51 protein-coding genes (1 of these 51 running past the window's edge) are annotated in these 57,671 nt (G+C 55.3%); 24 read left to right on the top strand and 27 right to left on the bottom strand.

Features of this window, described 5'->3' with window-relative positions; translation table 11 throughout:
• Window positions 1-562, top strand: the 3' portion of a protein-coding gene (locus QFX31_RS06225) for a PspA/IM30 family protein (RefSeq protein ID WP_348531252.1). Its footprint begins 131 nt before the window's first position; only the last 562 of its 693 coding nucleotides appear in the window; the start codon falls outside the window, past its left edge; it ends in the stop codon at window positions 560-562.
• Window positions 559-837, top strand: coding sequence for a hypothetical protein (locus QFX31_RS06220; protein WP_348531251.1), 279 nt, complete (start codon window positions 559-561; stop codon window positions 835-837). The genes QFX31_RS06225 and QFX31_RS06220 overlap by 4 nt, the downstream gene beginning before the upstream one ends.
• Here the strand turns inward: QFX31_RS06220 and QFX31_RS06215 are convergent.
• The 4 genes from QFX31_RS06215 to QFX31_RS06200 form a co-directional block, all read right to left on the bottom strand.
• Window positions 834-1,397: a hypothetical protein gene (locus QFX31_RS06215; RefSeq protein WP_348531250.1), complete on the bottom strand. Its 564-nt coding sequence runs from the start codon at window positions 1,395-1,397 to the stop codon at window positions 834-836. The two genes, QFX31_RS06220 and QFX31_RS06215, sit on opposite strands and share 4 nt — an antisense overlap.
• A complete protein-coding gene (gene htpX, locus QFX31_RS06210) occupies window positions 1,397-2,260 on the bottom strand; it encodes a zinc metalloprotease HtpX (RefSeq protein ID WP_348531249.1) in 864 nt (287 codons plus the stop codon). The genes QFX31_RS06215 and htpX overlap by 1 nt, the downstream gene beginning before the upstream one ends.
• A 1,900-nt stretch (window positions 2,261-4,160) precedes the next feature.
• A complete protein-coding gene (locus tag QFX31_RS06205) occupies window positions 4,161-4,499 on the bottom strand; it encodes a P-II family nitrogen regulator (protein WP_348531248.1) in 339 nt (112 codons plus the stop codon).
• Between the two features lie 9 nt (window positions 4,500-4,508).
• Window positions 4,509-5,717 (bottom strand): ammonium transporter, encoded by a 1,209-nt coding sequence (locus QFX31_RS06200; RefSeq protein WP_348531266.1) that lies wholly within the window; start codon window positions 5,715-5,717, stop codon window positions 4,509-4,511.
• A gap of 225 nt (window positions 5,718-5,942) precedes the next feature.
• Here QFX31_RS06200 and psmB point away from each other — a divergent pair, with 225 nt between their 5' ends.
• Together psmB and QFX31_RS06190 are read left to right on the top strand one after the other, a co-directional pair.
• Window positions 5,943-6,566 (top strand): archaeal proteasome endopeptidase complex subunit beta, encoded by a 624-nt coding sequence (psmB, locus tag QFX31_RS06195; RefSeq protein WP_348531247.1) that lies wholly within the window; start codon window positions 5,943-5,945, stop codon window positions 6,564-6,566.
• Between the two features lie 21 nt (window positions 6,567-6,587).
• Window positions 6,588-8,495 carry a beta-CASP ribonuclease aCPSF1 gene (locus QFX31_RS06190; RefSeq protein WP_348531246.1) on the top strand — a complete coding sequence of 636 codons (1,908 nt, stop codon included), beginning with the start codon at window positions 6,588-6,590 and terminating at the stop codon, window positions 8,493-8,495.
• Between the two features lie 388 nt (window positions 8,496-8,883).
• Here QFX31_RS06190 and budA read toward each other — a convergent pair whose 3' ends face one another.
• Entirely contained in the window at window positions 8,884-9,678 is a 795-nt protein-coding gene (budA, locus tag QFX31_RS06185; protein WP_348531245.1) for an acetolactate decarboxylase, read from the bottom strand.
• A gap of 403 nt (window positions 9,679-10,081) precedes the next feature.
• Here budA and QFX31_RS06180 point away from each other — a divergent pair, with 403 nt between their 5' ends.
• From QFX31_RS06180 to QFX31_RS06155, 6 genes are all read left to right on the top strand, one after another.
• Window positions 10,082-10,363, top strand: a complete 282-nt coding sequence (locus QFX31_RS06180) for a glutaredoxin family protein (RefSeq protein ID WP_348531244.1) — start codon at window positions 10,082-10,084, stop codon at window positions 10,361-10,363.
• Window positions 10,364-10,852, top strand: coding sequence for a ferredoxin-thioredoxin reductase catalytic domain-containing protein (locus QFX31_RS06175; protein WP_348531243.1), 489 nt, complete (start codon window positions 10,364-10,366; stop codon window positions 10,850-10,852).
• 105 nt (window positions 10,853-10,957) lie between these two features.
• Window positions 10,958-11,296 (top strand): SHOCT domain-containing protein, encoded by a 339-nt coding sequence (locus tag QFX31_RS06170; RefSeq protein ID WP_348531242.1) that lies wholly within the window; start codon window positions 10,958-10,960, stop codon window positions 11,294-11,296.
• On the top strand, window positions 11,293-13,704 hold the full coding sequence (locus tag QFX31_RS06165; RefSeq protein ID WP_348531241.1) for a heavy metal translocating P-type ATPase: 2,412 nt from the start codon (window positions 11,293-11,295) through the stop codon (window positions 13,702-13,704). Before QFX31_RS06170 ends, QFX31_RS06165 begins: the two co-directional genes overlap by 4 nt.
• A gap of 15 nt (window positions 13,705-13,719) precedes the next feature.
• Window positions 13,720-13,863, top strand: a complete 144-nt coding sequence (locus QFX31_RS06160) for a YHS domain-containing protein (protein ID WP_348531240.1) — start codon at window positions 13,720-13,722, stop codon at window positions 13,861-13,863.
• Window positions 13,864-14,073: 210 nt separating this feature from the next.
• Window positions 14,074-15,459, top strand: a complete 1,386-nt coding sequence (locus QFX31_RS06155; protein ID WP_348531239.1) for a dihydrolipoyl dehydrogenase — start codon at window positions 14,074-14,076, stop codon at window positions 15,457-15,459.
• 218 nt (window positions 15,460-15,677) lie between these two features.
• Here the strand turns inward: QFX31_RS06155 and QFX31_RS06150 are convergent, their stop codons facing one another.
• The 7 genes from QFX31_RS06150 to trpD all read right to left on the bottom strand — a co-directional run bounded on the left by QFX31_RS06150 (window position 15,678) and on the right by trpD (window position 22,085).
• Window positions 15,678-15,929 carry a winged helix-turn-helix domain-containing protein gene (locus QFX31_RS06150; RefSeq protein WP_348531265.1) on the bottom strand — a complete coding sequence of 84 codons (252 nt, stop codon included), beginning with the start codon at window positions 15,927-15,929 and terminating at the stop codon, window positions 15,678-15,680.
• Between the two features lie 355 nt (window positions 15,930-16,284).
• Window positions 16,285-17,361 carry an FAD-dependent oxidoreductase gene (locus tag QFX31_RS06145; protein WP_348531238.1) on the bottom strand — a complete coding sequence of 359 codons (1,077 nt, stop codon included), beginning with the start codon at window positions 17,359-17,361 and terminating at the stop codon, window positions 16,285-16,287.
• Window positions 17,362-17,645: 284 nt separating this feature from the next.
• Window positions 17,646-18,392 (bottom strand): indole-3-glycerol-phosphate synthase, encoded by a 747-nt coding sequence (locus tag QFX31_RS06140; protein WP_348531237.1) that lies wholly within the window; start codon window positions 18,390-18,392, stop codon window positions 17,646-17,648.
• On the bottom strand, window positions 18,322-18,969 hold the full coding sequence (locus QFX31_RS06135; RefSeq protein WP_348531236.1) for an aminodeoxychorismate/anthranilate synthase component II: 648 nt from the start codon (window positions 18,967-18,969) through the stop codon (window positions 18,322-18,324). Before QFX31_RS06135 ends, QFX31_RS06140 begins: the two co-directional genes overlap by 71 nt.
• Window positions 18,966-20,399 carry an anthranilate synthase component I gene (trpE, locus tag QFX31_RS06130; RefSeq protein WP_348531264.1) on the bottom strand — a complete coding sequence of 478 codons (1,434 nt, stop codon included), beginning with the start codon at window positions 20,397-20,399 and terminating at the stop codon, window positions 18,966-18,968. The genes QFX31_RS06135 and trpE overlap by 4 nt, the downstream gene beginning before the upstream one ends.
• Window positions 20,399-21,025: a phosphoribosylanthranilate isomerase gene (locus tag QFX31_RS06125; protein WP_348531235.1), complete on the bottom strand. Its 627-nt coding sequence runs from the start codon at window positions 21,023-21,025 to the stop codon at window positions 20,399-20,401. Before QFX31_RS06125 ends, trpE begins: the two co-directional genes overlap by 1 nt.
• Before the next feature lie 25 nt (window positions 21,026-21,050).
• Window positions 21,051-22,085 (bottom strand): anthranilate phosphoribosyltransferase, encoded by a 1,035-nt coding sequence (gene trpD / locus QFX31_RS06120; protein ID WP_348531234.1) that lies wholly within the window; start codon window positions 22,083-22,085, stop codon window positions 21,051-21,053.
• Window positions 22,086-22,594: 509 nt separating this feature from the next.
• Here trpD and QFX31_RS06115 point away from each other — a divergent pair.
• Window positions 22,595-24,391, top strand: a complete 1,797-nt coding sequence (locus QFX31_RS06115) for a YgiQ family radical SAM protein (RefSeq protein WP_348531233.1) — start codon at window positions 22,595-22,597, stop codon at window positions 24,389-24,391.
• Here QFX31_RS06115 and QFX31_RS06110 read toward each other — a convergent pair.
• Window positions 24,381-25,241, bottom strand: a complete 861-nt coding sequence (locus QFX31_RS06110; RefSeq protein WP_348531232.1) for a hypothetical protein — start codon at window positions 25,239-25,241, stop codon at window positions 24,381-24,383. The genes QFX31_RS06115 and QFX31_RS06110 overlap by 11 nt on opposite strands.
• A gap of 509 nt (window positions 25,242-25,750) precedes the next feature.
• Here QFX31_RS06110 and speA point away from each other — a divergent pair.
• Entirely contained in the window at window positions 25,751-27,685 is a 1,935-nt protein-coding gene (speA, locus tag QFX31_RS06105; RefSeq protein ID WP_348531231.1) for a biosynthetic arginine decarboxylase, read from the top strand.
• Window positions 27,686-28,048: 363 nt separating this feature from the next.
• Here speA and QFX31_RS06100 read toward each other — a convergent pair whose 3' ends face one another.
• The 3 genes from QFX31_RS06100 to QFX31_RS06090 all read right to left on the bottom strand — a co-directional run bounded on the left by QFX31_RS06100 (window position 28,049) and on the right by QFX31_RS06090 (window position 32,241).
• Window positions 28,049-28,633, bottom strand: a complete 585-nt coding sequence (locus QFX31_RS06100) for a hypothetical protein (RefSeq protein WP_348531230.1) — start codon at window positions 28,631-28,633, stop codon at window positions 28,049-28,051.
• Window positions 28,634-28,909: 276 nt separating this feature from the next.
• Complete coding sequence (gene rqcH, locus QFX31_RS06095; protein ID WP_348531229.1) at window positions 28,910-30,835, bottom strand: ribosome rescue protein RqcH; 1,926 nt, start codon at window positions 30,833-30,835, stop codon at window positions 28,910-28,912.
• Window positions 30,836-31,059: 224 nt separating this feature from the next.
• Complete coding sequence (locus QFX31_RS06090; protein WP_348531228.1) at window positions 31,060-32,241, bottom strand: homocitrate synthase family protein; 1,182 nt, start codon at window positions 32,239-32,241, stop codon at window positions 31,060-31,062.
• A gap of 181 nt (window positions 32,242-32,422) precedes the next feature.
• Here QFX31_RS06090 and QFX31_RS06085 point away from each other — a divergent pair, with 181 nt between their 5' ends.
• A complete protein-coding gene (locus tag QFX31_RS06085) occupies window positions 32,423-32,587 on the top strand; it encodes a hypothetical protein (RefSeq protein WP_348531227.1) in 165 nt (54 codons plus the stop codon).
• A gap of 138 nt (window positions 32,588-32,725) precedes the next feature.
• On the opposite strand, the gene QFX31_RS06080 is transcribed toward QFX31_RS06085, so the two are convergent.
• Window positions 32,726-34,525 carry a HAMP domain-containing sensor histidine kinase gene (locus tag QFX31_RS06080; protein WP_348531226.1) on the bottom strand — a complete coding sequence of 600 codons (1,800 nt, stop codon included), beginning with the start codon at window positions 34,523-34,525 and terminating at the stop codon, window positions 32,726-32,728.
• A gap of 251 nt (window positions 34,526-34,776) precedes the next feature.
• Here QFX31_RS06080 and QFX31_RS06075 point away from each other — a divergent pair, with 251 nt between their 5' ends.
• The gene (locus QFX31_RS06075) at window positions 34,777-35,568 is read left to right on the top strand and encodes a methyltransferase domain-containing protein (RefSeq protein WP_348531225.1); all 792 of its coding nucleotides are present in this window, start codon (window positions 34,777-34,779) and stop codon (window positions 35,566-35,568) included.
• A gap of 44 nt (window positions 35,569-35,612) precedes the next feature.
• On the opposite strand, the gene QFX31_RS06070 is transcribed toward QFX31_RS06075, so the two are convergent.
• The 4 genes from QFX31_RS06070 to QFX31_RS06055 form a co-directional block, all read right to left on the bottom strand.
• The gene (locus QFX31_RS06070; RefSeq protein ID WP_348531224.1) at window positions 35,613-36,089 is read right to left on the bottom strand and encodes a small multi-drug export protein; all 477 of its coding nucleotides are present in this window, start codon (window positions 36,087-36,089) and stop codon (window positions 35,613-35,615) included.
• A gap of 178 nt (window positions 36,090-36,267) precedes the next feature.
• A complete protein-coding gene (locus tag QFX31_RS06065) occupies window positions 36,268-36,636 on the bottom strand; it encodes a hypothetical protein (RefSeq protein WP_348531223.1) in 369 nt (122 codons plus the stop codon).
• 276 nt (window positions 36,637-36,912) lie between these two features.
• Window positions 36,913-37,320, bottom strand: coding sequence for a toprim domain-containing protein (locus tag QFX31_RS06060; RefSeq protein ID WP_348531222.1), 408 nt, complete (start codon window positions 37,318-37,320; stop codon window positions 36,913-36,915).
• A 5-nt stretch (window positions 37,321-37,325) separates the two neighbouring features.
• The gene (locus QFX31_RS06055) at window positions 37,326-37,643 is read right to left on the bottom strand and encodes a DUF167 family protein (RefSeq protein ID WP_348531221.1); all 318 of its coding nucleotides are present in this window, start codon (window positions 37,641-37,643) and stop codon (window positions 37,326-37,328) included.
• A gap of 205 nt (window positions 37,644-37,848) precedes the next feature.
• Between QFX31_RS06055 and QFX31_RS06050 the strand changes: the two genes are divergently transcribed.
• Entirely contained in the window at window positions 37,849-39,204 is a 1,356-nt protein-coding gene (locus tag QFX31_RS06050; RefSeq protein ID WP_348531220.1) for a phosphoribosylaminoimidazolecarboxamide formyltransferase, read from the top strand.
• Complete coding sequence (locus tag QFX31_RS06045) at window positions 39,152-40,666, top strand: NosD domain-containing protein (RefSeq protein WP_348531219.1); 1,515 nt, start codon at window positions 39,152-39,154, stop codon at window positions 40,664-40,666. Before QFX31_RS06050 ends, QFX31_RS06045 begins: the two co-directional genes overlap by 53 nt.
• A 158-nt stretch (window positions 40,667-40,824) precedes the next feature.
• Here the strand turns inward: QFX31_RS06045 and QFX31_RS06040 are convergent, their stop codons facing one another.
• On the bottom strand, window positions 40,825-41,742 hold the full coding sequence (locus QFX31_RS06040; RefSeq protein ID WP_348531218.1) for a phosphoribosylaminoimidazolesuccinocarboxamide synthase: 918 nt from the start codon (window positions 41,740-41,742) through the stop codon (window positions 40,825-40,827).
• 191 nt (window positions 41,743-41,933) lie between these two features.
• Window positions 41,934-43,532: a glutamate synthase-related protein gene (locus QFX31_RS06035; protein ID WP_348531217.1), complete on the bottom strand. Its 1,599-nt coding sequence runs from the start codon at window positions 43,530-43,532 to the stop codon at window positions 41,934-41,936.
• Between the two features lie 164 nt (window positions 43,533-43,696).
• Here QFX31_RS06035 and hisH point away from each other — a divergent pair, with 164 nt between their 5' ends.
• The 3 genes from hisH to QFX31_RS06020 all read left to right on the top strand — a co-directional run bounded on the left by hisH (window position 43,697) and on the right by QFX31_RS06020 (window position 45,580).
• Entirely contained in the window at window positions 43,697-44,296 is a 600-nt protein-coding gene (hisH, locus tag QFX31_RS06030) for an imidazole glycerol phosphate synthase subunit HisH (RefSeq protein ID WP_348531216.1), read from the top strand.
• Window positions 44,290-45,108 (top strand): imidazole glycerol phosphate synthase subunit HisF, encoded by an 819-nt coding sequence (gene hisF, locus QFX31_RS06025; RefSeq protein ID WP_348531215.1) that lies wholly within the window; start codon window positions 44,290-44,292, stop codon window positions 45,106-45,108. The genes hisH and hisF overlap by 7 nt, the downstream gene beginning before the upstream one ends.
• Window positions 45,109-45,340: 232 nt before the next feature.
• Window positions 45,341-45,580 (top strand): FeoA family protein, encoded by a 240-nt coding sequence (locus tag QFX31_RS06020; protein WP_348531214.1) that lies wholly within the window; start codon window positions 45,341-45,343, stop codon window positions 45,578-45,580.
• 136 nt (window positions 45,581-45,716) lie between these two features.
• Here the strand turns inward: QFX31_RS06020 and QFX31_RS06015 are convergent, their stop codons facing one another.
• The 4 genes from QFX31_RS06015 to QFX31_RS06000 all read right to left on the bottom strand — a co-directional run bounded on the left by QFX31_RS06015 (window position 45,717) and on the right by QFX31_RS06000 (window position 49,774).
• Window positions 45,717-46,364, bottom strand: coding sequence for an adenylate kinase (locus tag QFX31_RS06015; protein ID WP_297759797.1), 648 nt, complete (start codon window positions 46,362-46,364; stop codon window positions 45,717-45,719).
• 430 nt (window positions 46,365-46,794) lie between these two features.
• Entirely contained in the window at window positions 46,795-47,670 is an 876-nt protein-coding gene (locus QFX31_RS06010) for a prephenate dehydrogenase/arogenate dehydrogenase family protein (protein WP_348531213.1), read from the bottom strand.
• 113 nt (window positions 47,671-47,783) lie between these two features.
• Window positions 47,784-48,584 (bottom strand): shikimate dehydrogenase, encoded by an 801-nt coding sequence (aroE, locus tag QFX31_RS06005; RefSeq protein WP_348531212.1) that lies wholly within the window; start codon window positions 48,582-48,584, stop codon window positions 47,784-47,786.
• The gene (locus QFX31_RS06000; RefSeq protein ID WP_348531211.1) at window positions 48,581-49,774 is read right to left on the bottom strand and encodes a TIGR00297 family protein; all 1,194 of its coding nucleotides are present in this window, start codon (window positions 49,772-49,774) and stop codon (window positions 48,581-48,583) included. The genes aroE and QFX31_RS06000 overlap by 4 nt, the downstream gene beginning before the upstream one ends.
• 110 nt (window positions 49,775-49,884) lie before the next feature.
• Here QFX31_RS06000 and QFX31_RS05995 point away from each other — a divergent pair, with 110 nt between their 5' ends.
• From QFX31_RS05995 to pheT, 5 genes are all read left to right on the top strand, one after another.
• Window positions 49,885-50,487 carry an undecaprenyl diphosphate synthase family protein gene (locus QFX31_RS05995; RefSeq protein WP_348531210.1) on the top strand — a complete coding sequence of 201 codons (603 nt, stop codon included), beginning with the start codon at window positions 49,885-49,887 and terminating at the stop codon, window positions 50,485-50,487.
• A 346-nt stretch (window positions 50,488-50,833) separates the two neighbouring features.
• A complete protein-coding gene (locus tag QFX31_RS05990; RefSeq protein WP_348531209.1) occupies window positions 50,834-53,497 on the top strand; it encodes an oligosaccharyl transferase, archaeosortase A system-associated in 2,664 nt (887 codons plus the stop codon).
• Window positions 53,494-54,195, top strand: coding sequence for a creatininase family protein (locus QFX31_RS05985; RefSeq protein ID WP_348531208.1), 702 nt, complete (start codon window positions 53,494-53,496; stop codon window positions 54,193-54,195). Before QFX31_RS05990 ends, QFX31_RS05985 begins: the two co-directional genes overlap by 4 nt.
• A 124-nt stretch (window positions 54,196-54,319) precedes the next feature.
• A complete protein-coding gene (locus QFX31_RS05980) occupies window positions 54,320-55,801 on the top strand; it encodes a phenylalanine--tRNA ligase subunit alpha (RefSeq protein WP_348531207.1) in 1,482 nt (493 codons plus the stop codon).
• A 1-nt stretch (window position 55,802) separates the two neighbouring features.
• Entirely contained in the window at window positions 55,803-57,425 is a 1,623-nt protein-coding gene (gene pheT / locus QFX31_RS05975; RefSeq protein ID WP_348531206.1) for a phenylalanine--tRNA ligase subunit beta, read from the top strand.
• The last annotated feature ends 246 nt before the right edge of the window (window positions 57,426-57,671 follow it).

Below are 57,671 nucleotides of genomic sequence, written 5' to 3'. Positions count from 1 at the left end.
GAGGGGCATCGCAGAGGTCGCCACATCAAAGAAGCGCCTGGAGCTCCAGCGCGCCAGGCTTGCGCAGAGCGCGGAGCAGCTCGAAGGGAAGGCGCGCGACGCCCTGAGCTCCGGAAGGGAGGATCTCGCAAGGCAGGCGCTTGAGAGAAAGGTATCCCTGCAGAACCAGATCGAGATCCTGGATTCGCAGATCGCTGAGCTGGACCGCGAGGAGCAGAAGCTCATCGCTGTAGAGACGCGCCTCTCGACGAAGATAGAGACGCTTCGCGCAAGGAAGGAGGCGATAAAGGCGCAGTACTCAGCTGCGGAGGCACAGGTGAAGGTGACCGAGTCTGTGACTGGCATAAGCGAGGAGCTCGCGGACGTCGGCCTTGCAATACAGCGCGCTGAGGAGAAGACCGAGGGGATGAAGGCCCGCGCTGCAGCTCTCGACGATCTCCTGGAAAAGGGGGTCCTCGAGGACTACACAGGCGGGGATGCACTGGATCGCGAGCTCTCTAAGGTGAAGACATCAAGCGCTGTGGAGGCGGAGCTGGCCAGGCTCAGGGGTGAGACGAAATGATCATCAGGATCATGGGCGAGGGCCAGTACAGGGCGCCTGACACCATCATCGAGGATCTTAACGCCATAGACAACCGCATCGTGGAGCTTGTGGAGAAGGGCGACAGAGAGGGGTTCCGGAACGAGCTGCTCCGGATGGTCTCGCTGGTCAGGGAGCGGTGCGAGCCGCTGGACGCAACGGAGATCGTAAAATCCGATCTGATACTCCCGCCTCCGGATCTGACGTTCGAGGAGGCGAGGGGCATATTCAGAGGTCAGGGTCTTATCGAGGATTAGAGCGGCATCTCCCATATGGGATACCACCGCTCCACATCCTTTTCTATGGGAAGCTCTTCGGCCATAACAGACCTCAGCCTTAGCTCCAGCGCGCCATCCCGGCCGGATGCACCGGATGGGACGAACGGATAGTATGCGCCCAGCTTGAAGCTGAATATCCAGTAGACCTTGTATCCATCAGAAAACGGGTACACAGCGCACAGAAGCTGCTGTCCGAGGCCGCTGTCTGTGAGGCTCCTGGCGACCATGTGGATTCCAGAGACGAGATCCTCGAAATCCGGATCCTTGAGCACAACCCACAGGTAGCCGTAGCTGTCATTCTCAAGGCGGTATGCAGTGCCAGCCTCTCTCGATCCCAGCTTGAGCAGGTCCTCGATCTCGGCGCGTGTGCGCTCGTAAGCCGATGACTCCAGGGGCTTTACGCAGATCGCTGCGCTTCCGGTTGGCTTCAGCCCCAGCTTCGCCTCGAGCGTGATTCTTGCTGTGGCTATGGCGAAGAGCCTCTCAGACCTAGGCTGTGGCAGCCTTGTGGAGCCCAGAAGAAAGTCCAGGAATCCCATCAGAGGATCTCCCTCTCAAGGCGCTCGAGAGCCGCTATTCTAGCCTCGATTGGTGGATGTGTTGACAGCAGGTTCGCTATTGCGCCCGTGGGAATTATGAAGAACGCGTTCATACCCTCGACCCTCCTGAGATCCTCTCTCGGAATCCTGGCCATGGTTCCGCTGATCTTCATGAGGGCAGATACAAGAGCCGATGGTCTTCCTGTGATTATCGCTGCGCCCCTGTCAGCAGAGAACTCCCTGTACCTGGATAGCGCTCTTATGAGTATGAAGCTCACGATCCACACTATCAGAGAGACAAGCCACACCGCGACGAGGCTGCCCGACTCCCGGTCACGCCTGTCGCCTAGGAAGAATATGTTCTGGACTATCACAGATGCCACTGTCGAGAGGAAGCTCGCGATCGTCATCACCGCCACATCTCTGTTTTTGATGTGTGATAGCTCGTGTGCGAGAACAGCCTCCAGCTCGCTTTTATCAAGCCTTCTGAGAAGACCGGTGGTGACTGCGACCACTGAGCTTGACTGGCTCCGGCCGGTGGCGAATGCATTGGGTATATCTGTGCGGACGACCGCTATCCTGGGCTTTGGGAGACCTGCTATGGCGCAGAGCCTGCCCACAAGCTCGTGAAGCTCCGGAGCCTCGCTCTCAGAGACGATCCGCGCGCCGACACTGGCCAGGGCTATCTTGTCAGAGTAGAAGTACTGGATGAAGAGGAATATGCCCATTATCAGGACGACACCCTGTATACCAACACCCATGGCCATTATGACGTTGATGAATATCAGGTACACAGCTGCGAGCAGGAACATCGTCAGAAGCATCCTCGCCTGCAGGCCCCGATCAGCGCTCCATCGTACCATGACTCACACCTCAATGGCAGATATTGCTCATGAGATATAAGCGATTTGTTGCCAGCAGTCAGTATCTGGGATGCAGTTAGCAGATCGCCTTAGTCGCGGCTAAGAAAGCATCTCACCATAAATTTATAAAATACGATTTATCTTAACAAACTGCTGTGCTGGATAACCCTTCGAGATAACGTCTCCAGATGTCGATTCTGATCTATTCTCTACGCGTTCCTGGAATCGTCTTCTGGTTGCGGATTTTTCATAATTTATCCAACACAGCATTAACAAACTCTCACTTTTGAGGGTTCAGCCCAACAATTTTAAAATTCTAAAATTAGAATTGTATTGTTAATTTAAAATTTTATAAATAATCAAATAATATAGATATCTTAAATTTAATTTGTTTTAAAAATTTTATTTATAATTTTTTAAAATTTATATGTAATACTTACATTGTATCTTTAAAAAAGATTATCATAAGAAATATATGAATATAAATAATAGTTTTTAATATTTCTATATAAGATACATTATGTGCACCATACACAATAATATATGTCTTATTTCAAGTTATCTGTATTGATGAACATAATATTATAAATTTATATTTACCCGTTGAGTGTTTAGTTAGGTCGTGAAGATTTATTTTATAATTTATACATTAAATTATGTCCCAGCAATGCTTTATTCACACATGATATGAGCATTGCGATATATGATTTTATGAAATCCTCCTTGGAGCAGTTTTATGTGCAGTGAAGGAGGGGTATACGCACCATGAGGGGCAAATTCACATATCATGTGGAATAAACAAGCTCGCAAAAATGGTGCTTCTAAGATGAGCATCAGGATCGATACCATATGATATGTGAATATATGCTGGTAGACCCAAATGTTTCTCCGATACGCGCACACAATTCGGCTTGCGCATGTGAGTTTCTGGAGTGGGAGCTCGGGCCGCACCATCTCAGTAAAGCAGAAGCTTCAGCATACCATTCGCAGGTGGGTGTCTGCTCATATCATTGAGATCATCAGCATTTGTGAGATATTATGCCGATAGACATCGATTTCATGACTGGCCATCCGATGAATCGACCATATGATAATGATGGCTTTAGTGTGGTATATTGTAACTGCTCCGCACTCCCCAGATGATCGATGACTCAAGTGAACTCAACCCATAATTCGTCGCCCACATATGATAAAATTTATAATAATCTAGTACAAAAATAATTTGTTTTTAAAAATTAAACTTTTTTAAGTACAAAAAATTTATTAAAAATTATTTAAAATTTTAAAACAATTTAATTAATTTTTAAATTTTTAATAAATAATATTAGATCGATTTTGTTTTTATTAAAAATAAAATTTTCATATAATTTTTGTGGCTTGGACATTTATCAGATGCATCCGTCATAAAGTGAGTGTTTTTAGGGTATGGCCAGAGTTGAGAGCCTGAGTTTCCCGTGAGGCTTACATATGCCTGCAGAGCCACTGGTTCCGCGATGCTTCGCCAGCGAATGAAGGAGTATTTCCAGCAGCCGGCTTGTAGAATCCTCTAAATTGCGGACTCATAAGAACGCCCGAAAATCCAGGGGAGGCTCATGTAATCGAATCATCGGTGCTGTGTTGGATAAGTCATGAAAATCCGCAAGCAGAAGACGATTTCAGGAATACATGGAGAATAGACTGGAATCGATATCTGGAGACGTCATCACGGGAGGTTATCCAACACAGCAAATCATCGGAGGCAGCAAACTCTGGTAACTCCAGTCGGTGGTACAATAGATTCTGCCTCTTTTTCTGTACCAATCGGCCAAATCACAGGATGAGCCAAACGAGAACATGAGAAGACAGACAGAGAGGCTTCCTGAAAAAGATGAAGAAGCGTACCTGCACAGGCACGCTTCTTTCATTGCAGCTTCCCTTCCACCTCCCCGGTCCTCACCTTTCCAGACATCAAGACGGGCATGACAAAGATTCTGCCATCTCCGAACCTGCCGGTCCTTGCAGAGTCGCATATCGTTCTCATGACCGTCTCCACATCCTCATCTCTGACAAACATCTCTATCTTCAGCTTCGGGAGCATATCGACCTCGATGCTTCCGCCGCGGTACTGGAGCCTGATGCCCTTCTGCTCGCCCCTTCCCAGCACCTTCGTCACGGTCATGGCCACGAAGCCCTTCTCCTCGAGGGCCACCTTCACATGACCCAGCCTCTCCTCTCTGATTATCGCCTCAATCTTCATCATCCTGAACCCTCACGCGTAGGCCTTCTCGCCATGGACTGCGATATCCAGACCGACATACTCCTCATCCTCCGTCACCCTGAGACCGAGGGTGGCATCCACCAGCCTTGCCAGCACGTAGGACATCACGAAGGCATACGCCACGGATGCCAGCGCAGCTATGAGCTGGGCTGTGAACTGATCCGGGTTCCCGTATATCAGTCCTGAGTAGCTGTTTACAGCGGGGCTTGCGAATATCCCCGTCGCCAGTGCTCCCCAGAGCCCGCCGACGCCATGAACCGCCCAGGCGTCCAGGCTCTCATCAAGCCCGATGCTGACGCGGAAGAGCAGAGCTGAGTAGCAGATGAGCCCTGCGAACGCTCCTATTACAAGCGCTGACATGGTGTCGACATATCCTGCAGCAGGCGTTATCGCCACGAGCCCCGCTATCGCCCCGCTGACCATGCCCAGAGCGCTCGGCTTCCCTCTGACCCAGCTGCCCAGGAGCCATGCGAGCGCTCCTGCCGCTGCAGAGGTGTTCGTCACCACAAACGCGCTGGCAGCGAGACCTCCAGCAGTGAGCGCCGAGCCTGCGTTGAACCCGAACCATCCGAACCAGAGGAGGGCGGCGCCTATCATCGCCATGGGTATGTTGTGCGGCTCCAGCACGTAGGTGTCGAAGCCAACCCGCTTCCCTATCACAAAGGCGATCGCAAGCGCGGAGAAGCCCGAGCTTATGTGGACCACAGTTCCACCCGCAAAGTCGAGGGCTCCGAGGCTCGCGAGCCAGCCGCCCGCCCACACCCAGTGTGCCAGCGGATCATAAACCAGTGTGGTCCAGAGGATGCTCAGCACTATGAAGGAGCTGAGCTTGATCCGCTCGGCCACCGCAGATGTGAGTATGGCGAGGGTCACGGCCGCGAAGACCAGCTGGAACATCATGTATGCGAGATGCGGAACCGTCCCGGCCAGAGGGGCCTCGCTCATTCCGACGTTGCGCGTGAAGATGAAATCAAGACCGCCTATCAGGCCCATGATATCGGAGCCGAATGAAAGGCTGTAGCCCACCAGCACCCACTGTATGCTCGCCAGCGATATCGCCAGGAACGACAGAGATATCATCGAGACCACAGACTTGGAGCGGACAAGCCCGCCGTAGAACAGGCCGACGCCTGGGGTCATGAGCATCACCAGCGCAGCTGAGATCATGATCCAGGCCGTATCCCCTGTGTCTATTGCCAACAGAATCACCTGAAAAACCAGATAAGAAGTTTCTTATAAAAAGATATTTGATAATTTTTCTTAAAAATTATGAAACATTGCGCTCTCGACTCCTATCTTCGAGTGGAGTGCCAGCAGGCATCAGACCCGCGACGCAGCGGTCCACAGCTCGGGATGAGAAAGTTTATATATGGACTGGCATAGAAGAGAGCCTGTCGTTTTCTAGTTTTAGTACGAGGTATCCAGATGGTCGAGGCGTTCAAAGGTACAACAACGGTTGGCATAGTCTGTGATGGGGGTGTGGTTCTCGCCTCAGAGAGCCGTGCCACCATGGGCAGCTTTATAGCCAGCAGGACAGCTAAGAAGATCTACCAGATCGACGACCTCGTAGGGCTTACCACGGCAGGAGTTGTTGGCGATGCCCAGGCTCTTGTGAGGATGATACAGGCAGAGGCGAGGTTATACAGGATGCAGAGGGGTGAGCCACTCACAATCAAAGCGATAACATCTCTCCTCTCGAACATCCTCAGCGCGCGCCGGTACTTCCCGTTTCTGGTGCAGCTCGTGGTCGGTGGCGTTGACAAGATGGGGCCGAAGATATTCTCCCTCGATGCGCTTGGAGGGCAGATCGAGGAGCACGATATTGTCTCCACAGGCTCAGGCTCGCCCATAGCATACGGCGTTCTGGAGTCTCTTTACAAGCCCGGTCTAAGCATGCAGGATGGCTCGGTGCTCTGTGTCAGGGCGGTCCACACTGCCATGAAGCGCGACTCGGCCTCGGGCAATGGTATAGCTCTCGTGAGGATCACAAAGGACAGATATGAGGAAGTTCCAACCTCCGAGGTGGAGGAGATCGTGAGATCTCTCTGATCTATTTTTGGGTGTGTTCTTTTGTCGGTTGAGGATGTTCTATCAGAGCTCAGGCGCAGGATCCAGAGCAAGTTGCCTGCAGACATTAACGTCACAGGTCTGGAGTTCGAGGGCCCTGAGCTGGTAATATACACGGACGATCCGAGGCGGCTTGCTGACGACGGCGAGATCATACGGTCCCTGGCCAAGGATCTCCGGAAGAGGGTTGTGGTCAGGCCGGATCTGAAGGTGCTGATGGATCCTGAGGAGGCCATAAAGCGGATACAGGAGGTCGTGCCGAAGGAGGCAGCTCTCACAAACTACTACTTCGATGGAGAGACCGGTGAGGTGATAATAGAGGCTGAAAAGCCCGGGCTTGTCATCGGAAGGCATGGTGCGACACTCAGGGAGATAACCAAGCTGATAGGCTGGACGCCAAAGGTTGTGAGGACACCGCCGGTCAGGTCATCGACAATTGCAAACATCAAGGACTACCTGAGATCCGTTCAGACCGAGCGTAAGAGCATACTCAGATCCATCGGCAGGAAGATACACAGAGATATAGCGTCGAAGGATCAGTGGGTCAGGATATCGACTCTCGGCGGGTGCAGGGAGGTCGGAAGGAGCTGCATGCTTCTATCGACGCCGGAGTCGAAGATCATCATCGACTGCGGAATAAATGTGGGCTCGGATGACAGCGCCACGCCGTACCTCTACGTTCCTGAGGTGTACCCGCTGAGCCAGATAGATGCGGTTGTGTTAACACATGCACACCTCGATCACTCCGGGCTCGTCCCGATGCTGTACAAGTACGGTTACGAGGGGCCAATTTACTGCACACCACCGACAAGAGATCTGTATGTGCTTCTACAGCTGGACTACATTGAGGTGGCGGGGCGCGAGGGCAAGAGGCTCCCGTATGAATCATCGATGATAAGAGAGGCCCTGAAGCATACGATAACCCTGAACTACGGGGATGTCACCGATATAGCTCCTGACACAAAGCTCACCATGCACAACGCAGGGCACATCCTGGGATCCGCGATAGCGCACTTTCACATTGGCGACGGCCTGTACAATGTAGCATTCACAGGCGATTTCAAGTACGAGAGGACGCGGCTCTTCGACCCTGCTGTCAACAGCTTCCCCAGGCTCGAGACGCTGGTGATAGAGGCGACATATGGAGGAGCAAACAGCATTCAGCCTTCGAGAAAGGACGCTGAGAACCACCTGCTCAAGGTCGTGCGGGAGACCATAGGCAGGGGCGGGAAGGTGGTGATACCGGCGTTCGCTGTCGGCAGGAGCCAGGAGGTGATGGTGGTTCTCGAGGAGGCCATACGGAAGGGCCTGATCGAGGAGTTTCCCGTCTACCTGGACGGCATGATCTACGAGGCCACAGCGATACACACAAGCTATCCCGAGTACCTGAACAACGAGCTTCGGGACATGATCTTCCACAAGGGAATAAACCCCTTCCTCGCCGAGTGCTTTGTACAGGTCGAGAACTCCAAGCAGAGGGACGAGATCATAAACGGGGAGCCAGCGGTCATCCTGGCCACAAGCGGCATGCTCAACGGCGGGCCGATAATGGAGTACCTCAAGGGTCTCGGACCGGACGAGAAGAACACGCTCGTGATAGTCGGATACCAGGCTGAGGGAACACTGGGGAGAAGAATCCAGAAGGGCTGGAAGGAGATACCGCTCACCGTCGAGGGGAAGACGCAGACGGTCAAGATGAACATGGATGTCATCACCGTGGATGGATTCTCAGGCCACTCCGACAGGAACCAGCTCATGGAGTATGTGAGAAGGGTGTATCCGAAGCCCAGCAGGATCATCACAAACCACGGCGACGAGAGCAACTGCCTGGATCTCGCGAGCTCGATCTACAAGAAGTACAGGATACCGACATCGGCTCCTATGAACCTGGAGACGATAAGGCTGGTGTGATCGATCCAGCTTTACCATCCCATGTTTATAAGCTCCCGGAGTACGTATGCGATCGGTCTGGCCACCGGCCACTGCTATGGACGGTAGCTGTTTCCGCTGGCACTCACTGGCCGGTGGTCTACCATCATTGAGTTGATCTTGATGGGCCGGCTCCCTTTTATGTGTTTGTTTTGACCAACGTCGGCAAGGAAATCGATATCCCGGGATCTGTTAATACTTGTCCGATGCCATAAGAGCGGGGTCGATTGCTACGAATCGCCTAAGTTATTGCGTTTTTGCTTATCCACACGTCGTTGCTGTGTTGGATAACCTCCCGTGATGACGTCTACAGATATCGATTCCGGTTTATTCTCCATGCATTCCTGAAATCGTCTCTGCTTGCGTATTTTCATGACTTATCCAACACAGCACCGCCGCTCTCAACAGCCTCCAGCTCTCCTGCATCCCCTCTCCCAAGATCTGCTGTTTGGAACCCCTCATTATCCGGCAGGATCATCATGAAGCTATCCGTGTAGTCGATGCATGCGCTTCCATTCATCAACTGGAAATCGAGCAGATGGCCGCCAGATGTTCTCTCATCGTTTATGAAGTGAAGGTGGTAGCCTGGAACGTTCAGCCCGCTCGCGTATGAGGGTGTCCAGAATCCGACGACTGTGCCGCTCTGGTTGTAAAGCTCGAAGATGCTCTGATTCATGACAGCAACCGTGAGATTCGGATATGGTTTGGATTGAGCAGGCACGCTTCTGGTTCTTATATGGCTGAACGTCCCATCGATCCTGATCGCGTAGAATATGTTCCTCGTCGGCCGCAGCTCATCCAGGTAACTCTCCACCTCACTCAGGTTTGAGCTGTTGAGCGCAATCTCCTCATCTACATCAAAGAATGTGACATCCGCGAATGGTGTGAGAATGGAATCGTTGACCTCATGTACAGAGCCATCAGCCATCACCTTATAAAAATGACCATCAAGCCCGACCATCTCGCCATCGAGCGCATCGAACGTGCCGAGTCCGAAGTCCCCGTGTTCCCTCAGCTCTCCAAACGACATCGCTCCATCGAAAGCACCATCCATGAGCGCGGATATCGTGGAGACCTGGAAGAGCACATCATCAGAACCGGAAGAGCAGACGATCTGCATGCCCATGATGAGCGCTATTGCAACTGCATAGACAAAATGCTTCATGATACCCCGCCGGCGCAGAAGCTCCACTCTGGACGAAAGAGGCATGCTCCTGCACCGTTTTCATTCTTTGCAGCTGATCCCTCGCTGCACAGGGTATCTGATAGGATGTACTATAAAAGCCATTCATTCGAGCAGCACCACCACGGCATTTTCAGCTCTCATCACTGCTAACCACACGGCCTGAAAGAAGCGATCGAGATGAATCAAAGTGCAGGAAGCCCGCAACCATACAGGGAAGTTACCAAGATGCGAAGTCCCATGGAGTGCTTTTATATGCCAGCAGGTCCAACAGTTGATGTAAATCTCAAGATGTGCACATTTACCAGGATGCACACCCACCAGCGGAATCTGGCTGGGTGCATGCCGGGGCAATCACGTATGCAGATCAGGTGGAGGTATACGGTTGGGAAAGGTACATGTCGATGGGCGTGATGCTGGTGGTGTAACTCTGTATGCGCTGAGCACATGCATGTGGTGCAAAAAGACCAGGGATCTTCTCTCCAAGCTGGGCGTCGGCTACGATTACGTTTATGTGGATCTGACGAGCGGCGCTGAGCGGGCGGAGCTGATCGATGAGCTCAGGAGATTCAATCCGGATCTCACGTTTCCGACCCTCGTTGCAAACGGCAGGGTGATCGTCGGATACAGGGAGAAGGAGATAAAGAGCGCTCTGGGGGTATCGTGAGTGGTCAGCGATGAGGATGTGGAGCAACTGTATCAGAGACTCAAAGAGGATGCCGAATCTGCGGGGTATCATCTCAACCCTGACAGATCGTTCGTCATGGGGATCGTTCGCGGCCTACTCACGAATGAGGAGCGCTTCGGATACATGGCATGCCCCTGCAGGCTCCCCTCAGGGGTCAGGGAGCAGGATCTCGACATAATCTGCCCCTGCGACTACAGGGATCAGGATCTCACGGAGTACGGTGCGTGCTACTGCGCTCTTTACGTCTCTGAGCGCGTCGCAAGGGGTGAGGCTGAGCTGAGGCCGGTGCCTGAGAGGCGTGGATCCAAGCCAGGGCCATCTCCTGAGAAACAGGTCGTCGACCTCACAAAGCTCTCAAAGCCTGTATGGAGGTGCAGGGTCTGCGGGTATCTCTGCGCCAGAGACGAGCCCCCGGAGGTCTGCCCGATATGCAAGGCCTCCCGGGAGAGGTTCGAGAGGTTCATGTGATGGAGAGTACCGGGGCGCAGACTCCGGTCTTCAGGCCAGACAGGAGTTCGCTGTGCTTTGCAGCTCTTGCATCGCCGGAGGGCGCAGTTTCCGGTGTGGGGCATCATGATATCGTATCATATGATGGACTGGGGGCCCATGTGGTGGGGCACATGGGGTGTGTTTCCCTTAATATGGATGCTCGGCTACTGGCTGGTGTTCCTCGTCATAGCGTATCTGGTCTACAGGGATGCAGAATCGAGGGACATGAACGGCCTGCTGTGGGCGCTTCTCGTCGTGCTCCCGTGGATCGGAATACTCTTTCTCATCATGTACCTGCTTAAGAGAGATGAGATCCCAAGCAGAAGCGCGGAGTCGATCCTGGATGAGAGGTATGCGAGGGGAGAGCTCTCGAGGGATGAGTACCTCAGGATGAAAGAGGATCTCAGACGGGGAAGAGGATGAAGAAAAGGGCAGAGATCAGGATCTCCGGAATGACATGCGCCACATGCGCATCGACGATAGAGAGCGCTCTGAGGGATAAGGGCGTCGAGAGCGCCAGCGTGAACCTGGGCAGTGAGACAGCTCAAGTTGAGTATGATCCATCCAGGCTTAAGCTCTCTGAGCTGGAGAGTGCGATCAGGGATGCAGGGTATGATGTGATCAATGAAAGAGCAACCGTGAAGGTGGGAGGGATGGTCTGCGCCACATGCGAATCAACGGTCGCAGATGCGATCCGCGAGATCGATGGCGTCTCCGATGTCACTGTGAATCTGAGCACAGAGAAGGCATACGTCACCTACAATCCCAAAGTCGTCAGCCTGGAGGATATAAGGAGAGCAGTAGAGGATGCTGGATACCAGTACCTTGGCGTGGTTGGCGAGGAGTCCGAGAGCCTGGAGGTGGAGATCAGGGCCAGGGATCTCCGGGAGAGGATGCGGAAGATAATCGTCGGATTCGGGGCGAGCGCTCTGCTGATGTTGCTCATGTACCTCGCGCCGATGACGCACACCATGAGCATAGTGATGATGTGCGTGGCGACCCCTGCCTTCGTGTACGTGAGCAGCGGTATATTCAGGGCGGCTCACAGGGCGCTCAGGAACAGAAACCTGAACATGGACGTCATGTACTCTATGGGCACCGGTGTGGCGTTCGTTTCCAGCGTCCTCAGCACATTAGGCGTGCTCTCCCACGATTTCATCTTCTATGAGACCGCTGTGATGCTGGCGTCCTTCCTCAACCTGGGCAGGTACCTGGAGACCCGGGCGAAATGGAGGACATCAGATGCGATCAAGAAGCTTGCAGCGCTGCAGCCTAGGACCGCGACCCTGATAGTCAGCGGCAGTGAGAGGGAGATACCCGCGGAGATGATAAAGCCGGGGGATGTAATCCTGATAAGGCCCGGTGAGAGGGTACCGGCTGATGGCGAGGTAATTGAGGGAGAAGGGTACGTTGACGAGTCGATGATATCCGGAGAGCCTGTTCCTGTTCTTAAAAAGCCAGGATCACAGGTGACCGGAGGCACGCTGAACAAGAACGCAGCTCTGAAGATGCGCGCCATGCGCGTCGGAAGGGAGACATTCCTGGCGCAGATAATCGATCTCGTCGATAAAGCGCAGGGATCGAGGCCGGAGATTCAAAGGCTCGCAGACAGAGTCGTGAGCGTGTTCATACCCGTGGTTCTTTCGATCGCGATGCTCTCATTTCTGGCATGGTATTTTCTGGGTCGATCGTATATGCCTGAGGAGAGGGTCCTCATGTTCGCAACCTCCTCCATGATCTCTGTCCTCGTTGTGGCATGTCCATGCGCGCTCGGCCTTGCCACACCAACCGCGGTGACCGTCGGGATCGGGAGAGGTGCGGAGCTGGGAATACTCATCAAGAGCGGTGAGGCGCTTGAGGTCTCAGACAGGCTCACAACGGTGATATTCGATAAGACAGGAACGCTCACAGTCGGGAGACCTGAGGTCACTGAGACCGTGGGCGATGAGCTGAGCATCCTCAGGCTGGCGGCAGGCGTCGAGAGCAGATCCGAGCATCCCCTCGGCGAGGCGATCGTGCGCATGGCTGTCTCTAAAGGTGTCAAAATACCAGAGGTGCGGGACTTCTACGCATTTCCCGGCATGGGTGTTGTCGGTATTGTGGACGGCGTGGAGGTTGCTGTGGGAAACAGATCCTTCATCTCGGAGCGCGGAACCAGGATACCTGATGGTATGCTGGAGAGATCTCGAGCGCTTGAGGAGATGGGACGGACAGTGCTCTTCGTCTCCGTCGCCGGCGCTGCAGCAGGAGCTTTCGCGATATCAGACGCGATCAAGGACTCAGCAAGACCCGCGGTGCAGAAGCTGAAGGGCATGGGGCTTGATGTCGTCATGATAACAGGGGACAACATCCGCTCCGCGAGATCTGTGGCAGAGCAGATCGGTATCGGGGAGGTTCATGCAGAGGTGCTCCCCCAGGAGAAGGCATCTGAGGTCAGGAAGCTCCAGCAGGCAGGCAGGACGGTCGCATTTGTCGGCGACGGCATAAACGACGCGCCTGCCCTCGCACAGGCTGACCTGGGGATAGCGATCGGATCAGGGACAGATGTCGCCATAGAGGCCGGAGAGATCGTTCTGATAAGAGATGACCTCATGGATGTTGTGAGAGGCATACAGCTGAGCAGAAAGGTGATGTCCAGGATAAAGCAGAACATATTCTGGGCGTTTGCTTACAACACAGCCCTGATACCGGTCGCAGCAGGTGCTCTGTATCCGGGATTCGGTATAATGTTCAGGCCGGAGCTGGCCGGTCTCGCGATGGCGCTCTCCTCTGTCACGGTCGTCTCGCTCTCGCTGATGCTCAAAAGGTATATACCAGATGCGCAAAAATAATTAAGAGGGTTCAAGATGGCGATAGATCCTGTGTGCAAGATGGAGGTCGACGAGAGGACTGCGAAGTTTGTAAGCGAGTACAAGGGCAGGAAGTACTACTTCTGCGCCCCTGGCTGCAAAAAGGCGTTCGATAAGGAGCCGGAGAAGTATCTGAGATGATGGATCTAAGCTGGGCGGAGAACCGATCGATGTTCCGGGTTTTGTACACATTATCTCAGCTGTGAGATTCTGAACTGCAGCAGGCGATCGCTGGCTCGAAATAGCGGGCTCTCAGGAAGCAGTCAGCATGAAAGCGGCATTGCGTCTTAGCACATTGATGCTAGCATACAGCCTGCGCCCCGCAGCATTATATCTCCAGGAAGGTGCTTTATGGATAAATACGATGTCATAGTTATCGGATCCGGAGCCGGGCTAATAGTCGCGCAGAGGGCTGTTTTTGAGGGCCTCAGGGTGGCTCTGGTCGAGCACGGCCCTCTCGGCGGGACATGCCTCAACACCGGATGCATACCCTCCAAGATGCTGATACATCCAGCTGATATTGTGAGGGTGATAGAGGACGGCGGCAGGCTGGGGATAAAGGCCCACGTCGACTCGATAGATTTTGAATTCATAATGAAAAGGATGAGGGATCTGATCGAGACAGAGCGGGGGGAGATGGAGAAGGCGATCGGGGAGGAGGAGCTCCTGCACTGGTACCGCAGCACCGGCGTTTTTGTCGGCGATCACGTCATCAGGGTGGGAGATGACGAGATAACTGCTCCCTGGATCGTCATCGGAGCCGGTGCAAGAACACTTGTTCCACCTGTGGCAGGTCTCAGCGAGGCGGGATACCTGGATAACGTATCCGTTTTCTCATTAGAGCGACCGCCGGAAAGCCTGATCATCCTCGGCGGGGGATACATCGCATGCGAGTTCGGGCACTTCTTCTCTGCGATGGGAACCGATGTCACCATCGTGGGGCGCAACCCCAGGCTTCTGAAATCAGAGGACCATGAGATATCGGATATGGCGCTCAGGGCGCTATCAAGGCACATGCGGATCCACACGAACATGGAGGCGATACGTGTGGACCTGGAGGACGGAAAGAAGGTGGTGACTGCGATCGACAGATCCGGAGGAGAGACCTTGAGCTTCAGGGGTGATGAGATCCTCCTCGCAGCCGGGAGGCGTCCGAACACCGATATGCTCCATCCGGAGAAGACCGGAGTTGAGATGGACAGAGCCGGCTGGATAAGGGTTAATGAGCATCTGGAGACCACAGCTCCAGGGATCTGGGCCCTGGGAGACGTCATCGGGAAGCACATGTTCAGGCACACCGCAAACTATGAGGCATCTATAGTGGCCCACAACCTCATCAGCGCTGCCAGAGGGGAAAAGGAGAAGGCGAAGGTGGATTACCATGCGGTGCCACATGCCATCTTCACATATCCCCAGATCGCAGGCGTCGGAATGACCGAGGAGCAGGCTAGAGCCAGTGGATACGATATCCTTGTCGGGCGCGCGCGCTACAAACAGACAGCCATGGGATATGCTATGGATGAGGACGGCATGGCCAAGGCGATAGTCGATGCGAGGAGCGGGCGGATCCTTGGATTCCACGTCATAGGATCATCTGCGCCCGAGCTCGTGCAGCAGGTCACCTATCTGATGAACGCTGAGAACCAGGATGTCACGCCGATGGCAAGATCGCAGGTTATTCATCCAGCGATAAGCGAGGTTGTGGCCAGGGCCTTCGGGAACCTGCAAGGCAGCTGAGGAACATCCTATATATTATTTCTGCACCACAGGCGCACGCAGCTGGAGTGCTCTTTTAGGCTCTCTTTCCATTCTGCAACTTTTCCGCTGGAGCGTTGGTTCGGCCTCTGAGCCGAGGAGCTATGAATGTGTTCAGCAACGGCTGCAAAACAAGATGAGCGGTTACATATGCCTCTGGGACAAGCCAGACGCCTTAGAATGAGGATATGAGGGCACTCTTACTGACCGAGCTCCAGATATATGCTCCTGCACGTCTCGAGCATTTTGATGCCCTCTTCTGTGGTCACATACTCATTTCCCTGACCCTTCCTGACATGAAGAAGGCCTTTTTTTGTGAGTGCATCAAGATAAGAGTTCAGCATCTTGAAGTTCAGGTTCGCGTTGTACACTATCTTCGTCTTGTTGGCCCCATCAATGCATATCTCCAGTATATCTGACATGATCTGCGCTTTGCTGCGTCTGGACGGCATATTGGATGCACCTCTCAACCGCACAACAAGACCTTGCTGCCTCCTGGCAATATTGTTCTTCCTGGAGAGATATAAGGTTTGCCGGTCAAGCTTGCCGCTGTTTAGTCCTGAAACCTTTGACCTTATATACCCGGCGTGGCTCATGGAGCCGAATCGTCGGATATGCGAACTCTGGTAAATCCAATCAATGGCAGTAGGCTCTCTCTACGAGATTACCGGTCCGCTGAATCAGCGGGATGAGCCGGCAGCGTTTCAGAAATCATTTGCAGGTTGTGGGCTCGAATACAGGAGTCGGCTTTGGCATCTCAGGAACCTGAGCGTCAAAAGCTGTTGATCTCAATGATGCAAGCATCTGTTACTTGTACCTGCTGACTATCGATTTATCGATCCAGATCTTAACAGCTCTCAGAAGCCTTGCTGGGATTGTTATGCAGGTTCTCCCGTATACTCCCACGGCCCTGCCGCAGCCTGTGGATATCAGGGCGATTGGGTTCTCGGTGCATGCGAGTATCGAGTACTGCGCCAGCGGCTTCCTCCTTATAATCCTTTTCAGGTTCTCTGCCATGTGCTTAGCCTGCCTCTCAGCCTCTATGCCCGTCTTTGTCGCAAGCTTCTGATCGATCTCGACCCAGGCGCAGTCCCCGATCGCGAAGATATCATCCTGAACGCGCAGGTAGGAGTCTGCCAGAAGCCAGCCGCGCTTCTTCGGAAGCCGGAGGTTTTCAGCGAACTGAGTCGGCTTTATGCCCGTCGTCCATATGGTCATATCGCAGTCCAGTGTTGTGCCATCCGCGAAGGTTATGCTGTCCCTCTCTATCTCAGAGACCTGAGTGGATGTGAGTATGCTCACGCCCCTCTCGAAGAGCATCCTCTCCACCAGCCTGGAGATCCTCTCGGGGAACTGGGGGAGTATCCGGTCCTGCATCTCCACTATGTATATGTTTGACTCCAGGGAATCGGCGAGGACTGATGCGACCTCCACGCCGGTGAGGCCAGAGCCGACGACCATTATCCTGTCCGGGCTCTCGCGCTCTATGAACTCCCGGGCGTGCAGTGTACCCTCAAATGTGTTCACAGAAAACGCATTCTCCGAGCCCTTCACGCCGTAAAAGTTCTGCTCTGCCCCCACGGCTATCACGAGAATATCATATTCAACCCGCGACCTCTGGCAGACGACAGCTCCGTCATCGAGCCCAAGCGCGCGCTCGCTGATGTGCAGGGCGCCGGTGCGCTCGCAGAAGTCGTCCAGCGGTGCTATCATATCGTCGATGCCGACCAGACCCGCGAGGTAATCAGGATACAAAGCCTGGCACTCGATCTGGTGCTTCGGCTCTATGAGCGATATATCCAGGTCTGCATTTGCGAGCAGCCTGATCAGCTCCGCTCCAGCTATTCCGCCTCCAACTATCACAAGTCTGGGGGAGCTCCGCATGGCCTCTCACTACGCACCAGCTGCGCTTAAAAATCCTTTGGCCACGCTTCACTCTCCGGCCACAGCCCTTCAGCCGTCACAAAGGCATCACCGCTTTTGTTCAGCGGCCTGAACGGCATGCTCCTGGCCTCAAAGCGCACATTCATCCGTCATGGCGCATAGCAGGACTGGGCCTCTGAAGCCAAATCAGGATGAATCCCTCTCTAAGGGGGTCTTCTTCCTGCTTTTCCTAACATCCGATTGCCTGCCCATCCTTGATAGTGGCAGGACGCAAACTCCGGTCTTCATGCCGGAGAGGAGTTCGCTCCAGTTATCTCCCCAAGCAGAGCGGGGTTTTTCATTATCGATGTCCCGATCAGTATCGCATCAGCGCCTGCGCTCATCATTCTCAGCGCATCCTCTCTCGATCTCACCCCGCTCTCGGCGACGGTGAAGAGGCCGATATCTCTAGCAAGAGGACCGAGAGCCTCGAACCTTCTCAGATCCACCTCGAGGGTTCTGAGATCCCTGTTGTTTATTCCAACTATCGTGGCGCCGGCATCTGCGGCTCTATCAAGCTCATGCTCATCATGAACCTCGATAAGAGGCTCCATTCCAGCTGCCCTGACATCCTCCATGAGATCCTCGATATCCGCTATGGATGCTATCAGGAGGACGAGATCAGCCTCAGCCTCGCGGATCTGCTTTCTGTCTATGATGAAGTCCTTCCTGAGGACTGGAATGGATGTGGAGGTTCTGGCCTCCTCAAGGGATGATATAGAGCCGAGGAAGTAAGTGGGCTCTGTGAGGACTGAGATGCCGCATGCGCCCATGCTCTCATAGAACCTTGCTATCCTTGCGGCCTCGCCATCTCTCAAAGTCCTGGATATCGCCCTCGGCTTTATCTCAGCTATCACAGGTATCAGGCCTCTGTCTCTTGCTGACATCGCAGAGCCTATGAGATCTCTGGATTCCAGGCGATCAAATGACTGTCTCACTCCAGCCATTCGCAGCTCTGTCGCGCTCAGTATTCCTTCTATGAGCGGATGCATCCTCCACCACCTCCACCCAGTTAGATATGATCTTCATGCCGCACGGAGTGAGAACAGACTCCGGATGGAACTGGAGCCCCTCTATGCTGAGATGCCTGTGCCTTATCCCCATCACCACCCCGTCATCGCTCACTGCAGATACCACAAGGTCAGGCGCCAGGGTCTTCACCGCCAGAGAGTGGTATCTACCTCCGATCAGCGGGGACTCTATGCCTCTGAAAACGCCCTGACCATCGTGTGTTATCCTGGAGACCTTCCCGTGCAACGGCCTTGTGTGGGATATGCTTCCCCCAAACGCGATGTTGATCGCCTGATGACCTAAACAGACGCCGAGCACCGGCACGCCTGATGATCCAAAATATCTTATTATCTCGATGCAGCTCCCTATGTCCCTGGGGTTCGCCGGATGCCCGGGGCCTGGAGATATCACGATTCCCGCCGGATCCATATCCCTCGCCTCCCTCAGTGATATCCGGTTCGGGACGACCAGTGTCTCCGGGTAGAGCTGCGATACGTAATCCACTAGGTTCCACACGAACGAGTCCTGGTTGTCCACGAAGAGGATCGTCCGGCTCAATCGATCACCCCCAGCGCCCGCTTCATCGCGCCCATCTTCCTCTCGGTCTCTGCCAGCTCCCTCTCCGGCTCAGAGTCCGCGACTATTCCAGCGCCGGCCTGCACCCTTGCGATTTTGTCTTTGAGTATGATGCTCCTGATGGCTATTGCGAAGTCTGCGCTTCCATCAGCTGAGAAGTAGCCGATGCCTCCCCCGTAGATCCCCCTGGGTTCTTTCTCAAGTTCATCGATGATCTCCATGGCTCTCATCTTCGGCGCACCTGAGAGGGTTCCTGCCGGAAACACCGCGCGCGCTGCATCAAACTGATCGCACTCCTCTCTCAGCACACCCGAGACGGTGGTCTCTATGTGCTGAACGTGAGAGTATCTCAAGACCGACATGAAATCCTCCACCTTTACACTTCCCGCTCTGCAGACGCTCCTCACGTCATTCCTCCCCAGATCCACAAGCATCACATGCTCGGCCCTCTCCTTCTCATCGTTCAGCATCGCTCTCGCCAGGGCCTCGTCCTCCTCAGGGGTTCTGCCTCTCGGGCATGTGCCTGCAATCGGATTGACCCTCAGGGTTCCGGCGTATGTGTTGAAGAGCGTCTCAGGAGATGCGCCCACGATTGCGAGGTCTCTGAACTCGAAGAGGTATGTGTACGGGCTCGGGTTGATCCTCCGGAGGTTCCTGTAGAGCGCTATGGTATCCCTGCATTCGACATCTGTGGACCGGGCGAGCACCACCTGGAAGATATCGCCATCGATTATGTGCCTCTTTGCGGCCACGACCGCCTCCATGTATTCCTCGGGATCCCCGGAACGTACCACCCTCCCGCGGAGCTCAGAATTCTCAGGGTACTCATCCACGCCCTCGATCCTCTCGATCAGATCTGTCTTCGCGCCGGGAAGCATTGGAACGACCGCGAAGTAGACCCTTCTCATGAGGTGATCGAAGATGAAGGTGCTCTCGACTATCGCGAACTGCGCATCAGGAGTGCTGGACGTGGACGCTCTCCCGAGCCGCTCCTTGACCATATCATATGCAATATATCCGATGCCGCCCCCGAGGAAGACCTGCCTGCCGAAGAAGTTCCTCTCATCCGATCTCGGGCACGGTATTGCAGCTCTCAAGGCATCGAACATATCGAACTCCGGAAGCAGCCGTCCTTTTATCCCGTGGCTTGACTCCTCGATCTCCGCGCATCCCGAGAGCCTCTGGCTGAGAAACTCCTCCCCGCCGTTGAATACCTCCACCTCTATCTCCCGGTTCTTCAATATCACAACCGCGGAGGGATCTGCGCCGACGAACGAGAACCTGGCCCTCTGGCCGGATTTCTCCACAGATTCCAGGAGATACGGATACCGCCGATCTCTCAGGGAGAGGTAGAGCGAGAGCGGCGCATCCACGCTGATCTTGTCTGTGACGTCGATGAGAACCGGATACATCACTGGCAGGATCTCACCCTCCTCACGAACTCATCGATCTTCGCAGGATCCTTCCGCCCATCGGTCTCGACGCCGCTTGAGACGTCGACAGCATACGGCTTCACCGCATCAATCGCGTTAACGATGTTCTCTGGCCTCAGACCTCCTGCAAGTATCAGTGGAGCGTGGAGACTCGACTTCATTCTAGCTGTAACAGACCAGTCGTGCGTCCTGCCGGATCCTCCCAAACCAGAGGAGACCGGCGTGTCGACGAGAACCGCATCGGCGACCCTGCTCACCTCCACAGCTCTTTCGGATCCGGGAGGCACTGCGACGATGATCCTCTGAGGAACGCGTCTTCTGAGCTCCCTTATCTCATCAGGAGATAGCTCGCCGTGGATCTGAAGCGCATCGCTCTCGAGATGACCTGCGAGCCTGACAGCCTCGTCTACGCCAGATGGCTCCACAACGGCGACGCTCGCTGTGAAGGGCGGAACCATTCTGATAAGCCCTCTGGCCTCATCCACAGAGAGGCGATGCCTGGAGCGCTCTATCTCCACTATGAATCCGACAGCATCTGCGCCTGCCCTCAGCGCGCATCTCAGCTCGTATTCATCTGTAAGCCCGCAGATCTTGATCCTGGTCATCGAAGATCACCGAGAAGCTGGGGGATCACAGGAATCTCCTGAGCCTTGCGGGATCCCCATTCTCCTCGACCAGCGCCTTCAGGGTCTCCAGCGCGCTCCCCGAGCTTATGGCGCCCTCGGCGATCGCGCATCCCTCTCTGAGGGTGGATGCCATTCCCGAGATGTACACGGCAGCGCCTGCGTTCATCGCCACCAGATCCCTCGCCCTGCTCTTCTCCCCCCTGAGTATCCTCACGAGACGCTCCGCGTTCTCATCGGGAGTCCCTCCGGCGATCTCATTCAGATCTGCAAGCGGGTATCCGAGATCCCGGGGATCTACAACGTAGTTTCTCACCGCCCCATCGCGGAGCTCTGAGACGAAGGTTGTGCCAGTGTTGGATATCTCATCGAGACCGCTGCCGTGCACAACCATCGCCCGTTTCGTTCCGAGGAGGCCCAACACATTTGCGAGCTTCTCGCAGAGCGCTGGAGAGTAGACCCCCACGACCTGCGCCTCCGCACCTGCTGGATTTGTGAGTGGCCCGAGAACGTTGAAAACAGTCCTGATCCCCATCTCCCTCCTCACATGAGCGACACGCTTCATCGCCGGATGGAAGAGCGGGGCGAGCATGAACCCGATCCCGAGAGACTCTATGATGCTCTCCACCCTGTCCGGAGGACAGGAGATGTTTACGCCCAGAGCCTCGAGGACGTTGGCGCTCCCGCATCGCGAGCTCACAGCGTAGTTCCCGTGCTTCGCGACCGGCACGCCGCACGCAGCGGCAACTATCGCGGCTGCTGTGCTCACATTTATCGTGTTCATGCTGTCCCCGCCTGTCCCGCATGTATCCACCAGTGTACCGGAGACCCTCGGCCTTATCCGAATCGCGGACTCGCGCATCCTCTTTGCCATGCCCGCGAGCTCCTCAGCAGTCTCCCCCTTCATCCTGAGGGCGGTGAGAGCCGAGGCGATCTGTGCGTCAGTGGCGCCGTCGAAGAACGCGCCCAGCATGGATTCAGCCTCCGCCATGGTGAGATTCTGCCCCTCAATCAGCCTCGCAAGATAGTTCAACAGGATCACCTTTATGTAGATTAATGTACTTTGATGACTAAATTAGTACATCATATATAAGATTTGTGTATGAATGATCAAAATGTTGCTGGGCGTTCGCCCTCTGAGAATCTGCGATTCATAAGGCCCTGCAGAGATAGTCGTAAGAAGCTGTGGTCGCGGGCTCGCATCACCGGACAGCATTTTAGGAGGCGACAGCAGAGGCAGCCGATTTTATGCAGGTTGAATCCGATCTGCTGTGAAGCATGCCGATTCTTTGAATTACAGCAAGTCTAATGCTGTCAAATCGCCGGAGGGGCGAACTTCGGTAACTCCTATCACCGATGGGCTCTGTCTCCGATATCATCTGCCGAGTCACCTGGATCAGCCTGCATCAACTTTATGCGCTGCTTAAGCGGCATTCACCTGCACAGCAGATCACGAATTCTGCAAGACCACCTGCTGTTGATATCAATGAATGGAACAGACGGCCCTGCTGTGGCCCAGCTTTTTAAACCCGGCTGATGCTCTGTTATGTGATGGTGGAGCAGCCGGTGTACCTGCCGATCTCCAGGAGAGAGCTGAAGGAGCTCGGCATAGATCAGCTCGATGTGATTTTGGTCACAGGCGATGCATACGTGGATCACCCATCTTTCGGAGCGGCTCTCATCGGCAGGGTTCTCTGGGACGCTGGATTCACTGTGGGAATCATACCGCAGCCTGACTGGAGGAGGGCGGATGATTTCAGGCGCCTCGGCGAGCCCAGGCTCTTCTTCGGAGTGACTGCTGGAAACGTCGACTCGATGGTCAATGCCTTCACACCGAGTCTCAAGAGAAGAAGCAGTGATGTGTACTCTCCAGGGGGAGAGATCAGGAGGCCGGATCGAGCGACTCTGGTCTATGCTGACAGGCTCCACTCGATATTTCCGGGAAGGCCCGTGGTGATAGGCGGCATCGAGGCCAGCCTCCGGAGGTTTGCGCATTACGACTACTGGTCAGACTCTGTGAGGAGATCCATCCTTGCAGACGCTCCCGCAGATCTCCTCATCTTCGGTATGGGCGAGCTGGCAGTGGTTGAGATAGCATCCAGGCTGAATAGCGGGGAGAAGATCGACGAGATCAGGGACGTCAGGGGCACGGTCTTCAAGATGAGCGTCAGGGAGTGGAAGAGCTCGGGGCATGAGGAGTACACGGTTATACCTTCATTCGATGAGGTATCCTCGGACAAAAGAAAGTACGCAGAGGCGTTCAGGCTGCACTACATGGAGCAGGACCCGTTCAGGGGCAGAGCTGTTGTGCAGCCCCACCCGAAGACGGTCGTAGTCCAGAATCCTCCTGCAAGACCGTTAACAACAGATGAGCTAGACAGGATATATGAGCTGCCATACGCCAGAAGGGAGCATCCATCCTACAGAAAACCCGTGCCAGCGCTGGAGAGCGTCAGGTTCTCCATAACAAGCCACAGAGGATGCTTCGGGTCCTGCAGCTTCTGCGCGCTGACACACCATCAGGGGCGCATCGTGCAGTCCAGGAGCATCGAATCCATAATAAGAGAGGCGAGGAGGCTCGTTGAGATGCCCGGATTCAGGGGGGTGATACAGGATGTTGGAGGGCCGACTGCTGACATGTACGGCATGGTCTGTGCATTATGGAGTAAGGGCGGCTGTGGAAGGATCTGCACGCCGGAGTGCGAGAACATCGAGATCTCCCACAGAAGATACCTGGAGCTGCTGCGAAGGCTGAGGGAGATACCCGGCGTCAGGCATGTCTTCGTAAGCTCTGGAATACGCCACGATCTCGTGGTGAGAGATGAAAAGTATGGGGAGATCTTTCTGGAGGAGCTCTGCCGCGAGCACATATCCGGCCATCTCAAGATCGCGCCTGAGCACATCTCGGAGAGCGTGACGAGATGCATGCGCAAGCCGTCCGTGGAGGTCCTGGATGCGTTCATGGAGCGGTTCCATAGGATGGTGAGAAGATCCGGGAAGGAGGAGTACGTTCTGCCGTACCTGATGTCAGGCCATCCAGGGTGCACTGTTAAGGACATGATAGAGCTGGCTGAGTACATGCGAGATAATCACATAAGAGTCGAGCAGGTGCAGGATTTCACCCCCACGCCGATGACGGTATCCACAACAATGTACCACACAGGTCTCGATCCCTTCACCATGGAGCCTGTTCATGTTCCCAGGGGCAGGGAGAAGAGGATCCAGAGGGCCATGCTCCAGTACTGGCTTCCAGGGAATCGCAGGCTCGTCAGGGAGGGGTTGATCTCAGCGGGAAGATCCGATCTGATCGGGGATGGGCCGATGTGCCTGATACCATCTAGCCCTTAGACATCGGCACGTACTCGACCCCGGGGCGCCTTCTGCTTATGTCCATCCTGTATAGGGCCATGAGCTCGTAGACCTCCTGGGGGACATCGGTTCTGACGCGATCCCCCAGCAGCGCCTTCACATCCTCTGCGAGGAAGGGATGGTCATGGGTGTACTTCCCGGAGACCATCTCCTCGATGATCCTGTTGACGGTCTCCTCATCACACCCCGAGCAGACTATCCTGCGGAGCAGCGCCTTCATCTGCTCCACGGCCTTTCTCGCCTCCTCAGCCAGTATCAGCGTCTTGTCATCGATCTCGTCGATCTTTTTCTTCTCAAGGACCTTCAGTATCGATGTCGCCGGATATGCGCCCGTCTGGTCGCCAAGCTGCGGGTCAACGGGGCCGAGGGCAGCGTTCGGGTCCATGATTATCTCATCGACTGCAAGTGCGATCAGGGTTCCGCCGGACATCGCGTAGTGCGGTATTATAACGCTCGTCCTCGCAGGGTGGTTCTTCAGCGCCAGGGCGATCTGCGTCGCAGCAAGCGCTAGCCCTCCAGGAGTGTGGAGTATGATGTCGATGGGCACGTCCTTCGGAGCGCTGCGTATCGCCCTGAGGACCTCCTCGCTGTCATCGATGTCTATGTACCTTGCGAGAGGCAGCCCGAGAAAGCTTATGACCTCCTGCCTGTGTATCAGGGTTATCACAAGCGAGCCTCTCTTCTTTCCGAGCTTCACGAGGAGACGCTTCCTTGCTATCTGCAGGGCGTTCCTCTGGACCATCGGCACGAGAAAGAGAAGCAGGAAGAGAATTATCCAGAGGTTGCTGAGTATCTGCTCCACCGGAATCTGGGTATACACATTGTCCACGTGGTGGTATGGGTGCTCTGGATATTTATTTCTTTGGAGGTCTCATCCAAGCATAGAATACTCTGGCGAAAACCAGCAGCCTGGAGATATCACGACCGCGTCATGGGCTCGCATCACCGAACAATATGCCAACAGATCGATGCTCTTCGACACAATACCTCACAACTACTGCGAAGGCCCATGCTGATCCAATGATGCAACTACACAATACACGACCTCTGGATTTGTGATATCAGCTGAAGCACATTTAGACAGTTCTGATAGCACCTCTAATGCACCACGACCAGAAGCACGCAGCTCCTCTGCATTTCGAGGTCACATCTTTATATACCAGAACGCCCTCAACATCGACGCTCAAATGGACATTCGTATTTCCATGTACCGGTTGTGGGAGTGATCTGAGATGATTACCAATATCAGTCGGGGCAGTCCACCTGAGGGCTGGCTGAGGGGAAGGTGCAGAACAGGCAGCTGGTTCAAGAGGGTCAGATGCGATGGGGGCTCCGCGGATGTGGAAGGTTGACGACTCCATCGCCCTCTACGGGGTTCACGGCTGGGGCGACGGCTACTTCTCCATCAACGAGAAGGGCAACGTCGTCGTGATGCCGAACAAGAGCAGCGAATGCTGTGTCGATGTGATGGAGATAATCAGGAGCCTGGAGGCATCCGGGGAGAGCCTGCCTGTGCTTCTCAGATTCCCCCAGATAATCGAGTACAGGATCTGGGAGATCTACAGGGCATTTGCGGGCTCGATATCAGAGTTCGGCTACCAGGGAAGGTACCAGCCGGTATTTCCCATGAAGGTTAACCAGAGGAAGGAGGTCATAGAGTACATCCTGAATTACGGCAGGGAGATCAACATCGGGCTGGAGATAGGCACAAAGGCGGAGCTGCTCGCCGCTCTGACGCTCGATCTCCCTGAGGACTCGCTGCTTATCTGCAACGGATACAAGGATGACGACTTCCTCCGCCTGGCCCTGATGTTCTCGGACAGGCACAGGATAATAATAGTAGTGGACCTCTTCGAGGAGATCTTCAACATACTGAGGCTGGCCAAGAGCATGGGGGTGAGGCCTCTTCTGGGCATGAGGGTCAAGCTCTTCTCGAAGGGCAGCGGAAGATGGGCCGAGTCCGGCGGCGAGTCTGCCAAATTCGGTCTCTCGACTATCGAGTGCCTGGAGCTGCTGAAGATCCTGGAGGAGAACGGCCTTATCGATCGCCTCAGGATGATACACTTCCACATCGGGTCCCAGATCACCGATATACACAGAATAAAGCACGCGATGAACGAGGCCGCCAGGATCTACGCGAAGGTGAGAAAGGTCGCGGAGATAGAGTACTTCAACGTGGGAGGTGGCCTGAGCGTGGACTACGACGGCTCGAAGAGCTCCGGGCCCTCAAGCGCGAACTACACCCTGCGGGAGTACAGCAACGATATCGTCTACACCCTCCAGAAGATATGCGAGGAGGAGGGGGTGCCCTGCCCCACGATAGTCTCGGAGAGCGGCAGGGCGATAGCCGCCTATCATTCGTTCCTGGTCTTCAAGATAATCGGCAAGAAGAACTCCAAGGATGGGTTCGTGGCGTTCCCGCTTGAGGGGGATCCAATACAGATAGAGGATCTCTACTTCGCCTTCAAGAACATCAACCTCAAGAACTACAAGGAGTACTATCACGATGCCCTGCACTACAGGGATGAACTCCTGGACTCGTTCAACCTGGGCAACATCGGGCTCGAGGAGCGGGCGAAGGGAGAGATGCTCTTCTGGATGGTCTGCCAGAAGGCGGTGAGCCTCGCAAGACAGGCAGGCGACAACTCCGAGGAGTTCAGGGAGCTGAAGAAGCTCGTGGGGCAGAAGTACATAGGGAACTTCTCGCTCTTCCAGTCGGTCCCTGACATGTGGGGTGTGGGCCAGATCTTCCCGATCATGCCCCTTCACAGGCTCAGGGAGGTGCCATCAGAATCCGGGACGATAGCGGACATAACATGCGATTCGGATGGAGAGATCAAGAGCTTCGCAGGAGGCAAGGAGGCGATAGAGCTCCACAAGCTCAGCAGGGGCGAGGACTACTACATGGGCATATTCCTCCTGGGAGCCTACCAGGACACTCTCGGGGACTTCCACAACCTCCTCGGCTGCGTTACAGAGATCCATGTGCTCGTGGATGGCAGAAGCTGGAGAATATGCAAGCGCATACCAGGAGACACATGCGAGAAGCTCCTGAAGTTCTTCAACTACGACACAGACGCCTACATCAGGCGGCTCAGCGAGAGATGCGCAAGCGACCCGAAGCTCGGGGCGGTGCTTGAGGAGATCGGAAGGGCGCTCAGGACCACCACATACTTCAACTCCCCCTGCCTGGCCTCCGGGACCCGGGGTGAAACGCAGGAGTCGTGGGACAGGACAGCTCGCAGAGCTGTTCTCGAGACAGGTCGCATCTGAGGATCGGTCTGCCATCTCCCTGGCAGCCGCCCCCTCTTTCAGCCCTTTTTGACTCTTTTTTGAGACACGAATATGATGGGCGCGGTTTTGAGTGCGGTTCTTTCTGTGAGTAACCGGTCCCAGGAGCACCTCTATGAGATCCGGTGAACCTGCATTAGAGTAGCTCAGAGCAACTCAGGCAGATGCATGCGGATATCACAAACGCTTGTGTCCGGCAACCTGGAGGCCATGCAGGGAGGTTGCCGGAAGCACTCATTCAATCGCCACGAACGCATAGCAGCGCCACTATCTCTCCGAGCAGGTTATCAGATGGATAAGAGCGATCACAAATAATCCGCCTCTCATACAACGCAGCCGGGATGCTCAGGCGGCGCTCTCCTGGTACACCACACCCGGCCACGAGGAGGCATCAGCTCTGTATGCTGTGAAGGTGCCTGTCATCGGGCTTTTGCTCGAATCTATCTTGAGCCTGTAGATGGTGTATTCTGAGATGACATCGAGCTCAAGCGCACTCCCCCTGATGTCTCCTATCGCGGATACCTGCTGGGTCGAGCTGTTCTCGGATATGGTGCCATGGCCGAAGACAGTACTGTCAAGACGATAGAGGTGCAGCTCCAGGCTCTTCGATGTCAGGTCCTTCAGCACGAAGCTCAGCCTGCCGGAGATCTCCGGCGCCCTCCCCTCAATCACAGGCGCAGCGGAGGCTCCGGATGTGTTCTCAGTGGGCGCTTCTGTTACAGAGGCGCTGGACTCCTTTCTGGACTCCCAGAGCTTTCTGGAGCTCCTGGGGTCTGCGGGAAACCTCGGGTCGAAGACAGGCTTGACCTCGCCCCGCGAGGCGCTTATGTACTCATCGACTGAGGTCGATTCTGCCCTGTCGCTAAGAACAACGCATCCAAAAGCTGCCAGGATCGCAGCCGCGAGCATTAAAGACATCAGCTCTCTCATCCACAGAGAGATGATTGGACCAGATATTTTAAGCTGCACGATGCATTACTGGAGATCAGGTTAGGAGTGTATCTCCAGTTCTATGAGGAGATCGATCCAGTTTGTTCGATCAGCCGACATGACACCTTGAATCGGAATAAGAAGAGAAGTGCGAGCAAAAGCCGTTGTGGGATGTAGGAGGGAGGAAAAACAATCTCCGACTTTTGCCCAATCATCCTTACGGCTTTCGTCGAATATAAGTTTTTCGGTTAAGGCGATTGACGAGATACACGCTCCCTAAACGCCGAGCTCCTTAACATCGAACCGCCTGATTCTGGATCCGCCGGGAGGCAGGAATGCAACTATCCTATCAGGGGACGCGATCGCCTTCAGGTACCTCCTGTCCTCGCAGATATCGAGAAGCTGCCTGTAGATCATCTTCGCGAGATCGTCAGGCATGTACTCGCCCGGCTCGAGCTCGATCGCCTCTGGACTCCTGGATCTCACGGCCGAGACCGGCCCGCCTATTAGGGATCCATCGGCGATCGCCAGTGCAACCCCCAGGGGAACATCTCTCAGATACCTGCGCTCGCCGCGAATAACGAACGCCCCCTTCCGGAGGAACTCGCCGTGCTCAGGCGTCTTGGTGACCTGGTCACCTCTGACCACATAACAGTCACCCGATGCCACACCCTCCCTCCAGAGGTTGCTGTAGCTCACAGCGAACTGTGCTGCCTCTTTCACTGTACCCTCAGGCACCTCCCGTCCCTCTGTCTTTATCACCGTCAGCGGCGCTCCAGGGTAGTCTGTGTGCAGCGCGAGATCCCTCTTCTCCAGGTACTTGAGGTAGATCTCCTCGTTGCCATCCGCGTCCCTGCCCCCGATGACCAGAAATCCATCTGAGGAGAAGAACCACCTGAACCTCTCGAACCATCTCGGTTTCTGCCTTCTTCTCAAAGCTGGAGATTTTCTGCGCTCCTCTCCCCTCTGAAGAAGCTCTTCCGTCTTTCTCAGCGCCTCCTCTGCTCCTGCGGCCTTCTTCGCCAGCTCCTTAGCACGCTCATAGTACCTGCCCGCGTTCTGGGGCACTGTGAGACCTGCATTCAGCTCCAGAGCGAACCCATCAAGCTCGACGACCATCTCGCCGCTGTAATCCAGAGATTTTATGGCAGACTTTCCAGAGCTCCGTATCATCTCCCAGATATCGGTGTAGGATAACCCCTTCTCCCTCGCGCCTGCTATCGCCTTCAGAATCGAGTCGATCTCAGAGTAACGCTGGTATATGAGATCGCCCATCGAGGCCATCTGGATCTCCCTCGCTCTGAGCTCGTCGACCGCAGCCCTCTGGAGCTCCAGCCTCCTCTCAAGAGCGCTCGGCTTTGGCATCTCAGGCTCTGCCACGAAGAACTCATCGAGCGCATCGCTGAACCTCTCGAAGGATCTCGACTCGAGTCCCCTGTAGACCTCAAGCGGGAAGGGGATCACATCAAACGGCTCTCCGTCCTTGTAGACTATCTGAGGCCTGATCTCCCTGAGATCGAACACATCTCTCAGGGCAGAATGCACCCTTGCGATCTCGTCCTCTGAGAGATCAGCAGCAGGGGTATTCTTCTCCACCCCTGCCCTTAGGCAGACCTCCTCCCCGTACGTCCCGCCCATGTTGAGGTTGCGGACGAGTGCTCTCACAAGATCTGTATCTGAGCCGCGCAGGATCTCCTCCAGACGCTCGATCGATACGCTTCTCGGATCCTCCGCTCCAGCATGGTATGCATACTGCTCGCCGGCGATGAGCCTCCTGTCCCTGAAGCTCATCGGCCTGAGAGGGAGTATGATCCTCATATCTTCATCGAGAAGGAGTATGTTCCCCTTCGGGAAGAGCTCGACAACAAGACGATATATTCCGTCGGATCTCTCAACGCATATCTCCAGCACCCTGTCGAAGTCGTGCTGCTCAACGCTCACGATTCTTCCACCAGAGAGACGGGAGCGGAGCATCGCAGGGAACTGAGGAGGCGTCCTGCCCACAGCCCTCTCTCTCCTGGTCGCATGCGCCCTCCTTCCGGCCTCCAGGATGATATCGAGCCTCCCCTCGCGCGCCTGGACCGTTAGCCAGATAGCATCACCCGAGCTCTGGTATGCTTTGCCGAAGAACCCTCCGACTATCCGGGACTGGAGCTCAGCCGCGATCGCAGCCACGTCCACATTGCTCATCGCTTTCTTCATAGGACCTCCTGGATGCAGAGCAGCGAAACTCCCTCATGAAGGAGCAGTTGACGTAACTCCCCGCTGATGATGAGAAACCACGCGCTCAGAATGGCACCTGCAGAATATGATGTTCATTTTGCTGCAGTGTGAGTTCCTGTAAATCGATGCCAGACTTGCGAGCTTGACGATCTGTTTTGAATTTACAGAAAATCCGTTGTTCTGACTGTTCTGCATAACTCTCGCTACGGACCGTTGTACACAAACTCTATGTTGAGATCGAGGATCAGTCTCCTCAGCTCATCGCATGTTATCGGTCTCTTGAACTCGCTCGCTGTCTTCACCTTCTCAGCCAGTATGCAGAGATCCTTCTTCTCGAGGTCGTAGCCCATCTTCTTCGTGATGTACTTCAGAGCCTTGGCTCCTGTGTGCTTCCCTATGATGATTCTCCTCTCAGATCCCACCATCTCAGGGGAGTACAGCTCATAGGTCCTGGGCTCCTCGAGAACCGCGGCGACATGGATCCCGGATTCGTGGGCAAATGCGTTCTCTCCAACGACAGCCTTGTTCTTTGCGACCGGCACGCCTGAGTATCTCTCCACCACAGAGGAGATCGACTTGAGCCTGCCCAGATCATAGCGGTCTATGCCGTAGTGTAGGCGAAGGTTGACGAGCAGCTCCTCAAGCGGCGTGTTCCCGCTCCTCTCGCCGATGCCGTTGACAGTGGTGTGGAGCTGCTTCGCACCCGCCTCTGCACCGGCAAGGGTGTTCGCCAGCGCGAGGCCGAGATCGTCGTGGCAGTGAACGCATATCGGCACGCTCACGATCTTCCTGATCTCGCTGATCATGTAGTACATCGTTCTGGGGTTCATTATGCCGACTGTATCAGCCACGCTCACGTAATCTGCGTGATATTCCTCTGCCTTTTTGTAGAGCTTTTTGAGCGTGTTGAAATCGGTGCGTGTCGCATCCTCAGCTGAGAATCTCACTATGAGACCATGATCCTTTGCGTACTCGACCGTCTCCAGCGCGCACCTTATCGCCTCTGCGCATGTCATGTGCAGCTTGTACTTGAGGTGGAGATCGGAGGTCGCTATGAAGACGCTCACCATATCAACACCGCATTCGATTGCAGCATCGACATCAGACTGCCTGGACCTGGAGAGAGCAGATATCTTCGCGTTCAGGCCGAGGTTGCAGACCTCCTTCACCGCGTTCTTCTCGCTCTTCGAGACCACCGGAAATCCGGCCTCTATGATCTCGACGCCGATCTCGTCGAGCCTCTGGGCAATCTCAAGCTTCTCCTCGGGCTTGAACACGACCCCCGGCATCTGCTCGCCATCCCTCAGTGTAACATCGCATATCTCTATGTCCAGAGAGGGGGTGCCTGCCATCTCAAGAAACTGATTGACAGAGAAGTCGCTCATCCATCTCCGTTCTCAGCATCTTTTCTTAAATCTATTTCGCAGGAAAGAATGTTCCTGGATCGCCAAAATCAAGCTTTGCATCCGTTCAACACGGATGAAGAAAAGCTCGCATCACATGCCCTGACACAGGCCCGACGGCCCGAAAAGTATATTTAACGATTTTTGATGATATATCTCTGAGGTGATTGTCGTGTGCGCAGTTGGAGGCCCTCCGGACATGGGCGACCCAGAGTCGTTCTTCCCCACAGATTATGTCTGTCGCTCATGCGGCCACAAGTTCAAGGGGATTGGCGTCGGGCCGAAGTGCCCATCATGCCATTCTGAGAATGTCGAGAGGGTGAAGTAAGGCTGCTCTGGCCGAAATACTCAGGCATCGAGCTGCTGCTTAGAGCTGAATGGGCAGAGTTACCTGCACAGGAATTCTACGATACCACTCAACCTGCACTTCTGATCCAGCGGTCCATCTTTTAGTGCTGTGCTGTGCTCAGGTTTTCTCAGATAGCGGTAGCGTGAAGAACACTGTGCATCCCTTTCCGAGCTCTGACTCTATCCATATCCTGCCGCCATGAACCTCGATGATCCTTTTGACGATGGCCAGTCCGGCGCCAGTGCCCTCTGTCCTGTTATCCACCTTGTAGAAGAGCTCGAATATACGCTGATGGTTTTTGGGGTCTATCCCAATGCCGTTGTCTCTCACATAGAACACCGTTTCGCCGTCTCTCATGCATCCGATCTCTATCCTCGGATCGCTCTGGTCCCCCATGTACTTGGCGCTGTTCTCTATGAGATTGACGAGCGCCTCCACGGCTCTCATCCTGTCTACATGGACCACCGGCATGTCCTCTGCCACACTTACACTAACACCCCTGGACCTTATCCTCTCAGAGGTCTGCTCCAGCGCCTCCTTGACGATATCATAGAAAGGCACATCCTCAGGCGGGTTCATCATCCTGCCGATGCGGCTGAGCTCAAGCGTGTCCTGGAGCAGCCTGTCCATCTTCGTGATGGAGCTCTCTATAATCTCGAGATCCTTTCTGACCTTATCCCAGGCGCCCTTCTCGATATCATCCCTCAGAAACCCAAGAAAGCCGCTGACAGTGATCAGAGGCGATCTGAGGTCGTGTGAGACAGTGTATATGAACCTCTCCATCTCTGATGTCCTGGCCTCAAGCTCTTTTATGAGATGCTCCTTCTCACGCTCCGAGGCGATCCTCTGACGCAGCTCATGCTGTGCCGCCGCATAAAGCATCGTGTTCTCTTTGATCGCGATTACCTGCCTGATGACAATAAGCATTATTATCATCCCGACGCCTGCGGCGAGATGGTGCTGGCGGATGTAGAGATTGACATCCTCATGCTCCATGCTCCAGATCAGAAATGCATAGGCGAAGATAGCACATACGTATGGGAGGTAGAGGGGCCATGTGAACCCGGGGGAGGGGCGATCCGCGGATGCTCTCACCGGCACGCCGGCGGATTCCACCTGGAGCACTCCTGCAAGTCCTGCGAGTATGTAGCTGATCAGCCAGAAGCTGTCGCCGAGTGTTGCGGGCACATAGACCCCTCTAAGAGCCTCGATCATGAATATCGAGTCTGCCACTATCAGGAAGATCGCGCCTGCTGCCAGGAGCATTATGGGGCGCTGCGCAATGTGCTCTATTTTTCTGAAGATGAGCGCGATGAGGGCAAATGCAAGAACGAGATCCGCAACCGGGTACGCAACTGCGATCGCATTTGCAAGAGGATCTGATTCCTCAAGGGTTGCGACCGTGGGCGCGATGAGAAAGCTCCAGAAGATAAGGATGGCGAATATCGTCACAACGCCTGTGTCAAGAAGGGACTTGAGACGCTCGAAGGTGCTCTGATATGGTGCTGGTAGCAGAAGGATTCCTATGAGGAAAAGCAGGTAGTATGAGAGGTAAGGGCCATCTGCAATTGAGGGAAATGGAGTTTCCTTCAATCCGATCTCCAGGATGCTCCAGAGCACGTCCCCCAGGGCGTAGAGCACCTGCGCAACTGCGAAGAACGCCCATGCGATGTACATCCTCTCGTCCTGCGATCTCGTCGCTCTGGCAGCTCTGAAGAGCGAGAGCGCAGCAAGCCCGTTGACCACCGGAAAAATAATATCATCTACGATCACACGCTGCTGCTCCTGATCCTCGAGGTACAGAACGATAATGGATCTGACGATCAGGATCGCCGCACCAAGCATGAGGGCGCGGCGGAAGGTCAAAGAGCGGTGCGGTCCCCCACCCTCCTCAGATCCGTCATAACCCTGCTTCATGGCAAATCGAATACCGTGAACTCACTCTCCGGTTTTCGTTTCTGCCCCCCAAAATATGAAATTCCAGCATTCTATCTAAATCTTTTGCATCTTTGAGCACCTCTCCTGTCCCAGGAATCAGATCGGAGGCGAGCACAGAAATCGGGAGCACGTGGCCGAATATTCCCAGAGCTCATGTAGTCGAGAATTCCACAGGAAGCCAGCAGCTCAGCTCGCAGTGTATTTATCTGGATGATGGCTGAGGTTGGATCATGTATACATGGGAGCCGGAGGAGTACGAGAGGAGCTCCTCAGCCCAGCATGAATGGGCGTTGAGTGCGCTCTCCGAGCTGAGTATCAGAGGAGACGAGCGCATACTCGACATCGGGTGCGGGGATGGGAAGATCACCGCGCACATCTCACAGCTCGTGCCCGATGGATCTGTCCTGGGAATGGACATCTCCCCGGATATGATCTCCTTCGCAAGGCGCAGGCATTCGCCGGAGCGCTTCAGAAACCTGAGATTCGAGCAGGGAGACGCGCTTGATCTGCGCTTCCAGGAGGAGTTCGATATCGTGGTCTCATTCGCATGCCTCCACTGGATCAGAGATCATATCTCTGTGCTGAAGGGCATATGCAGAAGCCTTGTGCCCGGCGGCAGGATGCTCGTACAGTGCGGCGGTAAGGGAAACGCGGCTCAGCTCCTGGATATAACATCAGAGGTGATCCTGGAGGAGAGATTCGCTCCGTACTTCGAGGGCTTCGAGTTCCCGTACTTCTTCTACACCCCTGAGGACTACGAGCGGTGGGTTCCGGCGGCTGGCCTTCATCTCATGAGTGTGAAGCTCATACCCAAGGACATGGTTCACAGCGGGCGTGATGCGCTCGAGGGGTTCATCAGGTCCACCTGGCATCCCTACCTGCAGAGACTTCCTGCGGAGCTGCGCCCTCCACTCGTTAAGGAGATAGCAGACCGCTACGTCGATCGTTATTCATCTACGGACGGCATGATACACGTGAAAATGATGCGACTGCAGGCACTGGCTGAGAAGCGGCCGGAGTGAATAATTTCCGCCCGGAAAAATCAAATCATCTTTGCGCGCAGTTCTCAAATGAGAATCGTATGGCCAAGTGCGAACGCACCGGAGACTGCAGCCGTCACCACCACGCCTGCTATGAGCACACCCAGTGCTATCGAGAGGAATGCGGGGAGGAACCTGAATCCGAGGAGAAATGCAAGAACGCATCCGGTCCAGGCGCCGGTCATTGGCAGGGGGATGGCGACAAAGAGCATCAGGGCCACAAATCCGATGCCTTCTCTGCCATCGATGTATTTCCTTCTGGTTCTTGAGAAGAGCCACGTGAAGAACCTGTACCCAGGCGGGTATCTCATCAGGAAGGATGATACCGGGCCCAGAAACAGCAGCAGAGGCACCACAGGAACCAGATTGCCCAGGACAGAGATCGCGTATGCCTCCAGCGGCGGGTAGCCGTAAGCAATCGCCAGAGGGATCGCTCCGCGAAGCTCTGAGATGGGGGACATCGCCAGCAGCATCACCATCGCCCATCCCGGTATGTCAATCATGAAACCTCCAAGAGGCAGGCACGACTGAAACGCCAGCCTTCGTGCATTGGTGGACGACAAAGCTCTTCTGTCCTGATATCGAATAGCTCAAGGAGACACCAAGAATCGATTCCCGGAGAGCTTTCATGATGCATGTGGGATTGAGTGATGCGGGTCTCAATGACACGGGTACAGAGTATCATTTTCCCAGAGATCCCTTTATCTCGACCCTGAATACCTGCTCCTCCTTGGGCGAATAGACGGAGACGGTGAGATCGACTGGTATCTCTCCAAGCGATACGGTAACCGGAGCATCAGCTATCCTGAGACCTGCAGAGACGAGCTTCGCCAGGGACTCCGCAACGCTCGACAGCTCTCTGATATCTATGCCGATAGCCCCATTCACTGATACCGCTGCGGGCAAAGGCTCCCCATCGCTCGATATCCTCACTCCCAGAGATCCGTCCTTACCGCTTCCTGTGACCTTTGCGACTATGGGATACCTCTCGAGGCTCTCGTCGCCCTGCAGCCTGGCCTTCGCATCCGCATCGACTTTTATGGATACCATCATACCACCGCTCTGCTGTATGTGCAATCGATATAAAAGGATGGCTCACAGAGGGATCCCTTGACTGAAGCGGTGTGATGCATGAGAACAATCGATGTTCGGGCAGCGGGCACGGTTCATCTGGATCAGTTGCCCCATCGGATTCACGCGATTTTATGCCAGTAAACGCCCATGACATAAGTGACTCGAGACCATGAGCAGCTGGGCCTTCCAGCAGTGCAGGGATATCTCTTTTGCTCAGAATGGATCTTTCAGCATCGCATCCCCGATATCGCTCTACAGACCCTGGCTCTCCCGCGCTCTCTCCAGGAATATCCAGAGGCTTTCGACATCCTTTATCTCCTTTCTCACAAGAAGCTTGAGCCGCTTTCTGATCTCCGCATCGACCCTGACTCCTGTGGGACGCAGATACTCCTCCATCTTGTGGGCGATCTCCTCCCCACGCGCATCCCAGTCGGTCATCAGCACGATCTCGCTGTACGATCTCGCGGTCTCCTCCGCAAGCTCCAGGCAGGATCTCTGGGAGGACATCAGTATCGGGCCAGGTACACCAATCCTGCGAAGCGCATCTCTGTCGCGCGGCCCCTCGACGATGACCGCTGCGCCGCGACCTGATGCATCCAGAAGGGCCTCGATCTGCTCCTCGAGCGCCTCGAGATCGTAGCTTTTCTTGTGCGTTCTCATAGCATTCACCGGAGCGATCTCCTGAGAGCCGCCAGAACAGATTCGGCATCGATGCCTCTCATCAAAACCACCTTCCTGTGGCTCCTGTGGCCGCTCAGTATCTCGACATCGCCCTGCGAGATCCCAAAAGACCTGGCAATCTCCTGTATAAGCTGTCTGTTGGCCCGACCGTGGTCAGCCCTCTCCGTAAGCCTGATCTCGATGCTGCCCCTCCAGGCGTTGAAGCCAGCTGGGATCATAAGCGCCGGAGATCCCGGAAGAACATCGATATGCAGAACCACCCCATCAGGATGGCGCTCGACCGCATCATCCAGACTCTTCACGCCTGCATATTCGCAGCAGTGTGATAAAAAACTGACTCTAATGACGATTTCGGTCCGTTTTGCTGAAAAGGTGAATCTTTTCTCATATGATGTTAACTAATTTATTAATAATAACATTTGCAGTTACATAACATCAAATATATGTGACGTGGTGCCTCCGAGGGCAACCTTAAAATATTGCCGCTGCATTGCATGTCAAGGTTCCATGAAGCTCAGGCAAGCTGTGATCCCCGCCGGAGCCTCTGAACGGGCGAAGGAGATAGCAAGGGAGCTGCAGGAGCTCGGCTTGGATATCCTCACCCTTTCAAATCCGGCTTTTTCTCTGCCCAGCGACTGGTCTGGGAGTCTTCTCATCTACGACGAATCTGTGATCTCAAGCTCTAACGGACGATTGCTGATAAGATCTGCCATCCACGGCGGCGGCGCTGTTCTTGAATCCGAGGACAAAGAGATGCTCAGAGCCATTAGAAGAGATCTGAATCTAGCGGATGACGTAAAAAGGCTGGCTTCTGCCGCTGCACTCTACAGGTGCATAGCATTTGATGCCTCTGAGCTCTCCTCGCTCCAGTCAGACATGTACTGGCCCAGGTACAGCGTCAGCCTCTTCGAGAAGGTCCAGGATCTGAGATACGGGGAGAACTGGCACCAGAGGGCTGCACTCTACGCTAAACCAGGCGGCCTCGGCCTTTACAGGGCGGTCAAGCTCAACGGCAAGGAGATGTCCTACAACAACTTCGTGGATGCAGAGACCGTCCTGGAGATGCTCATAGACCTATCAGAGTACGATGGAGTTCCGACAAACAGACCGCTCGCAGTCATAGTGAAGCATGCGAACCCGTGTGGCGTTGCATATGGAAGGGATCTTGAGGAGGCATACAGGTGGGCGTTCGCCACAGATCCGAAGTCGGCGTTCGGCGGTGTGATCGGATTCAACATGAAGGTCGATCTCGCAACCGCGGAGGCGATAGGCGACAGCTTCGTCGAGGTCCTCATAGCGCCCGGATACGAGCCTGAAGCGCTTGATCTCCTCCGGCGCAACAAGCCGAACCGCAGGATACTGGATATCGGGGACATGCTACAGAGAAAGGAGGAGCTGTACAAGGGGCATGCATTCAGGAGCGTATTCGGCGGGATGATGCTCCAGGACTACGACAGGGGGGACATCCTTGAGTGGAGGGTTGTCACGCAGCGCTCTCCGACCCCGGAGGAGAACAGAGCGCTCAGGTTCGCCTGGAAGGTCACCAAGTACGTCAAGTCCAATGCGCTGGTTTACACCACTGCAGACCGGACGATAGGCATAGGCTCAGGCCAGGTCAGCAGAGTAGACTCTGCCAGATTCGGCGCTGAGAAGGCCGAGGAGCACGGTCTCGATACCAGGGGCACTGTGGCAGCGACCGACTCGTTCTTCCCGTTCCGCGACGGCCTTGACAGGGTTCACGAGGCAGGGGCGACGGCTGTCGTCCACCCGGGGGGATCGATAAGGGATAGGGAGGTAATCCAGGCGGCTGATGAGCATGGTATGGCCATGGTTTTCACGGGCATGCGCCACTTCAGGCACTGAGCGCATGTATGCTCTCAGGATCGCGATCATCCTGTCTCTTCTCTCATCTCCAGCCATGGCCGTACAGATCCCAGCGGGCCAGGATGTCCAGAGCGCGATAAACTCGGCTACCCCGGGAGACACGCTGATCCTGGAAGCTGGAGAGCACAGGCCGTTCGTTGTTGACAGGCCGCTGACGCTCATCGGATACGGCGCCTTCATACGCTCTGACGTCCAGTCTCCGGCGATAGCAGTTCGGTCCGATGGCGTGAGGATAGAGGGATTCTCGATAGCGGGGGTGAAGAGGCCATCTGAGGAGAAGTTCAAGTACTACATGGAGCGATATCAGGGAGGCGCTTCACGAGCATCAGGGACTTCAACCCACGCGGCATCTGCGGATCGCTACCTCAGGCTGGACCTGCCGAACGCAGCCGTTCTCGTGTTCGGTAGTAACGTGACGCTTAAGAACATAATCGTGAGGGATGCAGAGGTCGGGGTTTTCGCCGAGGACCTTCATGATCTTCTGATGGACAATTCCACATTCCAGAGCTGCAAGACCGGTGTGCTGATTCTGAGATCCTCGAACGTGAGCATCAGCAGCTCAGAGCTTACAGGGTGTGAGAAGGCTGGGCTGAACGCCTCGAACTCCAGGTTATTCGTTGTCAGAGAATGCAGGGCGATAAACAACACGCATGCAGGACTTTTCTTCAGAAACTGTGAGGATATCAATGTCATAGATAATATCCTGAGCAGGAACTCGGAGGGTCTGGTCTTCTGGGGCACTAACCACAGCTCTGCAACTGGAAACCAGGCAGATCTCAACTACTACGGGATCCTCCTGGCAGACTCGCACAACAACACGATATCCGGGAACATCCTCGTCAACAACAGGAGAAGCGAGATCGTGAGCGGGTTCGGGGTCGGCATGAGCATCCAGGCGAACAGCAGCTACAACCTGGTTTTCAGGAACACAGCATCGAACAACTACAACGGGCTGGAGATAACTGAGAACTGCCAGAGAAACGCCCTCTGCGCGAACAACATATCCAGGAACACACACGGCGTCAGGCTCGACAAGAACTGGAACAACCTGATCTACAGGAACAATTTCGTGGACAACGTGATAAGCGCTTATGACAACCAGACGAAGAGCATATGGAACACGACCGTGGGCAACCACTACAGCGATTACAGGGGATCTGATGAGGATGGAGATGGCATAGGAGATACGCCCTACACCATACCGAAGGGCAGCTCGATGGCCGCGGACTACAGACCGCTTGTGATGCCATTCACAGGAGATGTCGATCCGGAAGAGATCCTGAATGATGTAAGGCGATACGCTCGTTACGATCCGGAGGAGGGCAAAACCATCAGCGTCAACGAGACCGGAGCCGCAATAAGATATACAGCTCGCAGAGGCCCGCCGGTATTCGAGGAGAAGCGGGAGGTCGAGCGCCCGCCGTTCACGCCTGTGCTGTAAAATTTCCGGTGGCGATGCGATTTATCGGAGAGATGATCCCGATAAATTGCAATACGATCCTCGCAGAGATGCCTGGCGGAAATTAACATTTCCTCGAATTAATATTTGAGGAAACGGCCTCATAGGGGGCTGTTCCCTTCACATGCATCAAAAATCGATCATGCCCTTGCGGGCACGAACCTCTCGCCTGTGATCCTCTCGTACAGCTGGATGTATATCTCGCTCGTCCTTCGCACGATATCATCTGGCAGCGGTGGAATCTCTGGCTCCGGCATCTTCGCGCTCCGGGCCTGGTAGAGCATGTCCTTGTAGCCGATCTGCCTGTAGTACTTCCGCACGTACTCCTTGCTCAGATCGACGTACTCACCCTCCTCGTAAAGGGATTTATCCCAGAACCTGTCCTCATCCGCTGTTCCGTAGACATCGACCACCATGATCTCCCTGTTCTCATCGAACGCGAACTCCTTCTTCCCGTCCACGTGTATGAGTCCCCTGGGCTCAACGCATCTCATGATATCCTCATCTATCCTGATGATCATCTCCGTGATCTCCTCGAACTCCTGCGGGCTGAGCTTCGCCAGCTCCAGAGCCTCATCCCGGCTCAGAAGCCTGTCGGTCTTCTCCAGCTTGGTGGAGAGCTCTATGTACGGCTCTGGCAGCTGCTCCGCAAATGAGACCTTTCTCCCCCGTGGAAATCCGAGAGCCTCAGGCCCGATCTCCCCTGACTCGAGCCGGTCGAAGAGCGAGCCTGCGACATACCAGCGGCATATGAACTCCAGGGGTATCAGATGTCCTTTCGTCTCACGGGTTATGCGCTCCGGAGGCACGATGCTGACCTTTCTCACGATCATGCCAGCGGGCGGGAGGTATCTGATGAAATGGTTCCTTATGCCCATCCGCTCAGCCCGCCCGAACCAGAAGACGCCCTCCCTGCAGAGCGTCTCGCCCTTGTAAGGTATCTTTGTCGGTATGATCTTGTCGAACACAGAGATGCTATCCGTGAACTGGAACTCCAGCTCCGAGCCGAGATCGTAGGCCTCCTTCACCTTGCCCCTCATCAAAAGCTTGCGGTTCATCGCACTTAGATCTCACAGAGGTTTGATAACGCTTTTGCTGATCTGGGAGCGTGACGAATCCGCAGCCGCTCTGTCAAATTTCCTGTAGCGGCACGGTTGTGCCATGCGATCCTGCGAATGAGTGATTCCATCAGCAGAATCGCATGAGATCCACGCTGTCAAACGTATAAAAAAAGAACGCTGGGAGAAGCTCATTCTCCCATCCAGTCGAGTATCTCCAGCGCCTTGTCCCTGTATGCATCCATGACGTAGGGTATGCCGGATATCCTGGCAGCATCCTCTGTGAGCGCCATTAGATCCTTTCTCGATATGGAGGAGATGCTGAAGTTCCTCGAGCCGGCCATCAGCTGCTGCAGTCCCGTCTTGAACTTCTGGCAGTACGTGTAGATCGCGACAGCGCCAAGCGGTATGTTCTTGATCTCATCTCCGTACTTGGCCCTGAGCTCCTCATAGCTCACGAATATCTCCTCAGGCCGCTGACCGTACTTCGCAACCGTCTTGGGCAGATCCCCTGTCTCGAGCCACTTCTGGATGTTCTTCCCGACCATGCCCGGGATCATCAGGGCCCTTCCCATGCAGACCGCCTTCACATACGGGCTGCCCATGGCGATCGCCTTGAAGACGCCATCCTCTGTCGAGAATCCGCCTGCCATCGCTATATCCGGGACACGCATTCCACGCTTTGACAGCCGCTCGCAGAACTCGTACGCGAGGGCCTCCAGGTAGAACGTGGGTATCCCCCACTCGTTCATCATCGGCCAGGGGCTCATTCCGGTGCCGCCCGGAGCGCCGTCTATCGTGATCAGATCCAGGTGAGCCTCGGCGCCGAATCTTATGGCCATCGCGAGCTCGACCATGGAGTAAGCGCCTGTCTTCAGCGTGATCCGCTTGAATCCGAGATCTCTGAGACGGTCGACCTCTCTCAGGAAGCCGTCCTTTGTAACAAAGCCGAGACGCGAATGACGCTCGAACTCCTTTATTCCGCCCTCCTTGAATGCTGCCTGGACCGCCGGATCCTCAGGGTCTGGCTGCACCACGTAGCCCCTTCTCTTGAGCACCAGTGCGCGCTCCAGCGATGGCACTCTTATCTCGCCGCCGATGCACTTCGCGCCCTGACCCCACTTGAGCTCTATCGTCTCCAGGTTGTGCTTCGATGAGACATACTCGGCCACGCCCAGGCGCGTATCCTCGACGTTCATCTGCACTAGGATCTCGCCATAGCCCTCGTGGAACCTCTTGTAAGTCTCTATCCTCCTGTCCATCTCAGGAGACTTTTTGACCTTGTTGTCGCTTCCAAGCACAAGGTCCGGATCGACGCCGCAGACGTTCTCCCCGCAGACAAGCGTTATGCCGGATATGGCCGCGCCGATTGCGAAATGCTCCCAGTTCTTCCTGGCTATCTCGGTGGACCCGAGAGCACCCGTGAATATCGGCACTCTCATCCTCACCTTCCTGGTCCAGCCGTACTCTGTCTCAGTGTTGACATTCGGGAAGAGCGCGGTGTCCGGATCAGGCTCGACGCCCTCAGGGAGACCGTAAGCTCCGACAGCGTAACCCTGTATGTTCAGATGCGAGTAATCCACAGGATAGTTCTTGTCGGCTCCCGCAGTTATCTCTCCAAAAGGACCCGGATACAGCACCTCTCTTCCTCTGAACGATGAGAGCCAGGTCTCACAGCCGCCTCTGCATCCATCCACACACCTGCTGCATATTCCGGACATCGGGACGACATCCCGCGACCGGTTGAACGTCCCTGTAGCCTCATTGGCATTCGGCCTTCTAAGGTTCATTCCAAGACACCCTCTATTCAACAAATCTCTGCGATTTCAGAACACGGCTCGATGAGAGCCGACAGGATGCTTCCTGCCTTTGTCTATAAAAGCGTTTTCAAAAGCTATATTTACATGATGCAGGATACCATTTTCCGATCAGCGGAAAATAAGAAGGGCACTAGATGATAGCCATAGTCGACTACGGCATGGGCAATCTCTTCAGCATATACAACGCACTTCTGAAGGCAGGGGGAGATCCCGAGATAATGAGAGAGCCTGAGTTCAGGGACGCTGCGGGGATAATCATACCAGGTGTCGGCTCCTTCGGGAGGTGCATGGAGAGCCTTCGCAGATTTCAGAAGCCTCTGGAGGAGAGGATCGCCGAGGGCACGCCTGTGCTGGGGATATGCATAGGTATGCAGGTGATGATGGATGAGAGCGAGGAGAGTCCGGGGGCAAGGGGCTTCGGCTGGATCCCTGGAAGGGTCGTGCGGCTGCCTGAGGGCGTAACCGTGCCGCAGATGGGCTGGAACAGCCTGGAGATAAAGAGGCATCTGGAGCTGCTGGATGGCATATCCCCCGGAGATATGTTCTACTTCGTCCATTCGTACCACTGCATTCCATACGATCAGAGAGTGGCTGTGGCGACCACACTCTATGGCGTGGAGGTCGCAGCGGTTGTGGCGAAGGACAACATCTACGGAACGCAGTTCCATCCGGAAAAGTCAGGCCCGAAGGGTCTGAGGATACTGGAGAACTTCGTGAGGATGGTGAGATGCTAGCCCGCAGAATCATTCCGTGTCTGGATTGCGATCTCGGAGTTCCGGACGGCAGGGTTGTCAAGGGGATCGAGTTCAGGCAGATAAGATATGCAGGGGTTCCCTGGGAGCTGGCGACCCGCTACTACGAGGATGGCGCTGATGAGATCGTATTTCTGGATATCACGGCCTCCCACGAGCGGAGGGCGACGATGTTCGATGTCATCAGAAAGACATCAGAGCATGTTTTTGTGCCGCTGACAGTGGGTGGAGGGATCTCAAGCCTGGAGGACGCTCGGAAGGCCTTCAGCGCAGGTGCTGACAAGGTGACGGTGAACACAGCAGCACTCAGGAGGCCGGAGCTCATCAGGGAGATAGCAGAGAGCTACGGCAGCCAGGCGGTTGTGGTCGCGATCGATGCGAAGAGAAGGTATCAGGATCTGGATGGCAGAATCACCATAAACACCGAGAGCGGAAGGTGCTGGTTCGAGTGCTCGTATTATGGAGGCAGGCGATTCACTGGAGTCGATGCGCTCGCATGGGCGAGGCGTGTTGAGGAGCTCGGTGCGGGTGAGATACTGCTCACAAGCATGGATCGTGATGGCACATACGATGGATTCGATATCGAGCTCACAGAGGCGGTATCAAGAATGGTGAGGATACCTGTGATCGCATCAGGCGGATGCGCCAGCCCTGAGCACATGTACGAGGTGTTCAGGAGAACAGATGCATCTGCAGCGCTCGCTGCGAGCATATTCCACTTCAACCAGTGGAGCATACGGGATTGCAAGAGGTACCTCCACGAGCGCGGGATAAATGTGCGTATCACCGATTGAGGACCGGAGCATCGCTCTGAGCGCTCGCGCGCTGCGGAATCTGCGATGCTCTGAGGCTTATGCGTCATCAATCCGCATCGTTCAGCGCATGCTATTTCTGCATGTTCTGCGCTGAGTGCTGGGTACGCAGCGCACGCGTGATCCGCTGGCATCTCTCTATATCATGCAATGAAACGCATGCCTCAGACCGGTAGGTTTATAGAACATGCGATGGAGCTTCGCGGGGGTTTCGATGATAGAGCTCACAAAGGCACCTTGCAATTCGCTGCTCGAGGTCAAATCGTTCACAGGACTGGGCGGCTGGCAGAAGCGTCTGGAGGCCATAGGGATCAGGAAGGGGATCAGGCTGAAGAAGATCGCATGCCAGCCGTTTGGTGGACCGGTTGTTGTGGATGTCAACGGAACGAAGATCTCCCTGGGCCGCGGAATCGCATCTAAGATACAGGTCGAGCTCGCTCAGCATGTGAAATGAAAGGTGTTTGCAGCACAATCTTTCGGGCGGAGAATGCCGGCAGCCCTGATCCGCTGAGCATGCGAGCCACCGAAGAGCTCTCCGAAGCTGAGCCCCATAACTGCGAAAAATACAGAAGGCAGGTTGACCTGCCTGATCACTTGAACTTGCTCAATACCTTCGAGATCTCGTCGAAGATCTGGTTGATCTCGCCTGCGCCGTTGATGTTTGCGATCAGGCCCGCCTTTGTGTAGTAGTCGATCAGCGGCTGGGTCTGCTGCTTGTATACCTTGAGCCTGTTGAGTATTGCCTCCTCCTTGTCATCGTCCCTGTGGTAGAGCTCCCCTCCGCAGGCATCGCACTTTCCTGGAACCTTCGGCGGGTTGAAGAGTATGTGGTAGCTTCTCCCGCACTTGCACATCCGTCTTCCGCTGAGCCTTCTCACCAGCTCCTCATCAGGAACATCTATGTTGAGAACGACATCTATCTTCTGTTTCAGCTCAGGCAGTATCTTGTCCAGCGCCTCAGCCTGGGGGATGGTTCTCGGATAGCCATCCAGCATGTAGCCACCAGCCACATCCGGCTTGGAGAGGCGATCCCTGATTATGCCGATCAGTATCGAGTCAGGCACAAGCTGGCCTGCATCCATGTACTTCTTCGCCTCTTTCCCCAGCTCAGTTCCGTTCCTCACGTGCTCCCTGAGTATGTCCCCTGTTGATATGTGCTTCACATTGAACTTCTCAGCGATCATCTTGGCCTGGGTCCCCTTCCCAGATCCTGGTGGGCCGAGCAGAACTATATTCATATCAAGCCTCCTTTACCGCAAGCTCCAGGCGATCTGAATTGCTTGCTCGTCTGGGTTAAAGCCCTCGTTGTTAAAAAACCTTTCGTGATCGGTAAATAAAGTGGAAGGTCTGGGGTGCAAGAGCTGATCTCAGACAGGTTGTGGAGCTGCACAAGAACATGCTCAATACATTGAGGCAAATCGCATTCTTAGCAGAGCGTCTGATGAGTGACCGATCTGGATGATAGCGATATCGTTTGGTCAGCAATTCAGGGACCCTCACGATATCGGGCATATGGTACGAAAATGGTCATTGAATGCAGACCATTTTTTATCCACATGTGTGACACTGTGTCATGAGCGTTTTTCTGCGCAATTACACAGACAGATACAGACTGCATTACTGGCCGCAGGGATATTGTCTTCTCGCTCGGAATGCACTGGCCAGAGATCACTCCCGCTCCTGAGCGCGCTGGTTTATTATCCTGTCGGAGCGCTGGAGCGCGCTGTGGGTGTCGCCGAAGTGCTCCGCCGCCTCTCTCATCGCTCTTTTGAAGGCTTCCACATCACCAGTCTCGATCGAGTCCGAGAGCCTAATGCACTCCTCTATGAACGCTCTCCTTACATCTTCCGCAAATGGATTCATCTGAATTGATGCGTAAAGCTCCGGATTCTGGTCGAGGATTCTCCCCACAAAGTCGAGCATCACCTCATACACAGGGCTCATGAACCTTCTCGACTTTGAGACGTCGAATCTAAGGGAGCGAAGGGTCGAGCCTATCGCAATGTACGCGAAATGCGTCAGCGCCTGGACCACAGCCATCATCCTGTCGTGCTCCTCAGGCGTGAGGACCTCGACCCTGGCGCCGTCCCTCTCCAGGATCTCTCTCACAAGAGATGACCATCTCCCCCATCGCCCCCCGACCGGTGTGAGTATCACAGTCTGCCCCCTTATCGAGGGCATCGTCGGCCCGAACATCGGATGCGCCCCGAGGACCTCCACATCTGGAGGGGACGACTCGACCATCGCCCTCACAGGCTCGACCTTGAGAGAGGTCAGATCCATGAGCAGCGATCCGCTCTTCATCGCTGGCCCGATCCTCCTCGCCACCTCAGGCGTTCTCTCTATCGGCACGCTCAGCACCACGATATCGCTCTCCCCCACCTCGCTCATGAGATCATGCGCGTATCTCACCCCGAGAGCATCTGCAACGTGGAACTTTCCGCTCGGCCCCCAGATGCACACATCGAATCCATGATCCCTGAAGTACCTGGCAAACCATGAGCCGGTCTCCCCCGTCCCGCCAACTATCAGCATCCTGCCCATTTCTCATCCCCTGCCGTTATATGATCGTGAAGGCTTCAGTCGTCCCGCCTGAGCGCACAGCATGCATAACCATATCCGGCATGCAGACCGGAGTTTCTCCCTGCTACGCTCCATCAAACTCTGAGCGCGGCTCTGACCGCGGCCTCCATAACATCTACCGGAGCCTCGCGCCCTGTCCAGATCCTGAGGGCTTCTGCACCCTGGTACACGAGCATCATGACCCCATCGATCGCCTTCGCCCCGGCCATCCTCGCATCCCTGAGAAGCTCCGTATCCCTGCTGTAGATTACATCGAAGACGACCTGCTCCGATCTCAGGATGCGCCCATCAAATAGCCTGGGATCGCCCTCATGCATCCCTACAGATGTTGCATTTATCACTACATCGGAGCCTCTGACAAGATCCTCGATCTCCCCGAAGGGGCGGAACTCCAGGCCGAGATCCCTGGCGAGTGCCATCCCCCGCTGAGGAGTCCTGTTTGTCACAACGATCCCTGCGCCATCTCTGGACAGCTGGTATGCGATGGCTCTTGCAGCGCCTCCTGCGCCAATCAGAAGGACCTCAGCATCTTTGACGTTCACGCCATAGTGTTTCAGGGCGAGTGACGCGCCGACCCCATCGGTGTTGTGCCCCCTGATCCCTCCGCGGAATGAGACCGTGTTCACAGCGCCGATCGCCACAGCGGTCTCGTCCGGCTCGACCACAGCCATCGCGCTCTCCTTCAATGGTATCGTCAGGTTCAGTCCACCAAAGCCCATCGCATCAGCTCCCAGGATCGCGTCCCTCAGCCTGTTTATCCCAACCCTGAACGCATGGTAGCTCGCCTGAAGACCCATAGCACGGAAGGCAGCGTTATGCATCACAGGCGAGAGGCTGTGCTCTACCGGATCCCCGAGAACAGCATAGACCTTCAAATCAGCACCCCCATCAGAGCTCCTGTAACACCACCGAAGAGCGTTGCGACGAGGTTGACGCCGTTGTTTGTGAGCAAACCTCTTCTCTGAAATATCGCGCCCATCAGGCTGTCGAAGTTAGAGCCGAGAAAACCGCTCGTGAGGGCGATCAGGAAACCATCCAGGCCCGTCATGCCTGCTGCAACAGCGACCGCTCCTATGGCCCCAGCGCCGGCCAGAGATGCCATCTCCCCGAGAGGTGTCACACCTCCGTCGACGCCGGGATCCACGGGCTTCATAGTCGTAATCATCCTGGGCTTGGACCTGCTGGTCTCACCTATCTCGCTGGCCAGCGTGTCCCCATTCGCAGTGGCCACAGCGCCGAGGAAGGCATAGAAAAATATATCGTTGCTGTATATCCCATAGCACAGCGCGGCCACAAGAGGTACCAAGCTGTTGCTGTACACGTTCTTGTATCCCCGGACGCCGCACTTCTCCTGGGCGATCCCCAGGCTGTGCTTGTATGAGTATCCGTAGCGAGTGAACGCCCCGCCTAGCAGGTAGAAGCACAGGAGGAGGAGAAACCACTTCAGTCCGGCGAAGAGAACCACCAGTATGCATATTATGACCTCGCTGAGCACGGCATCAACATCTGCAGCCTTCGCCCAGTAAGCTCCAACTCCGAGAAGAACGGCGAATATGTATATCATGAGGATCCTGCTGAGCTCTGGAAGCGGGTATTCGAAGCTGAACAGCCACATGACCATACACACGCCAAATGGAACCGTGAAATCCATCTCTCTGGAGACATGCTGCAGGAATGCGCCGCTCAGCCCTCCGAGGATGGTCAGAAACAGTATCCTCTCCTGCAGGAGATCCGGAGCCGAGAGGTATGCAGCAGGATAGCCGATCGCCACAGTGGCCATTATGTATATGAAGCTGCCAGAAAGCTGTTGAAACCTCTTTGATACTATGTGGGCCACGGTCGGCGGTATGAACGCTATCGCAACAACATACATCGGAAGATCGAGGTGTGTGAGGGTCAGCACCTCTCTGAGGACCAGAAGCAGCATGAGTGATGAGCTCAGCATTCTGGTGGGCTTGTGGATGAGGTATAAGATCGCAAGGAAGAGTGTTGTGAAGACGCCTGTTACTGGAAGCAGAAACGCCAGCGCACCCATCGCGAGCCTCAAGGCGTCCTCTCTCTGCATGGCCAACCAGTCGCCATCCAACCAAAAATACTTTGCCTTCAAGAGCTGACCGGGTAACAGGGCAGCTTTACTTCATGGAGCGTATCGATCGGTGCTCCGGAGAGGTTCATTTGATACACAAACTGTACGAGAAGCTCCTCGAAAGAGATGTCCTGAGCCATCCAAGGCCACGATGTGTGGCATTTGTGGTATCATCGTTCGACGGTACCAATCTGGAGAAGTTCGGGGATCTGATCGAGTGGAGCGCATCGCTCGGCATAGAGAGCCTGCTGATACACATAGGACATTACTCCGGTGAGCTCGCGCCCTCTCTCGAGTCCATACTCAAAGAGACCCCCGCGGACGTGAGCATCATCAACACCGACAGATCTATAGCGACTGGAAGGGGCGGGATCAGCGTCACGGTCTCCCTGGGCTACGGGGGGAAGAAGGAGGTCACAGAGGCGATAAGATCTGTTCTCAGAGATGTTGCAGCAGGGCTGATAGAGCCGGAGGAGATAGAGAGGGAGACCATAGAGCGTTACCTGAGGTTCAAGCAGAAGCCGGACCTGGTGATAAGGGCTGGCGGCAGAAGGCTCAGCGACTTCATGATCTGGCAGGCCGCCTACTCAGAGCTTTACTTCACAGATGTCGACTGGGCATCCCTGAGGCGACTGGACTTCCTGCGCGCTATAAGGGCTTTCCAGAGAAGGGAGAGGAGGTTCGGAAGGTGAGCCGGAAAGCCGCCCCGGAAAGGGCAGCCCGTGAGAGGGTGCCGAGCCGCTCATGGATTACCCGAATTAGCTCCATCAGGCATCAGAATTAGTTTGTACCCGTACCACAGGGATCAAAACCATCTTGGCATCGCAGGATTGCGGATTCCAGGCTATTCAGCGACCCGCACCCAAGTCATCATAACACATCCGACCTCCTGGGATTCATCAGCATTGTGCCAGTGCATGCTACAGCCCTGGTCATGGCTGAGAGCAGACCCAGAAACCCATATCGATCGTGTTCAGCCTCAAAACGTTTATCTCCTTGAAATATGCTCTCCATCGCTAAAACAGGAGACCCATGGATATGAAGAAGGACACGGATAGCAAAACGCAGAGCAGAAAGCGCCTGCCCGAAATATACTGGTATGCGGGGCTTGGCATGCTGTTTCTGCTCTCCATCTACCTGAGAGCTGTAGTTCCATTCAGGAATGTGTTCATCGGAGATGCAGTCAGGTTCAGCAGTGAGAGCGACGCATGGTATCACATGATGCTTGCCAAGACGACTTTCCTGCACTGGCAGCGTCCCTGGTTCGATCCTCTCACGAACTTTCCGAACGGGACGCCGCTCCACTTCGGGCCGTTCCTGAGCTGGGGCGTTGCCCTGCTCTCGAAGATCGTCGGGCTCGGCGGCTCGGATCTCCACACAGTTGACGTGGTCGGGGCGTTCTGGCCAGTGATAATGGGCTCGCTCCTGATACTTCCGGTGTACCACATCGGAAAGGAGCTCGGCGGGAGGGGCTGCGGGATAACAGCAGCAGCTCTCACCGTGGTGCTTCCGGGCCAGCTCTTCTCCAGAACCGTTCTCGGTTTCACCGATCACCACTCCTCTGAGATCCTGCTGAGCACGCTATCGATGCTGCTCTTTATCCTTGCATTCAGAAGCGGTCGATCTCTGAGCTTCAGCACGCTCCGGGACATCAACGCGGTTAAGCGTCCTCTCGTTCTAACGGTGCTCGCGGGTATCGCCCTCGGTCTGTATGTCGATGCGTGGTCCATGGGAATCCTGTTCGAGGGCATACTCCTGATCGCGATAACCCTACAGAGCGTGGTCGAACACTACCGCGGAAGGAGCGGGGAGTATCTGGGAATCACAGGGGCGATAGGCCTCTTCTTCGCCTTTCTCATGGTTGTACCGTTTGCGCACTCCTACAACAGGTTCAGCATAATCCAGTACTCGCTCTTCCAGCCGTCGATGCTGCTCCTTGGCTCGATATTCTGTCTGGAGCTGGCTGTGGCATCACGCGAGGTCTCGAGGCGCGGGCTCTCCTGGGCGCTATATCCGGGATCTGTTGCTGGTGTGGTTTTGCTCGACCTCCTTATAGTGGTCCTGGCAGTGCCTGAGCTCTTCAGCGCGGTCGTTTACGGTCTCAAGACATACATGCTTCCACGGACAGGTGGAGCTGCAACGGTCGCAGAGCTCTCGCCAATATACATGGACCTCGGGCGGGGGGTCACGGGGATAGACGAGAACTTCCCTGGATTGATCCGCATACTATCTCCGTTCTACATTGCGATCATCGGTCTATGCATGCTGGTTTACAGATACCTGAGGGACTCAAGGGCTCCGTACCTCCTGGTCATAGTATGGAGCGCGGTAACGCTGATCATCACGCTGGCTGCAAACCGCTCCGCATACTACTACGCGGTCAACGTCGCCCTGCTATGCGGTTATCTTGCGTCCCTGGCCTACGCACGTGCGGGACTCTCGGACATAGAGGATGTTCTAGCAAGATCTCCATCGAACCTGACCAGAGAGGTGCGACCGGAGCGGCTGGCCTCAGCGGCTGCGGTGATACTCATAGTGATAATACTGGCATACCCGAGCGTTCTCAGCTCACATGCGATAGCAAGGTACTCGGTGGGTCCGAATCAGGACTGGGTCAGCTCCATCGAGTGGCTGCGCAACAACACTCCATATCCAGGGCTTGATATCTATGATGTCTATGAACGGCCTCCAGAGGGGCAGTACTTCCAGTATCCTGAGACAGCATACGGAGTTATGTCCTGGTGGGACTACGGTCATCTCATAGAGACCATAGGCCACAGGTATCCGAACGCCAACCCGTTCCAGGAGGGAATTGGAAGCAAGAGCAAGGGAACACCTGGATCCTCTCCGTTCTTCCTGGCGGAGAGCGAGGGTGAGGCTGAGGATGTTCTCACGCGTCTGAACGAGAGCAGGCCACCCTACATGAACGCGCGGTACATAATGACTGATGTGGAGATGGCAGTCACGAAGTTCCATGCGATAGCCGCATGGAGCAGCATACCTCTCACAAGATACACAGGAGCTGTCTACCAGCCGCAGGCCGACAGCCTCGTCCCGATCCAGGTATGGATGCCGGAGTACTTCAGGACCATGGTGGCAAGGCTCCACTTCTTCGATGGAAGCGAGGTCGAGCCGCAGGATCCGGTGGCGATAGCGTACACAAGGGTCACGATGCCTGACGGCACACCACTGACGGTCATAACAAAATCCCCGCTCATACCCAAGAGCGAGAAGGAGCTGGAGAGCTTCATAAACGAGAGCCTGAACGAGGGGTACAACGTCAGCGTTGTGAGCAGGAGCTTCGCGAGATCGCCTGTGCACGTAGAGGCGCTGCAGCACTACAGGCTCGTCCATGAATCAACAACACAGGTCACAACCGAAGGAAACAGGTACGTCAAGACATTCGAGCATGTCCCTGGCGCGGTGATAAAGGGAAGGGCATCTCCTGGATCGAAGGTCGTGATAGAGGTCCCGATCATGACGAACCAGAAGAGGCTCTTCATATACAGACAGTCGAATGTCACAGATTCAAATGGAGAGTTTGTCCTGGTGGTTCCGTACTCGACTGAGGGTCCGGTGGTCTGGGGCACGAACTTCGACACCAGGCCGATAGGCGCATACAGGCTCACGGTAAACGGCGCCAGCAGAGAGGTGCGTGTGTCGGAGAAGGATGTGCTGAGCGGAGGGGTCGTTGAGGTATGATCCTCGGGGAGATGAGCTGGCCTGAGATTGAGAAGGGGCTGATGAAGACAAGGACCGTGATACTGCCTGTGGGGGCTGTCGAGGAGCACGGCCCGCATCTCCCGGTGACCACAGACACGCTCCAGGTGCTGGAGGTGGCTTACGAGGTCGCAAGGCGTCGCGAGGTCTTCGTTGCGCCTCCGGTGCACTACGGCATATGCAGGAGCACAAGGGGCTTCCCGGGAACGGTGAGCGTTGGATTCGACGCCCTCAGGGATTACGTCTACGACATTCTGCTCGGGTTTTACGAGAGCAACTTCAGGTATGTTATGGTCCTGTCAGGGCATGCTGGAGGCCAGCACATGGCATCCCTCAAAGAGGCGTGCCAGAGCGCTGTGAACAACACAGACCTCAGAGTCAGCCTGCTGACCGACTTTGATCTCATCAGGTGCGATACTCCAGGGGATGGCCACGCTGGAGATATCGAGACTTCAAGGATGCTGCTCCACAGACCTGATCTTGTCAGAGGATTCCCACCAGCCAGCCACCCAAAGCGCCCCAGATACCTGATCCTGAGATCTGTGAGGGAGTTCATGGGCGATGGGATCATGGGTGATCCGAGCAGGGCGAGCGCACAAAAGGGATCGATGTACTTCGAGATGGCTGTGCAGGGGGTTCTGGAGGCGCTGGACGAGCTGGAGGGGTGCTCACCTGAGTGAAACGCTTCAGGAGCTGTCTGCAGCTGTTCTCTGTTCGAGTTATGATTTTTGTGTGGACATGTATTTTCCGCATACCTGAGGTTAAATAATGTTCCATGGACAGAAAGGCCGGTGGGATGGAACAATGGCATCGGAGAGAGATTTGAGGATTCTTGAAGCCATATCAGATGGATGCTCAAGCCCGCAGGAGATCGCTGATCGTCTTCGCGTAAAGACAGAGGCTGTTCTGTCAGCAGCGGAATCTCTTGCAGAGAGCGGGCTCATCAGTGTGGACAAGAGGGTTATAGAGCGTTTCTCGCTTACTGAGGAGGGGAGACGGTACGCGCGTGAGGGTCTCCCTGAGAGAAGGCTCATCGAGATGATAGGTGAGGGAAAACCGGTATCCGAGCTCCAGGATCCTGCGCTGAAGATCGCCATAGGATGGGCCAGAAAGAAGGGCTGGGTCCGGATCGATAAGGGCGTTCTCAGACCTCTCGGCAGACCTGCTGAGGGGGAGGACGAGATTGCCCTAAGAATGCTTCTTGATGGCGAGAAGAGCAGATCTGAGATCGGCAGCGCCATTGATCTCCTCATCAAAAGAGATCTCGTGACCCCAATCAGGAGCAAGTCCTGGAGTTATGAGATAACTGATGAGGGGATGAGGATTCTATCTCAGAGCAGGGATCGTTTCACCCAAACAGCTGGATACAGGACGGGCGTCACTCTGGTGAGGGAGATCTCCCAGCTCACCCCTGAGATCATAAAGAGCGGTGAATGGAGAGATGCGAGATTCAGGCCCTACAACGTCAGGGTGCCCGGGGATACGATCTATCCCGGAAAGATCCATCCGTACAGGCGTCTGATGGATCGGATGAGGAGAATCATGCTCGAGATGGGGTTCACGGAGATAAAGGGCGAGATAATACAGTCGAGCTTCTGGAACTTCGATGCGCTCTTCCAGCCGCAGGACCATCCTGCCAGGGAGATGCAGGATACGTTCTATCTGGATAGCAAGGCCGAGATCCCAGATTACAGAAGCGTGAAGGAGATGCACGAGCGCGGCGGCGGAATAGGATCCACAGGATGGGGTGGCGTGTGGGATCCGGAGATCGCCAGGCAGGAGGTCCTCAGGACGCACACGACCGCGATAACCATAAAGTATCTGGCAGACAACCCGGAGCCCCCTGTCAAGGCCTTCTGCATAGATCGCGTTTACAGGCGTGAGGCAATCGATGCGACTCACACCCCTGAGTTCGAGCAGCTCGAGGGAGTGGTGATGGATAAAGGCGTAACGTTCAGCAATCTTCTCGGGATACTGAAGGAGTTTTACTCGAAGATGGGATTCGAGGAGGTCAGGTTCAGGCCCGGCTACTTCCCGTACACAGAGCCGAGCGTCGAGCCCGAGGTCTGGATAGACGGCCTTGGCTGGGTTGAGCTCGGAGGCGCAGGCGTGTTCAGGCGCGAGGTGACCGCGCCGTTCGGAATAGAGCATCCGGTGCTCGCATGGGGTCTTGGCGTGAGCAGGCTGGCGATGCTGCGTCTGGGCCTGAAGGACCTGAGGCTTCTCTACCAGCCGGACATCGGATGGCTGCGGGACACTCCTGTGTCTGTCTTCAGAGGTGTCTGAGATGCCTGTCGTGCGTCTGTACTACGAGGATCTGGAGCAGATGGTCGGGGCCTCCAGGGAGCTGATACTTGAAAGGCTGCCGATGATGGGCGCGGATGTGGGTAAGAGCCTGGAAGCGGATTACATCGACGTGGAGTTCTTCCCCGACAGGCCGGATCTCTACAGCGCTGAGGGTGTAGCCAGGGCGCTGCAGGGTTTCCTGAATATAAAGACAGGACTTCCTGAGTACGAGGTCCACAGGGGATCTGTGGAGATGTACGTGGACGAATCTGTGAAGAGCGTGCGCCCGGTTATTGGCTGTGCGGTCGTCAGGGGTCTCAGGTTCACGGATCCGTTCATAGAGTCGCTCATGAGCCTGCAGGAGGACCTCCACTGGGGTCTCGGCAGGAACAGGAGGAAGGTCGCGATAGGAGTTCACGATATCTCCAGGGTGAGACCTCCATTCAGGTACATAGCAGAGGATCCCGACAGGAGAACCTTCGTGCCGCTCGATTTCGATGAGAGCATGAGCATGAGGGAGATACTTGTGCGCCACCCGAAGGGTGTGGCATATCGCCATATTCTGGATGGATTCGAGAGATTCCCTCTGATCGTTGATGCTGATGATAATGTTCTATCATTCCCGCCGGTGATAAACGGGGAGCTGACCAGGGTCAGGGAGGATACAACAGATCTCTTCATAGACGTGACAGGCACGGATCCTGTTGTTCACAGGGCTCTCAACATAGTGGTCACAGCCCTGGCGGAGCGCGGCGGCAGGATCGAGGGCGTGAGGATGATCTCCCCTGAGAAGGAATGGATCAGCCCGGATCTCTCCCCTGCACGCTGGACTGTGACCGCATCGGAGGCGAACAGCCTGATAGGCTTCAACCTCTCCGCGGAGGAGCTCGCAGAGTGCCTCAGACGCATGAGGTTCGGTGCACATCCTTTGGATAGCAGCAGGGTTGAGGTGCTGGTTCCGGCGTACCGCGCGGACATAATGCACACATGGGACATCATCGAGGACGCGGCCAAGAGCTACGGCTATGAGAACCTGAAGGCCGAGATGCCGGCGACGCTGACGATCGGCAGACCCCATCCAATGGAGGAGCTCAGGGATGTGGTTCGGGATCTGATGGTCGGTCTCGGCTATCTGGAGGTGATGCCGTTCACGCTGACAAATGAAAAGGTTCACTTCGAGATGATGCGCAGGAGGAGCGTCGACGGATGCACACACGTCATGCATCCGATAAGCGAGCTGCACACCATAATAAGGACCGATATACTTCCAGGGCTGATGGAGATACTCTCGATCAACCAGCACCACGCGCTGCCACAGAGACTGTTCGCCGTCGGGGACGTGGTCATCGGTGGAAGGACAAGGTGCCATCTGAGCGCGGTCTCGATACACAGCGGAGCGGGGTTCGCGGAGATCAGCTCCGTGGTTTCCGCGATTATGAGAGAGCTGAGGATCAGCGCGGAGATCGTCGAATCGAGCGATGGCGCGTTCATACCCGGCAGGGGTGCGGATCTGATGCTTGATGGGGCGAGAATCGGATGCTTTGGCGAGATACATCCAGAGGTGATATCCGCCTTCGGCCTAGAGCATCCGGTGGTCGGGATGGAGCTGGAGATATCTCCTTAAGTGTGAATCCGATGCTAACGAGAGACTTGCTGCGATCCGTATGCTGGGGAGCTAACCGATTACAAAACCCGAATGCTGCGGTTCGTAGAAACGTTTATATACTACTATGTGATACGTTCGAGGGCCAAGATGTGGCGAAGAGATCGCGGAGATAGGCGCGGGTGCAGACGGGCCGTGGAGGCTTGGATGAGTGCACTGGTTCCGCTCTGCGGTACATTTTGTTGGGGTGGAGACGGGAGTTTGATC

Source organism: Methanothrix sp., from assembly GCF_030055635.1.
In the GTDB taxonomy this organism is placed as follows: domain Archaea; phylum Halobacteriota; class Methanosarcinia; order Methanotrichales; family Methanotrichaceae; genus Methanothrix_B.
This window is presented reverse-complemented; position numbering and strand designations above follow the sequence as displayed.

What these genes read in the sequence shown, in the direction of transcription:
- QFX31_RS06220 (WP_348531251.1), top strand. Translation starts at nt 559, where the DNA reads ATGATCATCAGGATCATGGGCGAGGGCCAGTACAGGGCGCCTGACACC.
- QFX31_RS06215 (WP_348531250.1), bottom strand. Translation starts at nt 1,397, where the DNA reads ATGGGATTCCTGGACTTTCTTCTGGGCTCCACAAGGCTGCCACAGCCT.
- htpX (WP_348531249.1), bottom strand. Translation starts at nt 2,260, where the DNA reads ATGGTACGATGGAGCGCTGATCGGGGCCTGCAGGCGAGGATGCTTCTG.
- QFX31_RS06205 (WP_348531248.1), bottom strand. Translation starts at nt 4,499, where the DNA reads ATGATGAAGATTGAGGCGATAATCAGAGAGGAGAGGCTGGGTCATGTG.
- psmB (WP_348531247.1), top strand. Translation starts at nt 5,943, where the DNA reads ATGGTCGAGGCGTTCAAAGGTACAACAACGGTTGGCATAGTCTGTGAT.
- budA (WP_348531245.1), bottom strand. Translation starts at nt 9,678, where the DNA reads ATGAAGCATTTTGTCTATGCAGTTGCAATAGCGCTCATCATGGGCATG.
- QFX31_RS06170 (WP_348531242.1), top strand. Translation starts at nt 10,958, where the DNA reads ATGATATCGTATCATATGATGGACTGGGGGCCCATGTGGTGGGGCACA.
- QFX31_RS06165 (WP_348531241.1), top strand. Translation starts at nt 11,293, where the DNA reads ATGAAGAAAAGGGCAGAGATCAGGATCTCCGGAATGACATGCGCCACA.
- QFX31_RS06160 (WP_348531240.1), top strand. Translation starts at nt 13,720, where the DNA reads ATGGCGATAGATCCTGTGTGCAAGATGGAGGTCGACGAGAGGACTGCG.
- QFX31_RS06155 (WP_348531239.1), top strand. Translation starts at nt 14,074, where the DNA reads ATGGATAAATACGATGTCATAGTTATCGGATCCGGAGCCGGGCTAATA.
- QFX31_RS06150 (WP_348531265.1), bottom strand. Translation starts at nt 15,929, where the DNA reads ATGCCGTCCAGACGCAGCAAAGCGCAGATCATGTCAGATATACTGGAG.
- QFX31_RS06145 (WP_348531238.1), bottom strand. Translation starts at nt 17,361, where the DNA reads ATGCGGAGCTCCCCCAGACTTGTGATAGTTGGAGGCGGAATAGCTGGA.
- QFX31_RS06140 (WP_348531237.1), bottom strand. Translation starts at nt 18,392, where the DNA reads ATGCATCCGCTCATAGAAGGAATACTGAGCGCGACAGAGCTGCGAATG.
- trpE (WP_348531264.1), bottom strand. Translation starts at nt 20,399, where the DNA reads ATGTATCCGGTTCTCATCGACGTCACAGACAAGATCAGCGTGGATGCG.
- QFX31_RS06125 (WP_348531235.1), bottom strand. Translation starts at nt 21,025, where the DNA reads ATGACCAGGATCAAGATCTGCGGGCTTACAGATGAATACGAGCTGAGA.
- QFX31_RS06115 (WP_348531233.1), top strand. Translation starts at nt 22,595, where the DNA reads ATGGTGGAGCAGCCGGTGTACCTGCCGATCTCCAGGAGAGAGCTGAAG.
- speA (WP_348531231.1), top strand. Translation starts at nt 25,751, where the DNA reads ATGTGGAAGGTTGACGACTCCATCGCCCTCTACGGGGTTCACGGCTGG.
- QFX31_RS06100 (WP_348531230.1), bottom strand. Translation starts at nt 28,633, where the DNA reads ATGAGAGAGCTGATGTCTTTAATGCTCGCGGCTGCGATCCTGGCAGCT.
- rqcH (WP_348531229.1), bottom strand. Translation starts at nt 30,835, where the DNA reads ATGAAGAAAGCGATGAGCAATGTGGACGTGGCTGCGATCGCGGCTGAG.
- QFX31_RS06090 (WP_348531228.1), bottom strand. Translation starts at nt 32,241, where the DNA reads ATGAGCGACTTCTCTGTCAATCAGTTTCTTGAGATGGCAGGCACCCCC.
- QFX31_RS06080 (WP_348531226.1), bottom strand. Translation starts at nt 34,525, where the DNA reads ATGAAGCAGGGTTATGACGGATCTGAGGAGGGTGGGGGACCGCACCGC.
- QFX31_RS06075 (WP_348531225.1), top strand. Translation starts at nt 34,777, where the DNA reads ATGTATACATGGGAGCCGGAGGAGTACGAGAGGAGCTCCTCAGCCCAG.
- QFX31_RS06070 (WP_348531224.1), bottom strand. Translation starts at nt 36,089, where the DNA reads ATGATTGACATACCGGGATGGGCGATGGTGATGCTGCTGGCGATGTCC.
- QFX31_RS06065 (WP_348531223.1), bottom strand. Translation starts at nt 36,636, where the DNA reads ATGGTATCCATAAAAGTCGATGCGGATGCGAAGGCCAGGCTGCAGGGC.
- QFX31_RS06060 (WP_348531222.1), bottom strand. Translation starts at nt 37,320, where the DNA reads ATGAGAACGCACAAGAAAAGCTACGATCTCGAGGCGCTCGAGGAGCAG.
- QFX31_RS06050 (WP_348531220.1), top strand. Translation starts at nt 37,849, where the DNA reads ATGAAGCTCAGGCAAGCTGTGATCCCCGCCGGAGCCTCTGAACGGGCG.
- QFX31_RS06045 (WP_348531219.1), top strand. Translation starts at nt 39,152, where the DNA reads ATGAGCATGGTATGGCCATGGTTTTCACGGGCATGCGCCACTTCAGGC.
- QFX31_RS06040 (WP_348531218.1), bottom strand. Translation starts at nt 41,742, where the DNA reads ATGAACCGCAAGCTTTTGATGAGGGGCAAGGTGAAGGAGGCCTACGAT.
- QFX31_RS06035 (WP_348531217.1), bottom strand. Translation starts at nt 43,532, where the DNA reads ATGAACCTTAGAAGGCCGAATGCCAATGAGGCTACAGGGACGTTCAAC.
- hisH (WP_348531216.1), top strand. Translation starts at nt 43,697, where the DNA reads ATGATAGCCATAGTCGACTACGGCATGGGCAATCTCTTCAGCATATAC.
- hisF (WP_348531215.1), top strand. Translation starts at nt 44,290, where the DNA reads ATGCTAGCCCGCAGAATCATTCCGTGTCTGGATTGCGATCTCGGAGTT.
- QFX31_RS06020 (WP_348531214.1), top strand. Translation starts at nt 45,341, where the DNA reads ATGATAGAGCTCACAAAGGCACCTTGCAATTCGCTGCTCGAGGTCAAA.
- QFX31_RS06015 (WP_297759797.1), bottom strand. Translation starts at nt 46,364, where the DNA reads ATGAATATAGTTCTGCTCGGCCCACCAGGATCTGGGAAGGGGACCCAG.
- QFX31_RS06010 (WP_348531213.1), bottom strand. Translation starts at nt 47,670, where the DNA reads ATGGGCAGGATGCTGATAGTTGGCGGGACGGGGGAGACCGGCTCATGG.
- QFX31_RS06000 (WP_348531211.1), bottom strand. Translation starts at nt 49,774, where the DNA reads ATGCAGAGAGAGGACGCCTTGAGGCTCGCGATGGGTGCGCTGGCGTTT.
- QFX31_RS05990 (WP_348531209.1), top strand. Translation starts at nt 50,834, where the DNA reads ATGAAGAAGGACACGGATAGCAAAACGCAGAGCAGAAAGCGCCTGCCC.
- QFX31_RS05985 (WP_348531208.1), top strand. Translation starts at nt 53,494, where the DNA reads ATGATCCTCGGGGAGATGAGCTGGCCTGAGATTGAGAAGGGGCTGATG.
- QFX31_RS05980 (WP_348531207.1), top strand. Translation starts at nt 54,320, where the DNA reads ATGGCATCGGAGAGAGATTTGAGGATTCTTGAAGCCATATCAGATGGA.
- pheT (WP_348531206.1), top strand. Translation starts at nt 55,803, where the DNA reads ATGCCTGTCGTGCGTCTGTACTACGAGGATCTGGAGCAGATGGTCGGG.